The sequence below is a fragment of the Streptomyces sp. NPDC002676 genome (assembly GCF_053592455.1).
In genome coordinates this window covers 1-57671 of sequence record NZ_JBSFVT010000017.1, presented here as the reverse complement: position 1 = coordinate 57671, position 57671 = coordinate 1, and the positions used below count along the sequence as shown (strand labels likewise).

The 57671-nt window shown below is 69.9% G+C and carries 46 protein-coding genes and 7 pseudogenes (1 of these 53 running past the window's edge); 31 read left to right on the top strand and 22 right to left on the bottom strand.

The annotated features are described in order from the left end of the window. On the top strand, positions 1-355 hold the 3' portion of the coding sequence (locus tag ACWD3E_RS33340) for a hypothetical protein (RefSeq protein WP_451391271.1). It extends 605 nt beyond the left edge of the window; only the last 355 of its 960 coding nucleotides appear in the window; its start codon lies off the left edge, out of view; the stop codon is at positions 353-355. Between the two features lie 84 nt (positions 356-439). Here ACWD3E_RS33340 and ACWD3E_RS33335 read toward each other — a convergent pair whose 3' ends face one another. The 4 genes from ACWD3E_RS33335 to ACWD3E_RS33320 are packed head-to-tail and all read right to left on the bottom strand — an operon-like array spanning position 440 to position 6148. After that, positions 440-856, bottom strand: coding sequence for a hypothetical protein (locus ACWD3E_RS33335; RefSeq protein ID WP_451391270.1), 417 nt, complete (start codon positions 854-856; stop codon positions 440-442). Beyond that, on the bottom strand, positions 853-2994 hold the full coding sequence (locus tag ACWD3E_RS33330; RefSeq protein WP_451391269.1) for an integrase: 2142 nt from the start codon (positions 2992-2994) through the stop codon (positions 853-855). Before ACWD3E_RS33330 ends, ACWD3E_RS33335 begins: the two co-directional genes overlap by 4 nt. Continuing rightward, positions 2991-4724, bottom strand: a complete 1734-nt coding sequence (locus tag ACWD3E_RS33325; protein WP_451391268.1) for a hypothetical protein — start codon at positions 4722-4724, stop codon at positions 2991-2993. The genes ACWD3E_RS33330 and ACWD3E_RS33325 overlap by 4 nt, the downstream gene beginning before the upstream one ends. Next, a complete protein-coding gene (locus ACWD3E_RS33320; protein WP_451391267.1) occupies positions 4721-6148 on the bottom strand; it encodes a site-specific integrase in 1428 nt (475 codons plus the stop codon). The genes ACWD3E_RS33325 and ACWD3E_RS33320 overlap by 4 nt, the downstream gene beginning before the upstream one ends. Before the next feature lie 152 nt (positions 6149-6300). Between ACWD3E_RS33320 and ACWD3E_RS33315 the strand changes: the two are divergent. From ACWD3E_RS33315 to ACWD3E_RS33300, 4 genes and pseudogenes are all read left to right on the top strand, one after another. Then, a pseudogene (locus ACWD3E_RS33315) lies at positions 6301-7767 on the top strand (YifB family Mg chelatase-like AAA ATPase); the annotation flags it as partial. After that, positions 7764-8924, top strand: a complete 1161-nt coding sequence (dprA, locus tag ACWD3E_RS33310) for a DNA-processing protein DprA (RefSeq protein ID WP_451391266.1) — start codon at positions 7764-7766, stop codon at positions 8922-8924. The pseudogene ACWD3E_RS33315 and the gene dprA, both read left to right, overlap by 4 nt. Positions 8925-9274: 350 nt before the next feature. Continuing rightward, on the top strand, positions 9275-10117 hold the full coding sequence (gene whiG, locus ACWD3E_RS33305) for an RNA polymerase sigma factor WhiG (protein WP_451391265.1): 843 nt from the start codon (positions 9275-9277) through the stop codon (positions 10115-10117). 83 nt (positions 10118-10200) lie between these two features. Further along, positions 10201-10758 (top strand): TetR/AcrR family transcriptional regulator, encoded by a 558-nt coding sequence (locus tag ACWD3E_RS33300; RefSeq protein WP_451391340.1) that lies wholly within the window; start codon positions 10201-10203, stop codon positions 10756-10758. Positions 10759-10777: 19 nt separating this feature from the next. Here the strand turns inward: ACWD3E_RS33300 and ACWD3E_RS33295 are convergent, their stop codons facing one another. Further along, positions 10778-11350: a murein hydrolase activator EnvC family protein gene (locus ACWD3E_RS33295; protein WP_451391339.1), complete on the bottom strand. Its 573-nt coding sequence runs from the start codon at positions 11348-11350 to the stop codon at positions 10778-10780. Between the two features lie 284 nt (positions 11351-11634). Here ACWD3E_RS33295 and rpsB point away from each other — a divergent pair, with 284 nt between their 5' ends. The 5 genes from rpsB (at position 11635) to ACWD3E_RS33270 (ending at position 16591) form a co-directional block, all read left to right on the top strand. Continuing rightward, positions 11635-12525: a 30S ribosomal protein S2 gene (gene rpsB / locus ACWD3E_RS33290; RefSeq protein WP_451391264.1), complete on the top strand. Its 891-nt coding sequence runs from the start codon at positions 11635-11637 to the stop codon at positions 12523-12525. Positions 12526-12782: 257 nt separating this feature from the next. Continuing rightward, positions 12783-13619, top strand: coding sequence for a translation elongation factor Ts (tsf, locus tag ACWD3E_RS33285; RefSeq protein ID WP_451391263.1), 837 nt, complete (start codon positions 12783-12785; stop codon positions 13617-13619). Between the two features lie 203 nt (positions 13620-13822). Beyond that, positions 13823-14581, top strand: a complete 759-nt coding sequence (gene pyrH, locus ACWD3E_RS33280) for a UMP kinase (RefSeq protein ID WP_451391262.1) — start codon at positions 13823-13825, stop codon at positions 14579-14581. 184 nt (positions 14582-14765) lie between these two features. After that, positions 14766-15323, top strand: coding sequence for a ribosome recycling factor (frr, locus tag ACWD3E_RS33275; RefSeq protein ID WP_451354852.1), 558 nt, complete (start codon positions 14766-14768; stop codon positions 15321-15323). Further along, positions 15323-16591 carry a phosphatidate cytidylyltransferase gene (locus ACWD3E_RS33270; protein WP_451391261.1) on the top strand — a complete coding sequence of 423 codons (1269 nt, stop codon included), beginning with the start codon at positions 15323-15325 and terminating at the stop codon, positions 16589-16591. The genes frr and ACWD3E_RS33270 overlap by 1 nt, the downstream gene beginning before the upstream one ends. A 94-nt stretch (positions 16592-16685) precedes the next feature. Here ACWD3E_RS33270 and ACWD3E_RS33265 read toward each other — a convergent pair. The 4 genes and pseudogenes from ACWD3E_RS33265 to ACWD3E_RS33250 form a co-directional block, all read right to left on the bottom strand. Beyond that, positions 16686-17129: pseudogene (locus ACWD3E_RS33265) on the bottom strand (site-specific integrase); the annotation flags it as partial. Then, positions 17129-17311 carry a helix-turn-helix domain-containing protein gene (locus ACWD3E_RS33260; RefSeq protein ID WP_451391338.1) on the bottom strand — a complete coding sequence of 61 codons (183 nt, stop codon included), beginning with the start codon at positions 17309-17311 and terminating at the stop codon, positions 17129-17131. The pseudogene ACWD3E_RS33265 and the gene ACWD3E_RS33260, both read right to left, overlap by 1 nt. Continuing rightward, positions 17297-17437: pseudogene (locus ACWD3E_RS33255) on the bottom strand (replication initiation protein); the annotation flags it as partial. The gene ACWD3E_RS33260 and the pseudogene ACWD3E_RS33255, both read right to left, overlap by 15 nt. 272 nt (positions 17438-17709) lie before the next feature. After that, the gene (locus ACWD3E_RS33250) at positions 17710-17883 is read right to left on the bottom strand and encodes a hypothetical protein (RefSeq protein WP_451391260.1); all 174 of its coding nucleotides are present in this window, start codon (positions 17881-17883) and stop codon (positions 17710-17712) included. A gap of 389 nt (positions 17884-18272) precedes the next feature. Between ACWD3E_RS33250 and rlmN the strand changes: the two genes are divergently transcribed. The 5 genes from rlmN (at position 18273) to ACWD3E_RS33225 (ending at position 24177) form a co-directional block, all read left to right on the top strand. Then, positions 18273-19379: a 23S rRNA (adenine(2503)-C(2))-methyltransferase RlmN gene (gene rlmN, locus ACWD3E_RS33245; protein WP_451391259.1), complete on the top strand. Its 1107-nt coding sequence runs from the start codon at positions 18273-18275 to the stop codon at positions 19377-19379. A gap of 224 nt (positions 19380-19603) precedes the next feature. Further along, positions 19604-20686, top strand: a complete 1083-nt coding sequence (locus tag ACWD3E_RS33240; protein ID WP_451391258.1) for a thiamine ABC transporter substrate-binding protein — start codon at positions 19604-19606, stop codon at positions 20684-20686. Between the two features lie 47 nt (positions 20687-20733). Next, entirely contained in the window at positions 20734-22335 is a 1602-nt protein-coding gene (locus ACWD3E_RS33235; protein WP_451391257.1) for an ABC transporter permease, read from the top strand. Further along, complete coding sequence (locus ACWD3E_RS33230) at positions 22335-23357, top strand: ABC transporter ATP-binding protein (RefSeq protein ID WP_451391256.1); 1023 nt, start codon at positions 22335-22337, stop codon at positions 23355-23357. Before ACWD3E_RS33235 ends, ACWD3E_RS33230 begins: the two co-directional genes overlap by 1 nt. Before the next feature lie 25 nt (positions 23358-23382). Continuing rightward, positions 23383-24177 (top strand): maleylpyruvate isomerase family mycothiol-dependent enzyme, encoded by a 795-nt coding sequence (locus tag ACWD3E_RS33225; RefSeq protein ID WP_451391255.1) that lies wholly within the window; start codon positions 23383-23385, stop codon positions 24175-24177. Between the two features lie 74 nt (positions 24178-24251). Here the strand turns inward: ACWD3E_RS33225 and ACWD3E_RS33220 are convergent, their stop codons facing one another. From ACWD3E_RS33220 to ACWD3E_RS33195, 6 genes are all read right to left on the bottom strand, one after another. Then, complete coding sequence (locus ACWD3E_RS33220) at positions 24252-24908, bottom strand: LAETG motif-containing sortase-dependent surface protein (RefSeq protein ID WP_451391254.1); 657 nt, start codon at positions 24906-24908, stop codon at positions 24252-24254. A 224-nt stretch (positions 24909-25132) separates the two neighbouring features. Beyond that, complete coding sequence (locus tag ACWD3E_RS33215; RefSeq protein ID WP_451391253.1) at positions 25133-25540, bottom strand: VOC family protein; 408 nt, start codon at positions 25538-25540, stop codon at positions 25133-25135. 91 nt (positions 25541-25631) lie between these two features. Continuing rightward, on the bottom strand, positions 25632-27026 hold the full coding sequence (locus tag ACWD3E_RS33210) for a hypothetical protein (RefSeq protein WP_451391252.1): 1395 nt from the start codon (positions 27024-27026) through the stop codon (positions 25632-25634). Then, entirely contained in the window at positions 27008-27748 is a 741-nt protein-coding gene (locus ACWD3E_RS33205) for an ABC transporter ATP-binding protein (protein WP_451391251.1), read from the bottom strand. The genes ACWD3E_RS33210 and ACWD3E_RS33205 overlap by 19 nt, the downstream gene beginning before the upstream one ends. Positions 27749-27958: 210 nt before the next feature. After that, positions 27959-29323 carry an aspartate aminotransferase family protein gene (locus tag ACWD3E_RS33200; protein WP_451391250.1) on the bottom strand — a complete coding sequence of 455 codons (1365 nt, stop codon included), beginning with the start codon at positions 29321-29323 and terminating at the stop codon, positions 27959-27961. 19 nt (positions 29324-29342) lie between these two features. Continuing rightward, positions 29343-29861 (bottom strand): Lrp/AsnC family transcriptional regulator, encoded by a 519-nt coding sequence (locus ACWD3E_RS33195; protein ID WP_451354837.1) that lies wholly within the window; start codon positions 29859-29861, stop codon positions 29343-29345. A gap of 206 nt (positions 29862-30067) precedes the next feature. Here ACWD3E_RS33195 and ACWD3E_RS33190 point away from each other — a divergent pair, with 206 nt between their 5' ends. The 4 genes from ACWD3E_RS33190 to ACWD3E_RS33175 all read left to right on the top strand — a co-directional run bounded on the left by ACWD3E_RS33190 (position 30068) and on the right by ACWD3E_RS33175 (position 34922). Then, positions 30068-31507: a gamma-aminobutyraldehyde dehydrogenase gene (locus ACWD3E_RS33190; RefSeq protein WP_451391249.1), complete on the top strand. Its 1440-nt coding sequence runs from the start codon at positions 30068-30070 to the stop codon at positions 31505-31507. A gap of 206 nt (positions 31508-31713) precedes the next feature. Next, positions 31714-32907, top strand: a complete 1194-nt coding sequence (locus ACWD3E_RS33185) for an ABC transporter substrate-binding protein (RefSeq protein ID WP_451391248.1) — start codon at positions 31714-31716, stop codon at positions 32905-32907. Positions 32908-33004: 97 nt separating this feature from the next. Next, positions 33005-34354 (top strand): FAD-dependent oxidoreductase, encoded by a 1350-nt coding sequence (locus ACWD3E_RS33180; protein ID WP_451391247.1) that lies wholly within the window; start codon positions 33005-33007, stop codon positions 34352-34354. Positions 34355-34385: 31 nt separating this feature from the next. Beyond that, positions 34386-34922 carry a hypothetical protein gene (locus ACWD3E_RS33175; protein ID WP_451391246.1) on the top strand — a complete coding sequence of 179 codons (537 nt, stop codon included), beginning with the start codon at positions 34386-34388 and terminating at the stop codon, positions 34920-34922. Here the strand turns inward: ACWD3E_RS33175 and ACWD3E_RS33170 are convergent. The 3 genes and pseudogenes from ACWD3E_RS33170 to ACWD3E_RS33160 form a co-directional block, all read right to left on the bottom strand. Continuing rightward, positions 34912-36054, bottom strand: coding sequence for a serine hydrolase domain-containing protein (locus ACWD3E_RS33170; RefSeq protein ID WP_451391245.1), 1143 nt, complete (start codon positions 36052-36054; stop codon positions 34912-34914). The two genes, ACWD3E_RS33175 and ACWD3E_RS33170, sit on opposite strands and share 11 nt — an antisense overlap. A 168-nt stretch (positions 36055-36222) precedes the next feature. Continuing rightward, positions 36223-36909, bottom strand: coding sequence for a glycerophosphodiester phosphodiesterase (locus ACWD3E_RS33165; RefSeq protein WP_451391244.1), 687 nt, complete (start codon positions 36907-36909; stop codon positions 36223-36225). Positions 36910-36954: 45 nt separating this feature from the next. Next, positions 36955-38093: pseudogene (locus ACWD3E_RS33160) on the bottom strand (adenosine deaminase). Positions 38094-38160: 67 nt separating this feature from the next. Here ACWD3E_RS33160 and ACWD3E_RS33155 point away from each other — a divergent pair. After that, the gene (locus ACWD3E_RS33155) at positions 38161-38778 is read left to right on the top strand and encodes a DUF4190 domain-containing protein (RefSeq protein WP_451391243.1); all 618 of its coding nucleotides are present in this window, start codon (positions 38161-38163) and stop codon (positions 38776-38778) included. 45 nt (positions 38779-38823) lie between these two features. On the opposite strand, the gene ACWD3E_RS33150 is transcribed toward ACWD3E_RS33155, so the two are convergent. After that, a complete protein-coding gene (locus ACWD3E_RS33150; protein WP_451391242.1) occupies positions 38824-39381 on the bottom strand; it encodes an NADAR family protein in 558 nt (185 codons plus the stop codon). A 207-nt stretch (positions 39382-39588) separates the two neighbouring features. Between ACWD3E_RS33150 and ACWD3E_RS33145 the strand changes: the two genes are divergently transcribed. The 7 genes from ACWD3E_RS33145 (at position 39589) to ACWD3E_RS33115 (ending at position 48107) form a co-directional block, all read left to right on the top strand. Then, a complete protein-coding gene (locus ACWD3E_RS33145; RefSeq protein ID WP_451391241.1) occupies positions 39589-41124 on the top strand; it encodes a gamma-aminobutyraldehyde dehydrogenase in 1536 nt (511 codons plus the stop codon). 92 nt (positions 41125-41216) lie between these two features. Further along, entirely contained in the window at positions 41217-42464 is a 1248-nt protein-coding gene (locus ACWD3E_RS33140) for an ABC transporter substrate-binding protein (RefSeq protein WP_451391337.1), read from the top strand. 8 nt (positions 42465-42472) lie between these two features. Next, positions 42473-43627: an ABC transporter ATP-binding protein gene (locus ACWD3E_RS33135; protein ID WP_451391240.1), complete on the top strand. Its 1155-nt coding sequence runs from the start codon at positions 42473-42475 to the stop codon at positions 43625-43627. Continuing rightward, complete coding sequence (locus tag ACWD3E_RS33130) at positions 43627-44556, top strand: ABC transporter permease (protein ID WP_451391239.1); 930 nt, start codon at positions 43627-43629, stop codon at positions 44554-44556. The genes ACWD3E_RS33135 and ACWD3E_RS33130 overlap by 1 nt, the downstream gene beginning before the upstream one ends. After that, positions 44557-45357, top strand: coding sequence for an ABC transporter permease (locus ACWD3E_RS33125; protein WP_451391238.1), 801 nt, complete (start codon positions 44557-44559; stop codon positions 45355-45357). A gap of 35 nt (positions 45358-45392) precedes the next feature. After that, complete coding sequence (locus ACWD3E_RS33120; protein ID WP_451391237.1) at positions 45393-46823, top strand: NAD(P)/FAD-dependent oxidoreductase; 1431 nt, start codon at positions 45393-45395, stop codon at positions 46821-46823. Positions 46824-46970: 147 nt separating this feature from the next. Then, positions 46971-48107, top strand: coding sequence for a hypothetical protein (locus ACWD3E_RS33115; RefSeq protein WP_451391236.1), 1137 nt, complete (start codon positions 46971-46973; stop codon positions 48105-48107). A gap of 568 nt (positions 48108-48675) precedes the next feature. Here ACWD3E_RS33115 and ACWD3E_RS33110 read toward each other — a convergent pair. Continuing rightward, a pseudogene (locus tag ACWD3E_RS33110) lies at positions 48676-48924 on the bottom strand (phosphatase PAP2 family protein); the annotation flags it as partial. 722 nt (positions 48925-49646) lie between these two features. Further along, the gene (gabT, locus tag ACWD3E_RS33105) at positions 49647-50981 is read right to left on the bottom strand and encodes a 4-aminobutyrate--2-oxoglutarate transaminase (RefSeq protein WP_451391235.1); all 1335 of its coding nucleotides are present in this window, start codon (positions 50979-50981) and stop codon (positions 49647-49649) included. 319 nt (positions 50982-51300) lie between these two features. On the opposite strand from gabT, the gene ACWD3E_RS33100 reads away from it, so the two are divergent. The 3 genes from ACWD3E_RS33100 to ACWD3E_RS33090 all read left to right on the top strand — a co-directional run bounded on the left by ACWD3E_RS33100 (position 51301) and on the right by ACWD3E_RS33090 (position 57156). Next, positions 51301-53700, top strand: coding sequence for an ATP/GTP-binding protein (locus ACWD3E_RS33100; protein WP_451391234.1), 2400 nt, complete (start codon positions 51301-51303; stop codon positions 53698-53700). 115 nt (positions 53701-53815) lie between these two features. Continuing rightward, a complete protein-coding gene (locus ACWD3E_RS33095; RefSeq protein ID WP_451391233.1) occupies positions 53816-55537 on the top strand; it encodes a PucR family transcriptional regulator in 1722 nt (573 codons plus the stop codon). A gap of 173 nt (positions 55538-55710) precedes the next feature. Then, on the top strand, positions 55711-57156 hold the full coding sequence (locus tag ACWD3E_RS33090) for an aldehyde dehydrogenase family protein (protein ID WP_451391232.1): 1446 nt from the start codon (positions 55711-55713) through the stop codon (positions 57154-57156). A 219-nt stretch (positions 57157-57375) separates the two neighbouring features. On the opposite strand, the pseudogene ACWD3E_RS33085 reads toward ACWD3E_RS33090, so the two are convergent. Continuing rightward, a pseudogene (locus ACWD3E_RS33085) lies at positions 57376-57504 on the bottom strand (TIGR01458 family HAD-type hydrolase); the annotation flags it as partial. Between the two features lie 75 nt (positions 57505-57579). On the opposite strand from ACWD3E_RS33085, the pseudogene ACWD3E_RS33080 reads away from it, so the two are divergent. Then, positions 57580-57671, top strand: a pseudogene (locus ACWD3E_RS33080) (cobalt-precorrin-6A reductase); the annotation flags it as partial.

Below are 57671 nucleotides of genomic sequence, written 5' to 3'. Positions count from 1 at the left end.
GCGAATCTCTTCCGTCCTCTCCGCCGGACAGGCTGCGACGCTCCGCGAACGGCTGGGCGTCATCCGTGAAGAACGGGAGATCATCCGGCTGCAGGGGCGCCTCGACGGACTGCGGACCCGCAGGCAGATCTTCTATTTCGAGCCCCCGACCGGCAGCGAGATCCACGGATTCGTGGACGATTCGCTGGTCAGTGTGGTGAAAGAGCATCTGGATCAAGAAGTCGAAGTGAGGCTTGAGAGCTTCGTTCTTCGCTCAGCTGCAGGGAGGCGAAGCCAGCGGCGCTATCGGCTCATCGAGGTTGCCGGGCAGCAGTCCCAGCTCCCGCCTGACACCGAACTCGACGAGGACGAGTAGCGCGGCCAGCAGTAAACGGACTGGATGCCTTGGGGCCCGGCAAGACCGGGCCCCAAGGCCAGGTGATTCAGGACGGCCCGTGACTTATCGGCGTCTCGGACGCAGCCGGGTGACATTGCTGGCCCCGGGCGAGGACGGCTGCGGGGCGTCCCTCGCTTGGGTCAGAACAGCACTGGCGAGGGTGAGCCGGGTGACCTGCTGGCGTAGTTCTTCGATCTCGGCGTTCTGGTCCTTGACGGTCTGCCGAAGCCGGGCGTTGGTCTCCCGCAGCTTCCTCTCGGACTCGGGGACCTGTGAGGTCTCGTTCCGGACACGTTCGTAGAAGTGGTTCTTCAGATCGACGTGCCGTTTCATGAGGGCCATGCGGTGGACGTCGGCCTCGATGGCGAGGGCCTTGACGGTGAGACTCCCGTCCGAGGCTGTCGGTGTCCCGGCGAGGAGCCGGTCGATGGCTTCGCGGATCCGGGTCCGCTCGTCGTCGTGACGGGGTTGGAGGGTCATGCGCTGGCCTTTGCGGATAGAGAGGTGGCGTCGTGGGCATCGGCTATTTCTCGGAGCCGGTCGGCATTGGCTTTGAGCCGCTGGCCGAGCGGGCCGGGTGACGCATTGGCCTGCTGATCGAGTTGGTCGGCGCGTTCTCGCATGAGGAGGGCGTGGGTGTCGGTGCGGACGGTGTTGCCGCAGCCGGGCCGGCAGTCGTACTGCTTGGGCGCGTTCGCCCCCGGCTCCGGCTCGCAGAGTGCCTTGTCCCGCTTGAATGCGCAGATCAGCATGGCCTCGGGGTTGTCGAAGAGGACGATTCCGTTCCGGTCGAGGAACTGGGCGGCCTTCTTCGCGAACGTCGCGGGAACGATCCGGCCCTCGAACCGCGGGGTCGTGGCGGCTGCGGTCAGCGCCCTGCGGGCGGCCGGGCCGGAGACCTTCTCCCCCGCGGCCAGACGATCACTTAGCCGGGCGGCAGTATCTGCGGCCGCGAGGGCGGTCTCGACATCGAGGACGCTGTGGATGCCACCGCGGCTGCGGGAGCCGTAGCCGCTGGATGTTCGGGCGTCCAAGACGGTTCTCATGTGCCCGTACTGAATCGCGAGTGCCACCAGCCCGCCAGGACGGCGGGCAATGTGCCAGGCCAGAGTCCGGCGGAACCGCGACATCCCGATCGCTCCGTGGGGGTCCTGCGGAATGATCTGATCGGACAGCCCCTGAGTCTTGGCCTCGCGATTCACCCAGTCGACGAACTTATCGATCCGGTCGTTCAGCGCAGTGTTCTTCAACACCCCGTTGTATCCACGTTGGAAGGGAATGTCATGGTGGCTGGCGCTGAGGAGGAGCTCCCCGTCGGGGACCATCCGTTCCAGGACGCGAATCGCGTGGACAACCGGGGCGATCGCCACCCAGGGAACCTCGCGTTCCTCGCCTGCGGAAACGTGGGTTCCGTCCTCGTCGATGACGTTTTTGTAGTGCTGGCTGCGGATCAGATGCCGCCCGGGGGAACCATCGGGTGCGGGTGCGGGATCAGGGCAGCAACCTGATCGCAATCCCTGCACCTCCTGTGGGCGCATACCGGTCAAATATAGACAAAGAATAACTGCGGCTGTGCCGAGGTGCCGCATCAGCTCGGCGGCCTCATCGAAGTCAATGTGTTCGCGCCACGGCTTCCCGTCGATTCGACCGGTGACCGGTACTTGTAGAGGACACGGGCCCGGCCGCTCGGTGACCAGGGCGGACAACTGGTGCTGTGCGGTGAACCGTTCCACCTGGCTGGGGGTCGCGCCGGTGAGGGCAGATAGGTAAGTGCGGGCCGGGGCGCGCTGCCCCTTCCACTGAACGGAGGGCAGAGGAGAGCCCGACCGGATGAGAGGCAGTAGGAACTCCTTGAGCGCGACACGACTCTCCGGGGTCGCCTCGTTGGCTGCGGCGGCGGCGAACAGGCGGTCTCTTTCGGCCCAGGCCGCGAGGATGTCGTCGGCGAAGTCGTCGACGAAACGGATCGCCCAGACCAGCAGAGGACCCAGGACCTGCGGGTCCAGCGGCTCTGTACTGTTCTCGCCGTGCGCCGCGTCGTCAGCTGAAGGAAGAAAGTCATCGACTCCCTCGACCTCCCACGGAGGCCGGATGACGCCTGCGGGCTGGGCGCTGAGCTGATCGAACGCCCATAGATCCGTCAACCTGCCGCAGACCTTCTCCGCGTGACCGCGGGAGATCTTGCTGCAGCGTTCGGAGATGTAGGCCCGCCACACATGCTCGGTGCAGTCGGCGAGACTGGTGAAGCGACGCTTGTGCAGCCACCGTGCCAGCCGTATCCATTCGTTGCAGGTGTCCCGAATGTCAAGGGCGGATGTCCTAGCCCGGGCTCCGACCCCTCGGCCCTTGAGGTAGGTGGGCCGGAGCTGGCCGTTGATCATCGTCCAGGTGACGAGCTTCATCTCGCCGAGTAGGAGAGCCGGACAGCGTCTCCATTGGATCTTTACCAGCCGGGTGCTGGGGTTGTCGATGAGCGGGCCCAGAGGCCAGACGGCTTCACAGTAGAGGGAGTTGGGGTGGGTGTTGCCCGGGCTGATCCACTGAGGTAGCACCGCCGGGGTGTCCGGGCCGGGAAGAGGCAGGATGTAGGGGTCGTATTCCGCAGCAAGGCTGGTCACGGGGCGAGGTCGCCTTTCACCAGGAGTTGGACAATGGTGCGGTCGGTCTCGCTGACGCGGGCCAAGGACGCCTCCCAGGCACCCGAGCCGACCTTCCTGCGCAGGTCTTCCAGCCGCAGCAGATGATCGTTCCAGCGCTCGCGGAACATGCGGTCCTCCAGGACGGACTGCAGACTCACGATCTGCTGGTGCAGGTGGGCGAGCCGGGGGTGATGGCCGGGGTGGACGTATGCGTTTGCGCAGGCCAGGCAGAGCAGGAAGTCCGCTCCGCAGCCGCCCTCGGGAGCCGGCCAGGGGCTGGTCTCCTCGTCTTCGCAATCCACCGTCGCTGTCTCCTGATGCTCCGGATCCGGCTCGTTGGCGATCTTCCCGCCGAAGACGGCAGCTCGGGCCTGGTCCAGGGCGTCGAGGGCACCGTCGGTGAACACGTTCCGCGAAGCGCGTTGAACCCTCTTGTCGGGCAGCACATAGACGCTCTCGTGAGTTCGCTGGGTGTGCTGCAGAGGGCGACCCTCGTCCGTCACCGTTGTCCGGCGGATCCGCTGGAACGGCGCCCCGCCGAGCCCGTTGCTCTCGGCCCACCACCGAGACATCGCGTCCGAGACGCCAAAGGTCAGGGGCCACTGCGGGGCCGGCCGGTCCAGATCCGCGTGCTTGTCCCCGGACTGGTAGGCGCGAGCGACCATCAGAAGATCGGCACCGGGCTTCAGCCGGTGGGCCATGGCCCGTGCGTGCGCAGTGGCCTCCAGCGCCTGAGTGATCAGCCTCCCGAGCGAGTCGGCTCCTGAATCGGTGATGTTCTCGGTGGAGAACCACCGTCCGCCGCCTGCTCTGCGCTTCTCGACCTGAACCTGATAGGTCACCGAGGTGGTCTCGCCGGCCGACGGCGCCGCAGTTGGCGCCGGCATACGGTCATAGAAGGACAGATTCCATCCGAACCTGTCCGTCAGTAGGACTGCCAGCGCGGTGAGCTCACCACGGGTCAAGAAGAGCCTTCCCCACGTCTGCTCGGGCCCCCGGCCGCCCAGCAGCTTGTGGTTCGTCACGCCGGACTGTCCGCTCGGGTAGAGAGTGCGGGGGACATCGCCAGTGCAGGCGAGGTGGTCCAGAATCCTCCCGATCTTCCACTCGCGGCTTCCCCTGGCGAGATCGCCGCCCCGCCAGCGGTTCAGCAGGCGCGTGTTCTCACCGATCCGCAGCCAGGCCGACCGGAACTGGCGCTGAGCGGTCAGTGCCACCCGTTCCCACTCGGCCTCCTCATAGGACTGCTTGCTCGACTTCGACCGCGGGATCCGACGGGCCAACACCTCCGCCATGGGCCCAGTCGCCAACCGAGGGTCCCGTCGCAGGGCCGTGCGAACCGCTGCCTGCTTGTTCCTGCCGCTGCTGGTGCCCTTGTTCTCGTCCCGCCAGCTCTGCATCACGCTGACGGTCAGACCATCCAAGTCCTTCGGCGGACTGTCCAGCTTGGCGAGAAACTCTGTGAACAACTTGATGTTCGACCAGAAACTCCGACCGGATCTGTGACTCGTCCAGTTCCTGGACTGGTCGGCGAACGCGTTGGCCAGGGACCGCTGCATCGGCTCAGCAACAGGAAGTTCGGCGAAGTCGAACTCCTTCTTGTAGCCCGCCTTGTTGGTGATTGTGACGACCAGCCCGTCCGGGGCCAGCGGCGGATCGACGCGGTGATCGGGCGGCGGCGGGACCGCCCTGCGCCCCCGGCCGCTCACGACGCCGCCCCGAGAAGCGTGTCAATGTCCTGGATCCCGGCTGTCTCCCGGGCCAGCCGGGCGAAGACGCCGTCCAGATCCTCCGTGCCCTTGTCCTGGTCGTCAGTGGTATCGGCCATGGCCAGGATCGATTCGAGCTGCAGGTGAGCGACAGGCGAAAGATAGTGCCGTTTCGTCGTCTCCACGTCCGAATGACCGAGGATCGTCTTCACCAGCCACCACGGGTCGCCGAACAGCAGGGCGAAGTCCCGCCTCTCGGCCTTCGTGAGTCCGTAACGGGTCTCCACCAGCTGGTTCAGCACGATCAGCAGATAGAGCGCCGCCGAGTGCCGGGTCGAGTGTGGGGTGGCGTACGGGCTCTTGGCCCGCATCGCTGCCAGCCGCAGATCACGGGTGACCTTCCGCTCCTTGTCGGTCAGCAGGACCTTCTCGCAACGCTGGTTCGCCGTTCTGAAGACCCCGTTCCACCGCCCGGGTGGCATGGGCATGCCCTGCTCGGTCAGCCATAGATACGCGGGTTCCGGCCCCTCCGGCCCCTCCAGGAACAGCGACTGCCGTTCCATCCAGCCCAGCCGGCTCAGCTCCCGCTCGCCGACGACGCCGTTCCGGTCGACCCACTCGACCTTCGGCTTCAGCCCGCCAGTCACCCGGGTGATGAGCCGTATCTGGGGCAGCCGTTCGTAGCGGCCCTTCGCCTGAGCTCGCGCGATGGCCCAGGCCCGCTCGGACTGGATGTATGCCTCAACCTGGCCGACCGCATCGACCGAGACGTAGAAGACCCGGCTGTTCTTCGACCGCGTCACCGCCCCCGCTATTCGCCCATGGCAGTAGCGCCCGTGCCGTAGCCGCTGAGTGGGCAATTCGAACGTCAGCAGTGACCCGCCTTCCTGCCGCCGTAGAGCCGACGACAGCAGCAGCTGCACGAAGCTGGTGTTCCGTATCTCCGTCCGCGAATCCCACCCCGGCGCCGGTATCCCGCCTCGGCCGTGGCCGCGCAGGCCGACGTCCGACCACAGGCCCCAGGTCCGCGGCGTCAGCCACGACACACGCGAGCTGACTGAGTCCGCCGCCCGGTCCTCTGGCCGCGAGATATCCACCGGCATGAGACGCACCCCAGCCCACTTGAACAGCTTCGTGAAGGCCGCCGCCTCCCGATCCCACTTCGTTCCGCTGATCTGCCCCGGGTTCTCCGGCGCCTCGCACCGCCAGTCCCGAAAGTCCCCCAGGTCCTGCTGAGTCGCCTGCCGCCACTCGACATTCCGCGAGGACAGAAACTCCAGCAGTAGACGCATATCCGTCGAGTAATTCCGCTTCGACTCACGCTCCATATTCCGGAAGGTGCTCGACCGGACGAAATCCAGAAGATCCGCATCGACCATTCCGTCCGGCCGTACGAACACCGGATCACCCGGCTTCAGGCCCATCCGGGCCACCGCTTCCGGCAGATCCCGAACCCCCAAAACACCCTCAGCCGGGAGCGTCCCCCACCGACCTGGGTCCGGTACCCGCACTACTCGCCACGTACTCAATTGCTGTCACTCCCGACGCTTGAACTCACTCAATCATCAGGGAAGCGGTGAACTCGGGCGGCGAGTGGCCGCAGAAGAAGCTCACCGTCGGACTCAGCCCGGCCTCGGTGCCCAAGGCGGGTTCCGGCTTCGACCTGGCCGTGGCCTGCGCGGTGCTCGGTGCCGCCGAGCGGATCGACCCCAGGGTCCTGGCCGACATCGTCATGATCGGAGAGCTCGGCCTGGACGGCCGGGTGCGGCCGGTCCGTGGCATCCTGCCCGCGGTGCTGGCCGCCGCCGACGCCGGCTACGACCAGGTGGTGGTGCCGGAGTGCGCCGCCGCCGAGGCCTCGCTGGTCCCCGGAGTGTCGGTGCTCGGCATCCGCAGCCTGCGGCAGCTCATCGCGATCCTGACCGATGAACCCGTACCCGAGGAGGAACCGGACGAGCAGGGACGCCCGGATCCACTCCTGGCCGGCCTGCGGGTTCCGGGCACGGGAGCGGCCACCGGCATGCACAGCATCGGGGCCGCGCAGCACGATCAGGATCACGATCTGGCCGACGTCGTGGGCCAGACCTCGGCCCGTACGGCCGTGGAGGTGGCGGCGGCCGGCGGGCACCACCTGTTCCTGGAGGGGCCGCCCGGCGCCGGCAAGACCATGCTCGCCGAGCGGCTGCCCGCTGTCCTGCCCCGCCTGAGCAGGGAGGAGTCCCTGGAGGTCACGGCCGTGCACTCGGTGGCCGGGCTGCTGCCGCCGGGCAAACCCCTGATCGACGTCCCGCCCTACTGCGCCCCGCACCACTCGGCCACGATGCAGTCCCTCGTCGGCGGCGGCCCGGGCATCGCGCGACCCGGAGCCGTTTCCCTCTCCCACCGGGGCGTGCTGTTCCTGGACGAGGCCCCCGAGTTCCACAGCCAGGTCCTCGACGCCCTGCGGCAGCCCCTGGAGGCGGGGCATGTCGTGATCGCGCGCAGCGCCGGTGTGGTGCGCTTCCCGGCGAGGTTCCTGATGGTGCTCGCGGCCAACCCCTGCCCCTGCGGACGCTTCTCCCAGCGCGACGCGCTGTGCGACTGTCCGCCGTCGGCCATCCGCCGGTACCAGTCCCGGCTGTCCGGCCCGCTGCTCGACCGGGTCGACCTGCGGGTCGAGGTCGACCCGGTCAGCCGCGCCCAGCTCACCGAACCCGGCGCCCGGGGAGAGGCCACCGCGACCGTCGCCGACCGGGTCGGCGAAGCCAGGCAGCGCACGGCCGCCCGGCTGACCGGCACCCCGTGGCGCACCAACAGCGAGGTGCCCGGACGGGAACTGCGCAGCCGCTTCCACGCCGCGGCCGGCGCGATGGACGAGGCCGAACGCAACCTGGAGCGGGGCGTGCTCACGGCCCGCGGAATCGACCGGGTCCTCCGTGTCGCCTGGACGATCGCGGACCTCGTCGGCCACGACCGCCCGGACGCCACCGACGTCGCCCTGGCCCTGCAACTGCGTACGGGAGTCCCGCGGGGTGTGCCCATGGCCATCGGGGCGCTCACGTGACCGCAGCCGGGCCGCCGGACGACGAGTTGCTCGGGCGGGTGTTTCTGTCGCGGGTCGTCGAGCCGGGGGACGAGGTCGGTGGGCGGTGGGTGCGGGAGTTCGGGGTGGGGGAGGTGGTGGGGCGGTTGCGCAGCGGCGGGGAGGCCTTGCCGGGGGTGAGCGGGACCCGGTGGGCGGGGCTCGTCGCGCGGGCCGGGAGGGCCGAGCCCGAGCGGGATCTCGAGGTGGCGCAGGCCGCCGGGGTGCGGTTCGTCCGTCCGGGGGACGGGGAGTGGCCCGGCCAGCTGGACGACCTCGGGGACGCCCGGCCCCTCGGACTGTGGGTGCGGGGACGGCCCAGCCTGCGGACGTGGGCGATCGGATCCGTCGCCGTCGTCGGCGCCCGCGCCTGCACCGAGTACGGCACGCACATGGCGGCCACCCTGGCCTCCGGGCTCGCCGAGCGCGGGTGGGTGGTGGTGTCCGGGGGTGCGTACGGCATCGACGGCGCCGCCCATCGGGGTGCGCTGGCCGCCGGCGGGGCCACCGTCGCCGTCCTGGCCTGCGGCGTCGACCGGCCCTACCCGCGGGGCCACACCGCGCTGATCGGCAGGATCGCGGAACAGGGGCTGGTGGTCGGCGAATTGCCGCCCGGCGATCACCCGACGCCGAGCCGGTTCATCCTCCGGAACCGGGTGATCGCCGCCCTCACCCGGGGCACCGTCGTCGTGGAGGCCGCCTTCCGCAGCGGCTCGCTGGTCACCGCACGGGCCGCCCAGCGCCTCGGACGGTTCACCATGGGCGTGCCCGGTCCGGCCACCAGTTCCCTCTCCGCCGGTGTGCACGAACTGCTGCGCGGTGAGGCCACCCTGGTCACCGACGCCGCGGAAGTCGTCGAACTCGTGGGCGCCATGGGCGAGCTGGCACCGGTGCGGCGGGGGCCCGTGCTCCCGCACGATCTGCTGGAACCGGCGGCCCGGACCGTCCTCGCCGCCCTGCCCGGCGACCGCGCGGCCCCCGCCCAGGAGATCGCGCTGGGTGCGAGGACCACCACGGACGAGGCCATCGCGAGACTGTACGAACTCCGAGCACTTGGTTACGTCGAACGACACGGCGACGGCTGGAAGTTGACACGCCAGGCGCTGATGTCGGTCCGGAACGGTCACCGCCCATGCTGACCGAACGTGTTCGGCCGTCCGGGGGAACCCCGTACGCCCTTGGGAATTGGCCGAGTTGGCGCCCCCGGCCGTCACACAGAGCGACGCATGGGGTGCGTCGGCGCGGACGGCGAAGGAGCCCCGCGCGTGGGTTGAGCCTCGCTGTTCGCACACCGCGACACCTCAGTCACGCTACGCTCACGAAGACCCCGGCGCAGAACGCGTCAACTCGACATCAGACCGACAGCTCACCCAGGCGGCCCACTTCATCCCACGACCCCACAGGCCTCTCACTCCCAGCGCACTACTGCACCCCATAGCACTTCACTGCACTTCATGGCACTTCACGGCAGAACGGCACAAGGCGACGAATGCCCCAGCACACCTCCGGGTCCGACCGGGCGGCGATCCCCCCAGCCGCCCGCGACGGTGGCAGCGTGCGACCGCCCGCTCCCTCGACGCTCGACGAGCTGTGGCGGTCGTACAAGGCGACGGGGGACGACCGGCTGCGGGAGCAGCTGATCCTGCACTACTCGCCGCTCGTCAAATACGTGGCGGGCCGGGTGAGCGTCGGCCTGCCGCCCAACGTGGAGCAGGCGGACTTCGTGTCCTCCGGCGTGTTCGGGCTGATCGACGCGATCGAGAAGTTCGACATCGACCGGGAGATCAAGTTCGAGACGTACGCGATCACCCGGATCCGGGGCGCGATGATCGACGAGCTGCGGGCGCTGGACTGGATTCCCCGTTCGGTGCGGCAGAAGGCCCGCAATGTCGAGCGGGCCTACGCGACCCTGGAGGCGCGGCTGCGGCGGACGCCGAGCGAGGCCGAGGTCGCCGCCGAACTGGGTATGGAGGTCGACGAACTCCATGCGGTTTTCAGCCAGTTGTCGCTCGCCAACGTCGTCGCCCTGGAGGAGCTGCTGCATGTCGGCGGCGAGGGCGGGGACCGGCTCAGTCTCATGGACACGCTGGAGGACACAGCCGCCGACAACCCGGTGGAGGTGGCCGAGGACCGGGAGCTGCGGCGGTTCTTGGCGCGGGCGATCAACACGCTGCCCGAGCGGGAGAAGACCGTCGTCACGCTGTACTACTACGAGGGGCTCACCCTCGCCGAGATCGGCAATGTGCTCGGGGTCACCGAGAGCCGGGTCAGCCAGATCCACACCAAGTCGGTGCTGCAGCTGCGGGCCAAGCTGGCCGGCTTCGGCCGCTGAGCGAGTCTCGGCGCTGAGTCGTCTCCCGTTCGTGGGAGCGCGTCCGTAAAGTGGTCGACGTGCCAAGGATTCGAGCGGCCTCCGTGGCCGAGCACCGGTCGATGCAGCGAGCCGCCCTGCTGGATGCGGCTCGCTCGCTGCTGTCCGAGGGCGGGACGGAAGCCCTGACGTTTCCCGCGCTGGCCGAGCGGACGGGGCTGGCGCGGTCGTCCGTGTACGAGTACTTCCGCTCCCGGGCTGCCGTGGTCGAAGAGCTGTGCGAGGTCGACTTCCCCGTGTGGGCGGCCGAGGTCGCGGCGGCCATGGAGCGGGTGGAGTCGGCCGAGGGCAAGGTCGAGGCGTATGTGCGCCGGCAGCTGGCCCTGGTCGGGGACCGGCGGCACCGGGCCGTCGTCGCCATCTCGGCGAGCGAGCTGGACGCCGGGGCGCGGGAGAAGATCCGGGCGGCGCACGGTGGGCTGGTCGCGATGATCGTCGAGGCGCTCGGGGAGTTGGGACACGGGCAGCCCCGGCTGGCGGCGATGCTGCTCCAGGGGGTTGTGGACGCGGCCGTGCGGCGGATCGAGCTGGGGGCGGCGGAGGATCCCGCGGTGATCACGGACGCGGCGGTGGCCATGGCTCTGCGGGGAGTGCGGGGCTGAGCCTGACTGTGGCCCGCAGCTAGGCCGGCAGCGGTACTCCCAGTACCGGCAGCAGTCTCGACGGACCCCTCCGCAGCAGCCACGGCGGCAGCAAGGACAGAGGGTCCAGGTAGGTCTCACCTCTCAGCAGGCCCCAGTGCACGCACGTAGTCGTACCGCAGTGCGAGCCGGCGGTTTCCACTGTGCCCAGCAACTCGCCCGCTCCCACCTCGTCCCCCTCCTTCACCGACGGGGTCACCGGTTCGTACGTCGTCCGCAGGTCCGTTCCCGTCAGCTGTACCGACACCACGCCGCGGCCCGCCACACGGCCCGCGAAGGTCACTCGGCCGGGGGCCACCGCGTGTACCGGTGCGCCGGGCGGGGCTGCCAGATCGACGCCGCGGTGACCGGGGCCGTACGCCGTCGCCGGTGGCTCCCAGCCCCGTAGCACCACCGGCCGGACCCCCACCGGCCAGGTGCGGCCGATGGCCGGAACTGGTGCCTGGCGGGCAGGCGGGGGCTGGGGAGGCGGGGGGTCCGCCCAGGCCGGGGGAGGCAGCAGCGTCACCGCCGCCGCCAGCAGGAGACCCGTCCACAAGGTCACGCATCGCATCACTCGTCGCATGCCCAGAGCGTGGCGCAACCCCGCCGATCATGGCCGGGACCTGTGGATTACCGCCCGGTTGTGGACAGGTGCGTCACCCGGCGCCCCGCCGGTCCCGTACACTTCTTCTGGCGATCCGGGTCACCGGGTCGACTTCGCACGCCCCGATACGAGATCGGAAACGGTTCGTATCAGCGCCCCTCGGTCCTTCGTGGCACGGCGCATCGCGGGCGTCAGGCGCGACCGCCGTCCGGCGGACGCGGCACAACCGAGAAATTCAAGGAGATACGGCCATGGCCGTCGTCACGATGCGGGAGCTGCTGGAGAGCGGCGTCCACTTCGGTCACCAGACCCGTCGTTGGAACCCGAAGATGAAGCGCTTCATCTTCACGGAGCGCAACGGCATCTACATCATCGACCTGCTCCAGTCGCTGTCGTACATCGACCGCGCCTACGAGTTCGTCAAGGAGACCGTGGCCCACGGCGGCACGGTCATGTTCGTCGGCACGAAGAAGCAGGCGCAGGAGGCCATCGCCGAGCAGGCCACCCGCGTCGGCATGCCCTACGTCAACCAGCGCTGGCTGGGCGGCATGCTCACCAACTTCTCGACCGTCTACAAGCGTCTGCAGCGCCTGAAGGAGCTTGAGCAGATCGACTTCGAGGACGTCGCGTCCTCCGGTCTGACCAAGAAGGAGCTGCTGGTCCTCTCCCGCGAGAAGGCCAAGCTGGAGAAGACCCTCGGTGGTATCCGCGAGATGCAGAAGGTGCCCAGCGCCGTCTGGATCGTGGACACCAAGAAGGAGCACATCGCCGTTGGTGAGGCCCGGAAGCTGAACATCCCGGTCGTCGCGATCCTCGACACCAACTGCGACCCCGACGAGGTCGACTACAAGATCCCGGGCAACGACGACGCGATCCGCTCCGTCACCCTGCTCACCCGCGTGATCGCCGACGCCGTCGCCGAGGGCCTCATCGCCCGCTCCGGCGTCGCCACCGGTGACAAGGGCGAGAAGGCCGCGGGCGAGCCGCTCGCCGAGTGGGAGCGCGACCTGCTCGAGGGCGAGAAGAAGGACGAGGCTCCGGCCGCCGAGGCTCCGGCTGCCGAGGCTCCGGCTGCCGAGGCTGCCCCGGCCGGCGAGGCCGCTCCCGCCGAGGCTCCGGCCGCCGAGGGCGAGCAGGCCTGATCGTCAGCGTTGACGGCGGGGGCGGCACTGCATCCAACAGCGCCTCCGGCGCGGTGAAGTCCGCCCCCGCTGTTCACCCGTAGGTCGGCATCGAGTCGGCGCGCCACCCGGATCCACGTCTACATGTGGATCGTAAATATCTGCATCTGCCCGTAGATGATCTACATCTACGCGTGGATCGCGGATATCCGGATACGTGGATCGCAGACCGTGCGGATCTGAAGATCTTCCAGACTTCGAGAAAGACTCACAGACTCATGGCGAACTACACCGCCGCCGACGTCAAGAAGCTCCGTGAGCTCACGGGCGCCGGCATGATGGACTGCAAGAAGGCGCTGGACGAGGCCGACGGCAACGTCGAGAAGGCCGTCGAGGCGCTGCGCATCAAGGGCCAGAAGGGCGTCGCCAAGCGCGAGGGCCGCTCCGCCGAGAACGGCGCCGTGGTCTCCATCATCGCCGACGACAACTCCTCCGGCGTCATCGTCGAGCTGAAGTGCGAGACGGACTTCGTCGCCAAGGGCGAGAAGTTCCAGGCCGTGGCCAACGCCATCGCCGAGCACGTCGCCAAGACCTCCCCGGCCGACCTGGAGGCCCTGCTGGCCTCCGAGATCGAGGCCGGCAAGACCGTCCAGGCGTTCGTGGACGAGGCCAACGCCAACCTGGGTGAGAAGATCGTCCTGGACCGCTTCGCGCAGTTCGCCGACGGCTTCGTGCTCGCCTACATGCACCGCACCATGCCCGACCTGCCGCCGCAGATCGGTGTCCTGGTCGAGCTGGACAAGCCGAACGCCGAGGTCGCCAAGGGCATCGCGCAGCACATCGCCGCCTTCGCGCCGAAGTACCTCACCAAGGAGGACGTCCCGGCCGAGGTCGTCGAGTCCGAGCGCCGCATCGCCGAGGAGACCACCCGCGCCGAGGGCAAGCCCGAGGCCGCGATCGCCAAGATCGTCGAGGGTCGTGTCAACGGCTTCTTCAAGGACGCCACGCTGCTCGGCCAGCCGTACGCGCTGGACAACAAGAAGTCGGTCCAGAAGGTCCTGGACGAGGCCGGTGTCACCCTGAAGCGCTTCTCGCGCATCAAGGTCGGCATCTGAGTCCGTACCGCGATCGGCGCGCGACCCGCGGGAATTTCTCGGTAGGGTCGACAGCAGTCGTCCGCACACACCGCCGCACCCTGGCATGTGGCGGACGGCAGCAGATCTGACGAGGAGGCCATTGCCGCGCATGGGAGCGAACAGCGACCCCACCGGCAATGGCCTTCTTCGTATGTGCAACACGTGAAAGAGGCGGGATCTCCATGACCACCAAGGCCCAGAAGAGCGACGACGGCAAAGTACGCGGCCGGTTTCTGCTGAAGCTGTCCGGAGAGGCCTTCTCCGGTGGCGGCGGCCTGGGCGTGGACCCCGACGTGGTGCACAAGATCGCCCGTGAGGTCGCGGCCGTCGTGCGCGACGGCGCACAGGTCGCCGTCGTCATCGGCGGCGGCAACTTCTTCCGCGGCGCCGAGCTCCAGCAGCGCGGCATGGACCGCGCCCGCTCCGACTACATGGGCATGCTCGGCACCGTGATGAACTGCCTCGCCCTCCAGGACTTCCTGGAGAAGGAGGGCATCGACAGCCGGGTGCAGACCGCCATCACGATGGGCCAGGTCGCCGAGCCGTACATCCCGCTGCGCGCCGTGCGCCACCTGGAGAAGGGCCGTGTGGTCATCTTCGGCGCCGGTATGGGCATGCCGTACTTCTCCACCGACACCACCGCCGCCCAGCGCGCCCTGGAGATCGACGCCGAGGCGCTGCTCATGGGCAAGAACGGCGTGGACGGGGTCTACGACTCCGACCCCAAGACCAACCCGGACGCCGTCAAGTTCGACGCCCTCAGCTACGGCGAGGTCATCACGCGCGACCTCAAGGTCGCCGACGCCACCGCCGTCACGCTGTGCCGCGACAACAAGCTCCCGATCCTCGTGTTCGAACTCCTGGCGGAGGGCAATATCGCGCGGGCCGTCAAGGGTGAGAAGATCGGCACGCTGGTGGGTGACCAGGGCAGCCGGGACTGACCGGCTGGCCTCCTTCGCCCCGGGTACGACACCTGTCCGAGGGACGGACGGGACGCACCCTGGCCGGAGGATGGACAATGTCCTGCCGGTCGGGAACCGTGCAGGAAGAAGACGCGACGCAGCCGGCCGCCGCCCCGATGTGGAACTGCAGCCGGGCCTTACTCAAGACACGCAGGAGCAAGTGGTGATCGAAGAGACCCTCCTCGAAGCCGAGGAGAAGATGGAGAAGGCCGTCGTGGTCGCCAAGGAGGACTTCGCCGCGATCCGCACCGGCCGTGCGCACCCGGCGATGTTCAACAAGATCGTGGCCGACTACTACGGTGCCCTGACGCCGATCAACCAGCTGGCCTCGTTCTCCGTGCCGGAGCCGCGCATGGCGGTCGTGACGCCGTTCGACAAGAGCGCGCTGCGCAACATCGAGCAGGCGATCCGCGACTCCGACCTGGGCGTCAACCCCAGCAACGACGGCAACATCATCCGGGTGGTGTTCCCCGAGCTGACCGAGGAGCGCCGCCGCGACTACATCAAGGTCGCCAAGGGCAAGGCCGAGGACTCGAAGGTCTCGATCCGCTCCGTGCGCCGCAAGGCCAAGGACGCCATCGACAAGCTGATCAAGGACGGCGAGATCGGTGAGGACGAGGGCCGCCGTGCGGAGAAGGAGCTGGACGACACCACCGCGAAGTACGTCGCCCAGGTGGACGAGCTCCTGAAGCACAAGGAAGCAGAGCTGCTCGAAGTCTGATGACCGACTCTTCCTGGGGGGTGCCGCCAGCGGGGCAGGCCGGCTACTGGGGGTCCACCGCGGGTGGGCCTGTCCAGGGGGCTGCCCCGGCGGGTCCCGCGTACGATGCGCCCGAGGCGCAGCAGACTCGCCCCATGCCCATCGTGCCCGACGTACCTGCGTATGGCGGAGACCAGGACGACGACCGAGGGGCCGCTCGGCTGAGCGGCCCCTCGTTCCGGGACGAGACGTTCACGCCCGTGCATGGTCACACGCCCGTGCACGGTCACCCGCCCGAGCAGGGTTACGCGCCCGAGCACGGGCACATGCCCCCGCAGGGTCACTCGCCCGAGTACGGCCACATGCCGGAGCACGGTCACACGCCCGAGTACGGGCACAAGCCCGCGTACGGTCCCACTCAGAATCCGGAGCCCATGCCCGACGCCCCGCAGCCGGCGCCAGCGCCGCAGAAGAAGAGCGCGGGCCGTGACCTGAGCGCGGCCATAGGGGTCGGAGTCGGCCTCGGTGTGGTGATCGTCGCGTCCCTGTTCATCTACAAGGCCGTGTTCGTCGGCGTGGTCGCGGTCGCAGTGGTCGTGGGCCTGTGGGAGCTGACGAGCAGGCTGCAGGAGCGCAAGGGCATCAAGGCGCCGCTCGTGCCGCTCGCGCTGGGCGGCGCGGCGATGGTCGTCGCCGGGTACGTGCGGGGTGCCGAGGGTGCATGGGTCGCCATGGCGCTGACGGCCCTGGCCGCGCTGGTCTGGCGCATGACGGAGCCACCGGAGGGCTACCTCAGGGACGTCACGGCCGGTGTCTTCGCCGCGTTCTATGTGCCCTTCCTGGCGACGTTCGTGGCGATGATGCTCACCGCCGACGACGGCCCGTGGCGGGTGCTGACCTTCCTGCTGCTGACGGTCGTCAGCGACACGGGTGCGTACGCCGTGGGCTGGCGCTTCGGCAAGCACAAGCTGGCCCCGCGCATCAGCCCCGGCAAGACCCGCGAGGGACTGCTCGGCGCGGTGCTGTTCGCCATGGTCGCGGGCGCGCTGTGCATGCAGTTCCTGATCGACGACGGCACCTGGTGGCAGGGCCTGCTGCTGGGCCTCGCGGTCGCGGCCAGCGCCACGCTGGGCGACCTGGGCGAATCCATGATCAAGCGCGACCTGGGCATCAAGGACATGGGCACCCTGCTCCCCGGTCACGGCGGCATCATGGACCGACTGGACTCCCTGCTGCCGACGGCCCCGGTGGTGTGGCTGCTGCTGGTGCTCTTCGTGGGCAGCGGCTGAGCCCCCCGGTACGGCTTTTACGGGCCCCACTCCCGACGACTCGGTCGGGGGTGGGGCCCGTAGCCGTACGCGGGGCCGGGGAATGGTCGTGTTTGCGGGCGTAGGTGCCGCCTATCGAGTCGTTCTCCAGGTCACGCACGAACTCGCGGATGTGGACCGGCCGGAACGACCCGAGCGGACGCGCCCCGATACGGGGGAAGGCGTGCAGCCGGAGCCGGGTCTCCACTCCGATGCGCGTGTTCAGGTCGGTCGTCTGCCCGGTGATCCAGCGCTCCGCGTACTGCTGGAAGGTCATCCGGGCGGCCTCGGGGTCGACGTACTGACCGCGGGACATGTCGGCAGCCGTCTCGGCCAGCCACTCCTCCGCCTTGCGCTTCTGACGGTCGGGGAAGGACCGGCTCTTCTCGGTGCCGTCCGGCCCGACGTACCGAGCCCGGTAGCGGAGGCCGCTGCCATAGCGGTCGCTCTTCACCTTCACCGGCTTGCCGTCCGGGCCCGTCTCGGTCTTGTACCAGCGATCCTGCACGTGGCCGGGCATCAGGCGGCCACCTCGGTCAGACCGTCGACCCATTGGCGAAGCCGGACAGGGTCGTAGCGAAGGTGCCGGCCGACGCGGAAGGCCGGAGGACCTGTGCGCTTCCGCCGCCACTGGTACAGCGTCTCGACCGGAACACCGAGCAGCTCGGCGACGTCGGTCGGAGTCAGGATGGTGGCGGCCAGGACGGATTCGCCGGGGGTGTGGCCGTGGCCCGCGTACTGCCAGTCGGCGAGGATCAGGACGGTGTCCGGCGCCTGGTCCTCGAGGCCGAGGGCGGTGTGTTCCTGCGCGGCGCGGTAGTCGGCGCGGGGGAGCTACCGCCGTGCCACGGGCTGGATCCACGGCCACAACGTCAACGACACAGACACCCAGCTCACCCTCCACATCTACCCCTACCCCGTCTGGCACTGACGCAACGACGGAGGCTGTTCGCCCTCCCAACCATGTGTGGGCGAAAGACGCGTGTGCCCCCTGCGTGTCCGATCAGGCAGCGAGCGGCAGGGAACAGGGTAAGGGGTTGTATCCCTCTCCCCTGGGCCTGCAGCCGTTCCTGGGACGGTCAAAGCCTGCGGCAGCGCACTCAGCGCTTGAAGGAGCCCTTGGTCTGTTCTTTCGCGCCCCGCATCTTGCCCCGTGATTCGAGAGCGGCGCCTTTCGCCGCGAGGGTTTCTTTGTGCACCGCGTGGGCCGCCTTCCGCACGGTCTTTCCGACGATCTGTTCGGCCTTTGCCTTGGCCCGTTCTCCGGCGCTCATCTCGGTACCTCCTTGGGGTCTCACTGGCCGTGTGCCCCCTGAAGCAAGAGGTGAAGCCACCTTGTGGGACGTGTTGGTAAGGGACGGCCGAGGTCTCACGGGCACGGCTGGGAGACCTCCATTGATCCGGGGTTCCAGATCCGCTCCGACCTGAATGATCGCCTCGACGCCTTCGTGGCGGCGACGCCGATCGCCATGGGCGGCCTGCTCCGAGTAAGTGCACCGGAACGATGACAGTGGCAGCTCAGTCGGGGCGTGCCGCTCCCTCGGCTGGGCCGTCTCTGGGCCGTCCGAAGCCGCTCAGTCACGACTGGTAGCGACTACTGAGGACAGTCGTAAGATGCGACAGCCCCAGGTCACCCATTTGGATCTGCGACACTGGTAAGGCCATGCCTAAGCCCGGAGAACTCACTTTCGTCGCCCCGCGCGGAGCCAAGAAGCCGCCGCGGCACCTTGCCGACCTCACGCCTGCCGAGCGCAAGGACGCGGTGGCCGAGATCGGCGAGAAGCCGTTTCGTGCCAAGCAGCTCTCGCAGCACTACTTCGCGCGGTACGCGCACGAGCCGGAGCAGTGGACCGACATCCCGGCCGGCTCGCGGGAGAAACTGCGCGAGGCGCTGTTCCCTGAGCTGATGACGGTCGTCCGGCATCTGTCGACCGACCAGGGGACCACCCGTAAGACGCTGTGGCGGCTGTTCGACGGGACTCTCGTCGAGTCCGTGCTCATGCGGTACCCGGACCGCGTCACCATGTGCATCAGCTCGCAGGCCGGGTGCGGAATGAACTGCCCCTTCTGCGCGACCGGGCAGGCGGGGCTCGACCGGAATCTGTCGACCGCCGAGATCGTCCACCAGATCGTCGACGGGATGCGGGCTCTGCGGGACGGGGACGTCCCCGGCGGCCCGGCCCGGCTGTCCAACATCGTCTTCATGGGGATGGGCGAGCCGCTCGCCAACTACAAGCGGGTCGTGGGTGCCATTCGGGCGCTCACCGACCCTGCCCCGGACGGGCTCGGGCTGTCCCAGCGCGGGATCACCGTGTCGACCGTCGGTCTCGTTCCGGCCATCCACCGGTTCGCCGACGAGGGCTTCAAGTGCCGGCTCGCGATCTCCCTGCACGCCCCCGACGACGAACTGCGCGACACCCTCGTCCCCGTGAACACGCGGTGGAAGGTGCGCGAGGTGCTGGACGCCGGGTTCGAGTACACCGAGAAGTCCGGGCGCCGGCTGTCGATCGAGTACGCGCTCATCCGCGACATCAACGACCAGGCCTGGCGCGGCGACCGGCTCGGGCGGCTGCTCAGGGGCAAGCCCGTGCACGTCAATCTCATTCCGCTGAACCCGACTCCGGGATCGAAGTGGACCGCGTCACGGCCCGAGGACGAGAAGGCCTTCGTCGAGGCCATCGCGGCCCATGGGGTGCCGGTGACCGTCCGGGACACCCGTGGCCAGGAGATCGACGGAGCCTGTGGTCAGCTCGCGGCCACCGAGCGGTAGTCTGGCTGAGTTCCATCGCGTCACATCACATCTTCATATTCCGACAGGGGAGCGCCACAGCGCTGAGAGTGCGGCAAACGGGCCGCAGACCCTCTGAACCTCGCCCAGGTCATTCTGGGTAGGAAGTTCGGTCATCACTCAAGCTGTTGCGCCCTGCCCGGGCTCCCGCGCGGAGACCGGGCAGGGCCGCGTCTCTTCCTGGCCAACCCCCAGGAGGACATCCAGTGCACAACAAAACCCTCGTGGCCGCCACGGTCGGGCTCGGCCTCGTCTCGCTGGCGGCGCTGACCGGGTGCGGGTCGAGCGACACCAAGAGTTCCGCGGACTCCAAGACCGTGACCCTGGTCAGCCATGACTCGTGGTCCGTCTCCAAGAACGTGCTCAAGGACTTCGAGAAGCAGTCCGGGTACAAGGTGCGGGTCCTCCCGGACGGGGACGCCGGACAGGCCGTCAACAAGGCCATCCTGACCAAGGACAACCCGCAGGGCGACGTCTTCTTCGGCGTCGACAACACCCTGCTGTCCCGCGCCCTCGACAACGGCCTGTTCCAGTCGTACGCGCCCAAGGGCTCCGATCTGGTCCTGCCGCAGTACCGCGTCGACCAGGACAAGCACCGCGTCACGCCCATCGACACCGGCGACATCTGCGTCAACTACGACAAGGCGTACTTCAGCAAGCACAAGCTGACCCCGCCGCAGTCCTTCGCGGACCTGGCCAAGCCGGAGTACAAGAACCTCCTCGTCACCGAGAACGCGGCCACCTCCTCGCCCGGCCTCGGCTTCCTGCTCGGCAGCGCCGGGCAGTTCGGCGACAACGGCTGGCAGGGCTACTGGAAGAAGCTCAAGGCCAACGGCGTGAAGGTCGTCGACGGCTGGGAGCAGGCCTACCGCCAGGAGTTCTCAGGCTCGTCGGAGGGCAAGAAGGCCGGCGGCGACCGGCCGCTCGTCGTGTCGTACGCCTCCTCCCCGCCCGCCGAGGTGATCTACGCCAAGAAGCGGCCCAGCACCGCCCCGACCGGGGTGTCGTACGGCACCTGCTTCCGGCAGACCGAGTACGCGGGACTGCTGAGCAACGCGAAGAACACCAAGGGCGGCAAGGCGTTCCTCGACTTCCTGCTCACCAAGGAGTTCCAGGACGACATGCCGCTGAACATGTTCGTCTACCCGGTGGTGAAGGGCGCCGTTGTGCCCGCCGACTTCACCAAGTACGGCCCGCAGGCCAAGCAGCCCGAGATCATGGCCCCCGAGAAGATCGCGGCCAACCGTGACCAGTGGGTCAAGTCGTGGACGTCGTTCGTACTGAAGTAGCCCCCCGAAAGGGCAGCCGTAAGGGGAACGCGGCGCGGCTCGGGCTCATGGCCCTGCCCGTCGCGTTCTTCGCGGTGTTCTTCGCCTGGCCCGTGGCCGCGATCGTGGCGCGCGGGCTGAAGGTGGACGGCGCCTGGCAGTTCGGGCGGATGGCGGACGTCGTCACGCAGCCGGACATCCGGCACGTGCTGTGGTTCACCACCTGGCAGGCGTTCGCCTCCACCGCGCTCACCCTGCTGCTCGCGCTGCCCGCCGCCTACGTCTTCGCGCGCCTCGACTTCCCCGGCAAGCAACTGCTGCGCGCCGTCGTCACGGTGCCGTTCGTGCTGCCGACCGTGGTCGTCGGCACCGCCTTCCTGGCGCTCGTCGGACACCGCGGACTGCTCGACCAACTGTGGGGCCTACGGCTCGACACCACGGTGTGGGCGATCCTGCTCGCGCACGTCTTCTTCAACTATGCGGTCGTCGTCCGCACGGTCGGCGGGCTGTGGGCACAGCTCGACCCCCGGCAGGAGCAGGCCGCGCGGATGCTCGGGGCGTCCCCGCTCACCGCCTGGCGGAAGATCACCCTGCCCGCCCTCGCGCCCGCCGTGGCCGCCGCCGCGCTGATGGTGTTCCTGTTCACCTTCACCTCCTTCGGTGTCGTCCAGATCCTCGGCGGGCCCACCTTCTCCACCCTCGAAGTGGAGATCTACCGGCAGACCTCCGAGGTCTTCGACCTGCCGACGGCGGCCGTCCTCACCCTCGTCCAGTTCGTCGCGGTCGGCGCGATCCTCGCCGTGCACGCCTGGACGGTACGGCGCCGGGAGACCGCGCTGCGCCTCGTCGACCCGAAGGTGACCGCGCGCCGGCCGCGCGGGGCCGGGCAGTGGGCGCTGCTCGCCGGGGTGCTGGTCACCGTCTCCCTGCTCCTGGTGCTGCCGCTCGCCGTCCTCGTACGGCGCTCCCTGGACGCGCCCGGTCTCGGGTACTACCGGGCGCTGACGCACACCGACGGCGGCACCTTCCTCGTGCCGCCCGTGCACGCCGTGTGGACCTCGCTTCAGTACGCGTTCGCCGCCACGGCCATCGCGGTACTGATCGGAGGTCTCGCCGCCGCCGCACTGGCCCGGCGGGACGCGGGACGCCTGGTGCGCGGCTTCGATGCGCTGCTGATGCTGCCGCTCGGCGTCTCCGCCGTGACCGTCGGCTTCGGCTTCCTGATCGCGCTGGACAAGCCCCCGCTGGACCTCAGGCAGTCCTGGATCCTCGTCCCGCTCGCGCAGGCGCTGGTCGGCGCCCCCTTCGTCGTACGGACCATGCTGCCCGTGCTGCGTGCGGTGGACGTACGGCTGCGGGAGGCGGCGGCCGTGCTCGGGGCCTCGCCCTGGCGGGTGTGGCGGGAGGTCGATCTGCCGCTGGTGCGGCGGGCGTTGCTGATCGCGGCCGGGTTCGCGTTCGCCGTCTCGCTCGGCGAGTTCGGGGCGACCGTGTTCATCGCCCGGCCCGACAGCCCGACGCTCCCGGTCGCCGTGGCCCGGCTGCTCAGCCGCCCCGGAGACCTCAACTACGGCCAGGCGATGGCCCTTTCGACCATTCTGATGGTGGTGTGCGCCGCCGCCCTGCTCCTCCTGGAGCGGCTGCGCACCGACCGGACGGGGGAGTTCTGATGCTGCTGAGCCTCCAGGCCGCGACCGTGCGCTTCGGCGGTCGGGCCGTGCTCGACGCCGTCGACCTCGACGTCGCCGAGCGCGAGGTGGTGTGCGTGCTCGGGCCCAGTGGCAGTGGCAAGTCCACGCTGCTCCGGGCGGTGGCGGGCCTGCAGCCGCTGGACTCCGGGCGGGTGTCGCTCGACGGCCGAGACCAGGCGGGAGTGCCCGCGCACCGGCGGGGCGTCGGCCTGATGTTCCAGGACCACCAGCTCTTCCCGCAGCGGGACGTCGGCGGCAACGTGGCCTTCGGGCTGCGGATGCACCGCGTCGCCAAGGGACAACGGGGCACAGACGTAGGGAAGTTGCTGGAGCTCGTCGGGCTGCCGGGGGCGGCCGGGCGGGCCGTCGCCGGACTGTCCGGCGGCGAGCAGCAGCGGGTGGCGCTCGCCCGCGCGCTGGCCCCGCGGCCCCGGCTGCTGATGCTGGACGAGCCGCTCGGCCAGCTCGACCGCTCGCTGCGGGAGCGCCTCGTGGTCGAACTCCGTGAGCTTTTCGGCCGGTTGGGCACCACTGTGCTCGCGGTGACCCACGACCAGGGCGAGGCGTTCGCGCTGGCCGACCGGGTGGTGGTGATGCGGGACGGGCGGATCGCCCAGTCCGGCACACCCCTTGAGGTCTGGCAGCGGCCCGCGGACGAGTTCGTGGCCCGGTTCCTCGGCTTCGACAACGTGGTCCCGGCGACCGTCGCCGGAGCGGCGGCGGACAGCCCGTGGGGCAAACTGCCGGTGCCCGACGGCTCCCCGCAGGGCAACCGCACGGTCCTCGTCCGCCCCGCCGGGGTCCGGCTCGTGCCGGCCGACGAGGGCCTGCCCTGCACGGTCACCGCCCGCACCTTCAAGGGCACCCACGTGGCCGTACGCCTCCAGCCCGATGACGGCGCGCCGCGCCTGGAGGCGGCCTGCACCCTCAGGGACGCGCCGGAGGCCGGGGCGTCGGTCGGCGTGACGTTCGACGTGGCCGAAACCGCCGTGCTCGGCTGATCGTGCGAGCCCTAGGGTAAGGGACATGACTTTGCTCGCGCATGACCGTTACTGTGATGAAATCGCCCATCAGGTCGGCCAGTTGAGAGCTGTTGTGACCTCGGGCGCAGATCTGGCCGAAACCGTGCCGACCTGCCCGGACTGGTCGCTGGAAGACCTCGCACGGCACACGGGCCGCGCCCTGCGCTGGACGGACGCCCTGGTGCGCGGCCGGGCGCAGGAGAACATCCCGTTCGAGCAGGTCCCGCACTGCGACGGGCCGAAGGAGCGGGGCGACGCGGCGGCCCTGGACGCATGGCTGGCGGAGACCGGCGAACTGGTCGTCGGGGCGCTGCGGGAGGCCGGGCCCGACACCAAGGTGTGGAGCTGGCAGGGGAATGCGACGTCCGCCTTCTGGGCCCGCCGCATGACCCACGAGATCACCGTGCACCGTGCCGACGCCGCCCTCGCCGTCGGCCAGTCCTACGAGGTGGCGCCCGAGGTGGCCGCCGACGCGCTGGACGAGTGGCTGGACCTCGCCGTGTGGATCCAGCGGCGCCGGGGCAACGAGGAGCCCTTCCGACTGGACGGGCCCGCCCGCTCGATCCACCTGCACGCCACCGACGCCAACCCCGCCCTGAACGCCGAGTGGCTCGTGGAGTTCGGCCCGGAAGGCCTCCAGTGGCGGCGCGGCCACGAGAAGGCGTCCGTCGCCCTGCGCGGCCCGCTCACCTCGGTCCTGCTCGCCTTCTACCGGCGGCTCCCGCTGGACACCCCCGGCCTCGAAGTGCTGGGCGAGCGTGAGGTGCTGGACCTCTGGCTGTCCCGGGCGAGCTTCTGAAAATGACTGAACATGACTGAGCCCGTCCCCTGGGGATAGGGGGACGGGCCCAGCGGCGTAAGGGGGCAGAGGCGTCAGTCGCCGTTCTTCGCCCCACGGCGGCGCATGCCGAAGAACACCGCGCCACCGCCGACGACGACCAGCGCGCCGGCGAGCCCGGCGATCAGGCCGGTGTTGGAGTTGGCACCGGTCTCGGCGAGGTTCGAGTCACCGGCCGCCGGGGACGGCGCGTTGTTCGCCGTGTCCGCCGGGGCGGAGCTGGACGCGGAGGCCGACGGAGTCGGGGTCGCGGACTCGGCCGGGGCGGACGTGGACGCGGACGGCGCCGGGGTGACCGGCGGCTTCGGGGTCTTCGTCTCGGTCTTGCAAGCCGTGTGAGGGGTCTTCACATCGGGCTTGACGTTCTGGTCGACCTGGACGCCGGCCTGGACGTGGACGCGGTACGTCGTCTTCGGCTTCCAGTCCTCGGCGAAGGTGACCGTGGTGCCCTCGGCGGTGCCCTTGACCACCTGCGGCCGGCCGACCGGCGTCTCGACGCCGGCCGGGCTCTTCAGGAACACGGTGATGGTGGCGGGGGTGCCCGAACCGTCCTTGTCGGTGACGACGATGGAACCCTTGCCGCTGTCGCACGTGGCTACGGCGGAGAACTCACTGATGTCGCAGGCGAGCGCGTGGCCCGCGACACCGAGGGCCAGCGCGGTGGTGGCGGAGGCGACACCCAGGATGCGCACGGAACGACGTGCGTTACGGCGAGTTATGGACAACGTTTGTCCTTTACAGAGTGCAAGTGAGGGGGGTTTAGGGGGCGTTGGGGCCAAATGCGAGAACGGCGCCCCAGCACCCCCAGGAGGCTCACAGGTCTATAAGCGCACCGTAAGAACTGTCAACGCCCGAGCCGCCAACAGGCGTTGACTTTACCCCCTCATTAACCGCCGTGAAGTTTGACGGGTTGGGCTCAGCCCTGGATGGCCGCCGGGTCCATCCAGATGACCTCCCAGGTGTGGCCGTCGAGGTCGTCGAAGGACCGGCCGTACATGAAGCCGAGGTCCTGAGTCCTGCCGCTGGCCGTGCCGCCCGCCGCGAGCGCCTTGTCGACCAGCTCGTCCACCTTCGCGCGGCTCTCGGCGCTCAGCGCCACCAGGACCTCGCTGGTCTTCGTGGCGTCGGCGATCTCCTTGTCGGTGAAGGTCGCGTAGAACGGCTTGGTGAGGAGCATCGCGACGATCGTCTCGCTGATCACCACGGAGGCGGCCTTCTCGTCGCTGAACTGCGGGTTGATCGTGTAGCCGAGGTCCGTGAAGAACTTCTTCGAGGCGTCGAGGTCGTTCACGGGCAGGTTCACGAAGATCATCTGCTGGTACATGGGGGCCTGTCTCCCTCGGATCCGTGCGCTTGCTGCGGTTCGCTGGGGTAGACGGCCGGCCGGGGGAAAACTCATCGGTGGATCGGAAGAATCATCTGCGGGCCAGCGGAAGAGCCGCCAGATTCGCGATCACCAAGGTCAGCGGGCCGAACAAGGCGAGCAGGGCGCCCGCGCGCAGGGCGGCGGCACTGCGCAGCACCGCGGCCGGGGCGCCGAGGCGCAGCAGCGCGGCGATGGTGTCGGCGCGGCACTGGCGGGCCTCGACGGCCGCCGTCAGCAGGGTCGCCACCGTGCAGCCGGTGACGACGAGCGCGAAGAGGGTGCTGAGCGGCCCGAAGGGGTGCGTCCAGTCGTCGTACAGGGCGGTCATCGCGTACCCGGCGGCGGCCACCGCGCAGACCACGCCGAGCGGGCGCCCGATCCGGGTGGCCTCGGCCATGAGCACCCGGCCCGCCAGCAGCCGCAGCGCGCCCGGGCGGACCGACTGCAGGAGCTTGCCGCACAGGTGGGTGAGGCCGGGCCCGGCGAGGACCAGACCGAGCGCGGTGAGCAGCCAGCCGACCAGGACCGTGACGGCTCCGGCGGGCAGCGCCGTGAGGCTGGGGGTGGAGCCGGAGCTGCCCGTGTAGGCCTGTACGGCGAGACCTGCGGCGACGGCGGTGATGCCCCAGGGGAGCCCTGCGGGGAGGTCGCGCCCGGGCGCCGGGCCGGGGACCGCGCCGGACCAGTCGGCGTCCTGGGCGTGCTGGGCGTCCTCGGCGTGCCGGGCGTCCTCGGCGTTCGGGGCGTTCTGGCCTTCGGGCGCGGGGGCCGTGTCCTGCGCCGGGGCCTGCGTGGCAGCCTCCGTATGCCGCCGCTCAGGTGTGTGCCGGCGTGCGCCGAACCTGCCGTACGCCCCGAACGTCTCCCGCGCCGCCGCGTGGCCGTACGCCCCGAAGCGGCCGAAGGCGTGGCTGCCACGGGCCGCGGGGCGGGGGTCCTGGGGGCGCAGCGCCAGGGCCACGGTCGTCGAGGCGATCACCGGCACCACGGTCAGCAGGGTCAGGGCCGCCGGGAGCGGCAGCGGCTGGTCGGCTGCCAGGAACTGCGCCGCCGCGCCGTCGAAGGGCATGCCGGTCAGGTCGCCGCGCAGGTGCAGGAAGACCAGCAGCGCCAGCAGCGAGCCCAGGGTGCAGGACAGGGCCGTGGTCAGCGCCGAGATCGCCATCAGGCGCCCGGGGCCGAGACCGACGGCGGACAGGCCGGGGCGCGGCCGTGTGCCGGGGTCGGTACGGGCGACCGCGAGCGCGAAGTGCACGGTGGCGGCGACCGGGATCGCGCACCAGGCCAGGCGCGGCAGGGCGGTGCCTGCCGGGCCGGGGTGGCGCAGCGCGTAGCCGAGGGCGGAGAGCAGCAGGAAGCCGGTGCCGGCCGCGGCCAGGGCGACCAGCAGCCGGCGGAGCTGGAGGCCGGGCCGGCCGACACGGGTCAGACGGAGAGCGAGCACGCGGCCCGGCCTTCGGTCTCGGGGGCGTCCGGAAGGTGCACGGTGTGCACGCGCCGCCCGTCCAGCAGGGACACCGTGCGGTCGGCGAGCGCGGCGGTGTCGGCGTCGTGCGTGGCGAGGACCACCGTGATGCCGTGCGAGCGGGCGGCCGTGGTGAGCGTGCGCAGGACTTGGCCGCGGTCGGCGCGGTGCAGCGGGGCCGTCGGCTCGTCCGCGAAGAGCACCGTGGGGCCGGGGGCGAGCGCGCGGGCGATGGAGACGCGCTGGCGCTCGGCCTGCTGGAGTTCGTGCGGGCGTTTGCGGGAGGTGGGACCGACGTCCAGGCGTTCCAGCCACTCCAGGGCGGCCACCTTGGCCCTGCGGCGGCTGGTGCCGCGCAGCATCAGCGGCAGGGCGGCGTTCTCCCACACGTTCAGCTCGGGGATCAGGACCGGCGCGGGGTCGATCCAGCCGAACCGGGCCCGGCGCAGCCGCTCCCGGGCCACCGGCCCCATGGTGTGCACGGGTGAGCTGTTGAACCAGACCTCGCCCTGGCGCACCGGCACCATGGCGGACAGGCAGCGCAGCAGTGTGGTCTTGCCGCTGCCGCGCGGGCCGCTCACGGAGAGGATCTCTCCCTCCCGCACAGCCAGCGAGACCCCGGCGAGCCCGGGCGAGCCGTCGGGGTGCCTGAAGTGCAGGGCGCGTGCCCAGAGCACGTCGTTGTCCGGCGGGGCCTCCATGGCGTACACCTCGGTTCTGATCCTTTTCCCTTGACCTGGTCCCCCGTGCGGGGGAACGAAGGCTGGGCCGATCGGTCACTGGGCACGCTAGGCAGCCGCCCCCGGGAGCCCGGACAGCACACGGCCCCGGGCCGCCGTTCTCACTCGAACGGAGGGCACCGGGGCCGGTGTTGATCATCCAGCGGGATGATCGGAGCTTCCCGAGGAGGCTCAGAGCTTGGTCCACGCCTCCGTGAGGGTGGCACGCAGGATCTGCTCGATCTCGTCGAAGGTCTCCTGGTTGGAGATCAGCGGCGGGGCGAGCTGGATCACCGGGTCGCCGCGGTCGTCGGCGCGGCAGTACAGGCCGTTCTCGAACAGCGCCTTGGAGAGGAAGCCGTACAGGACGCGCTCGGTCTCCTCCTCGTTGAAGGACTCCTTGGTGTTCTTGTCCTTCACCAGCTCGATGCCGTAGAAGAAGCCGTTGCCGCGGACGTCGCCGACGATCGGCAGGTCGTGCAGCTTCTGCAGCGTCGAGAGGAACGCGCCCTCGTTGTCCAGCACGTGCTGGTTGATGTTCTCGCGCTCGAACAGGTCGAGGTTGGCGAGACCCACCGCGGCGGACACCGGGTGACCACCGAAGGTGTAGCCGTGCAGGAAGGTGTTGTCGCCCTTGTAGAACGGCTCGGCGAGCTTGTCGGAGACGATGCAGGCGCCGATCGGGGAGTAGCCCGAGGTCATGCCCTTGGCGCAGGTGATCATGTCCGGGACGTAGCCGAACTTGTCGCAGGCGAACATCGTGCCCAGGCGGCCGAAGGCGCAGATGACCTCGTCCGACACGAGCAGCACGTCGTACTTGTCGCAGATCTCGCGCACGCGCTGGAAGTAGCCGGGCGGCGGCGGGAAGCAGCCACCGGCGTTCTGCACCGGCTCCAGGAAGACCGCGGCGACGGTGTCCGGGCCCTCGAAGAGGATCTGCTGCTCTATCTGGTCGGCGGCCCAGCGGCCGAAGGCCTCGGGGTCGTCGCCGAAGAGCGGGGCGCGGTAGATGTTGGTGTTCGGCACCTTGTGCGCACCCGGCACCAGCGGCTCGAACGGGGCCTTCAGGCCCGGCAGGCCGGTGATGGACAGGGCGCCCTGCGGGGTGCCGTGGTAGGCGACCGCACGGGAGATGACCTTGTACTTGGTCGGCTTGCCCTTGAGCTTGAAGTACTGCTTGGCGAGCTTCCAGGCGGTCTCGACCGCCTCGCCGCCGCCGGTGGTGAAGAAGACCTTGTTCAGGTCGCCCGGGGCGTAGTCGGCAAGGCGCTCGGCCAGCTCGACGGCCTTCGGGTGGGCGTAGGACCACACCGGGAAGAAGGCCAGCTCCTGGGCCTGCTTGAAGGCGGTCTCGGCGAGTTCCGTGCGGCCGTGACCGGCCTGGACCACGAACAGACCAGCAAGACCGTCGAGGTAGCGCTTGCCCTTGTCGTCGTAGATGTAGGTGCCCTCACCCCGGACGATCGTCGGGACGGGGGAGTTCTCGTACGAGGACATGCGGGTGAAGTGCATCCACAGGTGGTCGTACGCGGTGCGGCTGAGGTCCTTGCTGCTCACGGTTATCGGGTCCTCACGGTTATCGGGTTCCCCACATGTAGGTCTGCTTCTTGAGCTTCAGATAGACGAAGCTCTCGGTGGAGCGCACTCCGGGCAGGGACCGGATGCGTTTGTTGATGACGTCCAGCAGGTGGTCGTCGTCCTCGCAGACGATCTCGGCGAGGATGTCGAACGAGCCCGCGGTCATCACCACGTACTCGACTTCCGACATGTCAGTCAGCGCGTCCGCGATCGACTCGACATCGCCCTCGACGTTGATCCCGACCATCGCCTGCCGGCGGAAGCCCACGGTGAGCGGGTCCGTGACGGCGACGATCTGCATCACGCCCTGGTCCAGCAGCTTCTGGACGCGCTGTCGCACGGCCGCCTCGGAGAGGCCGACGGCCTTGCCGATCGCGGCGTACGGCCTCCGGCCGTCCTCCTGGAGCTGCTGAATGATGGCGAGGGAGACGGCATCCAGCGTGGGAGTGCCGTTCCTGGACTCGCGGGACGAGTCCCTCTGGTCTGCGCTTCGACTGGCCACGACCTCACTGTGCACGAGGTCTCGATAGTTTTGCAACCCCCGAGCGATGAAATTCGTTGTTTCGGCGACCGTTGCTTGCGGATTTCGCAGCAGTGGTGGCGCTGGGGGTGTTGAAAACGTGGGTCAGCCGACTAGGGTTGGGGTGTCTCAGCGACTGGACAGCCGAATTGGCTGGTCAGGCTGGACAGCTCGAACCCTCGAATCTGATCAGGAGGCCGGCAGTGAGCACCGAGCTGCGTCGTCTGCGTAACTACATCGACGGTGAGTTCCGGGACGCCGCCGACGGACGGACCACCGAGGTGGTCAACCCCGCGACGGGTGAGGCGTACGCGACCGCGCCGCTGTCCGGACAGGCGGACGTGGACGCCGCGATGGCAGCCGCCGCCGCGGCCTTCCCGGCCTGGCGCGACACGACCCCCGCCGAGCGGCAGAAGGCCCTCCTGAAGATCGCGGACGCGTTCGAGGAGCGGGCCGAGGAACTGATCGCGGCCGAGGTGGAGAACACGGGCAAGCCGACCGGGCTCACCCGCTCCGAGGAGATCCCGCCGATGGTCGACCAGATCCGCTTCTTCGCGGGCGCGGCCCGGATGCTCGAAGGCCGCTCGGCCGGCGAGTACATGGACGGGATGACCTCGATCATCCGCCGCGAGCCGGTCGGCGTCTGCGCGCAGGTGGCGCCGTGGAACTACCCGATGATGATGGCCGTATGGAAGTTCGCCCCGGCGATCGCCGCGGGCAACACCGTGGTGCTCAAGCCGTCGGACACGACCCCGGCCTCCACCGTCCTGATCGCCGACATCATCGGCTCGATCCTGCCCAAGGGCGTCTTCAACGTCATCTGCGGCGACCGTGAGACCGGCCGCCAGATGGTCGAGCACGAGACCCCGGCGATGGCCTCCATCACCGGCTCCGTGCGCGCCGGCATGTCCGTCGCCGAGTCCGCCTCCAAGGACCTCAAGCGGGTCCACCTGGAGCTGGGCGGCAAGGCCCCGGTCGTCGTCTTCGAGGACAGCGACATCGCCAAGGCCGTCGAGGACATCTCGGTCGCGGGCTACTTCAACGCCGGCCAGGACTGCACGGCCGCCACCCGCGTCCTCGTCCATGAGTCCATCCACGACGAGTTCGTGGCCGCGCTCGCCAAGGCCGCGTCCGAGACCAAGACCGGTCAGCCGGACGACGAGGACGTCCTCTTCGGCCCGCTGAACAACCCCAACCAGCTCAAGCAGGTCGCCGGCTTCATCGAGCGGCTGCCCGCCCACGCCAAGGTCGAGGCCGGTGGTCACCGGGTCGGCGAGAAGGGCTACTTCTACGCCGCGACCGTCGTCTCGGGCCTCAAGCAGGACGACGAGATCATCCAGAACGAGGTCTTCGGCCCGGTCATCACCGTCCAGTCCTTCACCGACGAGGACCAGGCCGTCGAGTGGGCCAACGGTGTCGAGTACGCCCTCGCCTCCTCGGTGTGGACCAAGGACCACGGCCGTGCGATGCGCATGTCCAAGAAGCTCGACTTCGGCTGCGTGTGGATCAACACCCACATCCCGCTGGTCGCCGAGATGCCCCACGGCGGCTTCAAGAAGTCCGGCTACGGCAAGGACCTGTCGGCGTACGGCTTCGAGGACTACACGCGCATCAAGCACGTGATGACGTCCCTGGACTCCTGAGCCCCGGCGGCTTCGCCGCACCACCACCTCGGCCCCGGACGGGTTCACCTCCCCGTCCGGGGCCGAGGTGTTTGTCGCAGGGCTGTTCTGTCGTACGGCCCCGCGCCGGCCGTACGGCTGCTGATCGACAAGGTGTCGGGTCGGGACCGGTGGGCTCGACGCAGCGTCGATTGTCGGCGCGCGGGCGTTCGCGGCATCCTTCCCGGGTGCCCCAGACCTCCTCCCGTAAGCCCCCGTTGTCCCGCCGTTCCCTGCTGCGTGCGCTGGGCGGCACCGCCGCGCTCGGTGCGCTGGCCGGCTGCGGAGTGCCCGCCGCCTACGTCCAGCCCGGCGACCGTGCCGTGGCCGACGAGTCCGCCGCCGACCGGAAGCTGACCTGGGCGAACTGGCCGCTCTACATCGACACCGACGACCGCGACCCGAACAAGCGCCCCACGCTGGACGCCTTCGAGAAGCGCACCGGGATCTCCGTCGACTACACCGAGGAGATCAACGACAACGACGAGTTCTTCGGCAAGATCAGTCCCGCGCTGATGAACCACCAGTCCACCGGACGCGACCTGATCGTCATCAGCGACTGGATGTGCGCACGGTTCGTGCGGCTCGGCTGGGTGCAGCGGATGGACCGCGCCCACCAGCCGAACGTGGCGAAGCACCTCGACCCGCTGCTCCGCTCGCCCGCCTTCGACCCGGGCCGCCTCTTCACGGTGCCCTGGCAGTCGGGCATCACCGGCATCGCGTACAACCACAAGAAGCTCGGCCGCGAGATACGCCAGGTGTCGGACCTGTGGGCGAAGGACCTCAAGGGCCGTGTGACCCTGCTGTCCGGCCTGGACGAGTCGTTCGCGCTGCTGATGCAGGGCAACGGCGTCGACATCACCCGGTGGACGGCGGACGACTTCCACCGGGTCTGCGACCAGGTGGAGCGCGAGGTCCACCGGGGCCAGATCCGCCGCTTCACCGGCAACGACTACACCAAGGACCTGGTCAGCGGCGACGTCCTGGCCTGCCAGGCGTACTCCGGTGACGTCATCCAGCTCCAGGCCGACAACCCCGACATCCGCTTCGTCGTACCGGAGTCGGGCGCCGAGCTGTGGTCGGACTCCCTGATGATCCCCAACCGGGCCCGCCACAAGGCCAACGCGGAACGGCTGGTCGACTACTACTACACCCCCGAGGTCGCGGCTAGTCTCGCCGCCTGGGTCAACTACGTCTGCCCGGTCCCGGCCGCCAAGGAGGTGCTGGCCGCGGCCAAGGACAAGGACACCGCCGCCCTGGCCGAGAATCCGCTGATCTTCCCCGACAGCACCATGCGCAGGCGGCTCGCCGTCGCCCGTGACATGACGTCCACCGAGCGCGTGGAGTTCGCCCGGCGCTGGAACCGGATCGTGGGGCTGTAACACGCGCTCCCCGGGTGCTTCCCGAGCCCCGTGTCGCGGTGATCGCGAGGCGCGTTGACCCGTGTGAACGCCCTGGTCGGCACACGTGGGAGATGACATGACAGCAGATCGCCCTTGGGGCAAGGCCGTGGTCATCGGCGGCAGTTACGCGGGGCTGGTGACCGCCCGGGTGCTGGCCGACTTCTTCCGGGAGGTCGTCCTCGTGGAACGCGACGCCGTCGACGAGGACACCGGAACCCATCCCGGCGCCCCGCAGGGCTACCATGCGCACGCGCTGCTCGCCCAAGGCGGCCAGATCCTGGAGCGGCTCTTCCCGGGCCTGCGCGAGGAGTTGCGCGGTGAGGGCGCGCCGGTCTTCGACTACGGCGAGGGGATCGACTTCCTGCTGCCCACCGGACTCGCGCCTCGCAAGCGCACGGGCGTCAAGGTCCAGAGCTTCACGCGGCACGAGCTGGAACGCCGGCTGCGCCGCAAGGTGCTCGCCCGGCCCGAGGTCGCGCTGCTGCCGTCCACCCGGTGCGCGGGCCTGACCCGGGACGCCTCGGGACGGGTGAGCGGGGTGACCTGCCAAGGGCAGGACGACGAGCCCTACGAGGTGGCCGCCGACCTGGTGGTCGACGCCTCCGGCCGGTCCAGCGCGCTGGCGGACTGGCTGGGCGCGATGGGAGTCGCCGTCCCGCCGAAGCGGACCGTGAAGGCCAAGGTCACGTACACCTCGATGAACTTCGACCGGCCCGCGGAGGACCACCCGACCCACCCGGACTACTACATCGCCTACCAGATGCTGTTCGCGCCCACCGTGCCCCGGGCCGGCGTCATGCTGGCCGTGGAACGGAACCGTTGGACGTGCTCGCTGTTCGGCTTCGAGGACCAGCCGCCGACCGACGACAAGGGCTACCTGGCCTTCGCGGAGAGCCTGGACAACCCGCGCCTGGCCCAGCAGATCAGCCGGCGCAGCGTCCAGGAGTCCACCCACCGCTACACCAACGTCGACAACCAGTGGCGTCCCTACCATGCCGTCCGGAACTGGCCGGACCGGCTGATCGCCGTCGGCGACGCCGTCTGCGTCTTCAACCCGGTCTACGGCCAGGGCCTGACGGTGGCCGCGATGGAGGCGGAGGTGCTGCACCGGATGCTGGCGGCCCGCCGACGGTCCGGGCAGCAACTGGACGGTCTGGCCGCCGGCTTCCAGAAGAAGCTGGGCCGCCTGCTGCTGGGCCCGTGGACGCTGTCGACCAACTCGGACCTGATGTGGAACCCCGAACGCCAGCCGCTCGCCGCGCGTTTCGCCCACTGGTACAACACGCGGCTGTTCCGGGTGGCCGTGCAGGACGCGGCCGTGTGGTCGGCGTTCGTGCGGGTGGTCAACATGGTGGCCTCCCCGGCCTTGCTGTTCCACCCGGCGGTGGCCGTGAAGGTGCTGAACCCGCGGCGCGGGCGGTTTTGAACGCGTTCAAACACTGGCGTACGCTCCTCCCATGAGCGACAGTGCCGCCCTGCTCAAGGGCATCCGCGTGTGGCTGGTCTTCTTCGTCGTGTGCCTCGTGCTCAGCGGGGCCACCGCCTTTCCGCTGGTGCACGAACTGCGGTGGACCGAGGGCGCGTTGCGGGCGCTGTCCGTGCCCGACCATCTGCCGGGGCTGATGGCCTGGATCACGCGGGTGCGGGACGGACTCGACACCGTCGACGCCAAGTACCCGTTCGTGCTCTACGGCACGGACTGGCTGGCCTTCGCCCACCTCGTCATCGCCGTCGCCTTCTACGGGCCCTACCGCGACCCCGTCCGCAACATCTGGGTGATCGAGTTCGGGATGATCGCCTGCGCCGGGATCATCCCGCTCGCGCTGATCTGCGGCCCGGTCCGCGGGATCCCCTTCTGGTGGTCGGTGATCGACATGTCCTTCGGGGTCATCGGGGTCATTCCGCTGTACGTCGTACGGAAGAAGATCAAGCGGCTGGAACAGCTGACCGCGCCGCCCGTATCCGCCGCCGCGGCCGTCGCCGTCAGCGGTTGAACGCGGGATAGGCGAAGCGCTGGGCGGTGGCCAGGCCGTCGCCCTTGGCGTCCGTGGAGTTCACCGAGTAGACGAGGGTGCGGGACAGGTCGGGGGTGGCCGCGATCACCGTGGCGTAGCCGGGCCGCGACCCGGTCTTGCCCCAGATCACCTTGCCGTTCAGGTCGAACCGCTCCAGCCCCGCGCCGTACCGCGCCCCCGGCACGTCGGGGAGCGTGAACATCTCCTTCAGCTGCGGCTCGGGCACGACCCGGCCGCGGAACAGCCCCACCAACAGCCGCTCCAGGTCCGCGGTCGTGGAGATCAGGTCCCCGGCCGCCCAGCGGTCGGACATGTTCCAGTCGGTCACGTCGACGAGCTTGCCGTCGATCCAGTCGTAGCCCCGGTTGTGCGGTCCGTGGATACGGGGGTCCGCGCCGACGGGGAACGAGGAGTCCCGCATGCCGAGCGGCCGGAAGATCCGCATCTCGGCCTGGTGCGCGTACGAGTCCCCGGTCACCTTCTCGATGAGCATGCCGAGCACCGTGTAGTGGATGTTGTCGTACACCTGGTGGGTGCCGGGCGCGTACTGAGGGCCCTGGGCGACCGAGGACGCGACGACCTGCTCGGGTGTCAGCGTCTCGAAGCGGTGCGGGTAGCCGTCCTCGACCGTGTCCCCGAGGGACATACCCGAGTGCAGTCCGCTGGTGTAGTTCAGCAACTGCCGTACGGTGATGGGGCTGAAGTCCTTGGTGAGCAGGCCCGGCAGATACTGCTGCACGGTGCCGTCGAGGTCGATGCGGCCTTCCGCGGCCAGTTGCAGCACGAGCGCCGCGGTGACCACCTTCGTCACCGAACCGGCCCGGAAGCGCGCGTTCTCCAGCGCCGGCGCCCCGCTGCGGACGTCCCGCACCCCGGCCGTACCGCGCCAGCTCCCGTCGCCGCCGACGCGCAGCAGCGCGGCGGTCGCGGTGTGGTCGGGGAGTCCGGCGATCGCGGCGGCGAGGGCGTCGGAGTCCGGGCCGGACGTGGCGACCTGCCCGGACACCGTCTTCGTGGGCGCGGCCAACGCGGGGGCGGCAGCCAGCGGGCCGGCGGTCAGCGCGAGGACGAGTCCGGCGGCCAGGAGGACGGGTCGGCTGCTGCGGCGCATGGGCTGCTCCTTGGGAGGCTCGGAAGATCGCGGTGAAGTACGTGATCATCCTCTGCCGCCCGCCCGCCGCCCGGATCGTCGCTGAGGAGGGTGTACGACCCCGGCCGCTCCCTGATCAACGACCCTTGTATGCCGAGGAGTTGTAGGGGCCTTCCCCCTAGGGGACGGCTAGGCGCCGTTGCGCAGCGCGTGCAGGGCGTCGATGCGGTTCGTCGTGACGGAGTCGACGCCCAGGTCGAGCAGGCGGCGCATGGTGCGGCGGGTGTCCGGGGTCCAGACGGACAGCAGGTACCCGTCGTGGTGGATGCGCGCGCTCAGGTTCCGGTCGATCAGGGAGAAGCGGTAGTTGAGCCAGCGAGGGCGGATCGCGTCCAGCAGGGCGGGCCGGGGCGGGGCGAGGGTCGTCCAGGTCAGGGCGATCTCGGCGGCCGGGTCGGCGGCCCGGACGGCGAGCATGGCATCGGCGTACGCACAGTAGTACACGCGCTCCCGGGCCCCGCTCTGGCGGACCACGTCCATGATCCGCTGGACCGTGCGGCGGTCGACCCGCCCGCACAGGTCCAGCATCACCCGGCTGCCCTCCGTCGCCGCCAGCGCCTCCGCCAGCGTCGGCACCCCGCCCCCCGTGAGCCCGCGCACCTCCTCGGCGGACAGTGCGCCGAGCGGCCGGTCGATCTCCCACAGCCGCTTCAGCGTCTCGTCGTGCAGCAGCACGGGGACGCCGTCGCGGGTGAGCCGTACGTCGATCTCGACCGCGTCCGCGCCCTGTACGAGCGCGGAACGCAGCGAGCCGACGGTGTTCTCACGGAAGCGGTAGGGGTCGCCGCGATGGGCCACGGCGGTCACGGTCTGCATGGCCCCCATTGTGGCGGGGGAGCGGGGGCGAGCGGGGCGCAGGTGTCAGCGGGCGAGCCAGGCGGTGGTGTACGTGTCGATCTCCCCGGCGATCCGCGCCTTGCCCGCCGCGTCCAGGAAGGACGCCTCCACGGCGTTCTTGGCGAGGTCGGCCAGGCCCCGCTCGTCCAGGTCGAGGAGGCCAGCGGCGACCGCGAACTCGTTGTTCAGGTCGGTGCCGAACATCGGCGGGTCGTCGGAGTTGATCGTGACCAGCACCCCGGCCTCGACGAACTTCTTGATCGGGTGCTCGTCCAGCGTACGCACCGCGCGCGTGGCGATGTTCGAGGTCGGGCAGACCTCCAGCGGGATGCGGTGCTCGGCGAGGTGGGCGAGCAGCCGGGGGTCCTGGGCCGAGCTGGTGCCGTGCCCGATGCGTTCCGCGCGCAGCTCGGTCAGCGCGTCCCACACGGTCTGCGGGCCGGTCGTCTCCCCGGCGTGCGGGACGGAGCGCAGACCCGCGGCGATGGCCTGGTCGAAGTACGGCTTGAACTGCGGCCGGTCCACGCCGATCTCGGGTCCGCCGAGCCCGAACGACACCAGGCCCTCCGGGCGGACCCGGTCCTCGGTCGCGAGCCGCACCGTTTCCTCGGCCGACTGGAGTCCGGCCTCGCCGGGAATGTCGAAGCACCAGCGCAATACGGTCCCGAACTCGGCCTCGGCCGACTTCCGGGCGTCCTCGATCGCGTCCATGAAGGCCCGCTCGTCGATGCCGCGGCGGGTGGAGGAGAACGGGGTGATGGTCAGCTCGGCGTACCGCACCTGCTGCCGGGCCAGGTCGCGGGCCACCTCGTAGGTGAGCAGCCGGACGTCCTCCGGGGTGCGGATGAGGTCGACGACCGAGAGGTAGACCTCGATGAAGTGCGCGAAGTCCGTGAAGGTGAAGTACCGGGTGAGGGCCTCGGGGTCGGTGGGGACCTTGGAGTCGGGGTGGCGGGCGGCCAGTTCCGAGACGATGCGCGGGGAGGCGGAGCCTACGTGGTGGACATGCAGTTCTGCCTTGGGCAGTCCGGCGATGAAGGCGCGCAGGTCGTGGTCGGTCAAGGGTTCCTCCCCGGGAACGGCGCCCGCGGACCGTGGTCCGTGATCCGGGCGCGGGTGATCGGCTGATCGATGACTCCCGAGCATCGTAGGCCCTGGCTCAGGCCCCGGGCCGGGGTGCCCCGGATGCTCGCCGTAGCATGGCGGGACATTCTGCAGAGGGGGCCAGTCATGTCCGACGAGGTGCCGCAGCCTGGGCCTGCCGATGCGCCCTGGCCGGGCTCGGTCCACGACCAGCAGACGGTGACGTCGCTGCCCGCGGCCACTGATCTCCCCCCGGCCTGGGCCCCTCCGGCCGCCCCCGGCAACCCCTTCTCTCCGCCCGCGGCCCCGGGTTTCCAGCCCCAGGCCGCTGCCGTGCCTCCGCCGCCCATCGCACCCGACGGCCCCGGGCAGGTGCCGTACGGCTACCCGGGCGGACCGGCGCCGTACGGCTATGCCTATCCGGGCCAGGCGGCGCAGCCGCCGTACGGGTCGGGCGGTGTCCCTTCATACCCGGCCGGGAACGGCTACGGCTACGGCTGGCCCGGTATGCAGCCGATGCCGAGCAACGGCATGGGTACGGCCTCCCTGGTGCTCGGCATCCTGTCGGCGGTCGGCTTCATAGTCTGGCCGGTGGCCCTGGTGCTGGGCATCCTGTCGGTGATCTTCGGCGCGCTCGGCCGCGCAAGGGCGGGCCGCGGCGAGGCCACGAACCCCGGCGTGGCCCTGGCCGGCCTCATCTGCGGCGCGGCAGGCATCGTCCTGGTCCTGCTCCTGTTCGCCGCGATCATCGCGTTCCGCCTCTGACCGGTCGGCGAAGCGAGGCCCTTTCGCGGCCGGAGCCCCGCAGGGCTACGCCCTCGCCAGCCTTTCCCGTGCCTCCATCAGCGCGAAACCCAGCAGGTTGGGGCCCTTCCAGCGCTCCGGGTCCGACGCGGCCTCGTCGTCCGCGGTGAGGCCGATGCCCCACACGCGGTCCACAGGGCTCGCCTCCACCAGCACCCGGTCGCCGGTGCCCAGCAGGAACTCCCGCAGGTCGTCGTGCGCGGCGAACTTGTGGACGCTGCCCTCGGCCACGATCTCGAAGCGCTCCCGCTCCCATATGGCCTCGTCGAAGTCGCGGACCAGCCGCCCCGCCTTCTTGGCCTCGGCGGGATGCGCGGCGGCCAGCACCCGGCGCTCCGCCTCCGCGTCCCCGAACAGCCGCGCCTTGCCGGCCATCATCCAGTGCTCGGCCGTCGCGTAGGTGACACCCTCCACTACGAAGGGTGACGGCCACCACTGGCTCAGACAGCTCGCGCCGATCCGGCCGTCCGGCCTCGGCCGGTGCCCCCAGAAGTGAAGGTACTTGATCCGGGCACCTGCCCGAACCTCTCTGATCAGGGACTCCACCCCGTCGATCTTGCCCATGCATGCGAGTGTGGCACGCACCACTGACACTCCGTCCGGCCTTTTCCCTCTCGACTCGACACCTGGTCGACAGATTCCGTCGCGTAACCAAAAGGCAACAACGGAATCACTTGTTGGAGTGCTATGGCTCTGTCAGGATCGGCACTCAAATCGAGCTGGAGCTACGCCACCCGCCCCCCGGGACGGTCGAAGGCGGAGGAGAGCGACATGGACAACCCGGGCACCGCCACCCCGGAACGATTCCCCGCGCAGGAGCGCTTCGCAGAGGGCGCGCAGTACATCGCGGGCCGACTGACGAAGGGCACTTCCGGTCATACCCATGCCGTGGTCGACCCCGCCACCGGCGAGGAGGTGTACACCTACGAGCTGGCCGGCACGCAGGACGTCGACGCGGCCGTGGCCGCCGCGCGCGACGCCTTCCCGGGCTGGTCCTCGGTGACCCCCGGCGAGCGCTCCGACGCCATGCACCGGTTCGCCGCCGTGCTCGCCGACCGTGCCGAGGACTTCGCCCGCGCGGAGTCCCTCCAGTGCGGCAAGCCGCTGAAGCTCACGCGCGAGTTCGACGTGCCGGGAACCATCGACAACATCGCGTTCTTCGCGGGGGCCGCCCGGCACCTGCAGGGGCAGTCCGCCGGTGAGTACTCCGGCGACCACACGTCGTACGTCCGCCGTGAGCCGATCGGTGTCGTCGGGTCCATCGCGCCCTGGAACTACCCGCTGCAGATGGCTGCCTGGAAGATCCTCCCGGCGATCGCCGCGGGCAACACCATCGTGCTCAAGCCCGCCGAGCTGACCCCGCTCACCTCGCTGATGTTCGCCCAGGCCGCCACGGACGCCGGGATCCCGGACGGCGTGATCAACATCGTCACCGGGACGGGGAGGGAGGCCGGTGAGCACCTCGTCGGGCACCCCGATGTCGCCATGACCTCCTTCACCGGGTCCACCGGCGTCGGCAAGCGGGTCGCCGAGGTCGCCACGGCCACCGTCAAGCGGCTCCACCTGGAGCTGGGCGGCAAGGCGCCCTTCGTCGTCTTCGACGACGCCGACCTGGACGCCGCCGTGAACGGGGCCGTCGCCGGTGCGCTCATCAACACCGGGCAGGACTGCACGGCCGCCACGCGCGCGTACGTGCAACGGCCGCTCTACGAGGAGTTCCTGCTGAAGACGGCCGCCCTCATGGCGAGCGTCCGGCTCGGCGACCCCTTCGCGCCCGGCACCGACCTCGGCCCGCTGATCTCGCACGTCCAGCGCGACCGCGTCGCCGGCTTCGTGGACCGTGCGCGTGCCTACGCGCGCGTGCTGACCGGCGGCGAGGCTCCCCAGGGTGATCTCAAGGACGGCGCCTACTACCGGCCGACGCTGATCGCCGACGCCCCGCAGGACAGCGAGGTCGTGCAGTCGGAGATCTTCGGCCCGGTCCTGGTCGTGCTGCCGTTCGACAGTGACGACGAGGGCATCCGGCTGGCCAACGACACCCCGTACGGCCTCGCCGCCTCCGCGTGGACGGGCAACGTCTACCGCGCGAACCGCGCCACCCGCGAGATCAAGGCGGGCTGTGTGTGGATCAACGACCACATCCCGATCATCAGCGAGATGCCGCACGGCGGCTACAAGGCCTCCGGCTTCGGCAAGGACATGTCGGCGTACTCATTCGAGGAGTACACGCAGGTCAAGCACGTCATGTTCGACAATACTGCGGTCGCCCGCAAGGAATGGCACCGCACGATCTTCGGGGACCGGTAGCAGAACCTCTCTTGCTGCCGCCGGTTGCGACGACCAGGCCCGTGACCAGGCCGACCCACCCCTCCCGTCCCTCCCGAAAGGGCACCACGCGCATGGAGCAGTACGAGCCCGACCGTCTGACACCGGTCGAACTGGCCGCGATACGCCGCAGCTTCCGAAGCGGCAGGGCCGCGATGACCCGCCGTTCGCTGCTGCGCGCCTCCGCGGGCGGCGCGCTCGCTGTCGGCGGACTCGGGGCGCTGAGCGCCTGCGGGATCCCCGCGGCGACCAAAACCCAGGGCGGTGTATCCGCCGATGACCACTCGGCCAAGGAGAAGGCCGTCAACTTCTCCAACTGGCCCGAGTACATCGACGTGGACGACAAGGGCAAGAACCACCCCACGCTCGACGCGTTCGCCAAACGGACCGGTATCCGGGTCAAGTACACCGAGGACATCAACGACAACGACGAGTTCTTCGGCAAGATCCAGCCGCAGCTCGCCGCCGGCCAGGACACCGGCCGCGACCTCATCGTCCTCACGGACTGGCTGGCCGCGCGCATGATCAGGCTGGGGTACGTCCAGAAACTGGACCCGTCCAACCTGCCGCACGCCTTCGCCAACCTGTCGGACCAGTTCCGCGCCCCCGACTGGGACCCGGGCCGCGCCTACTCCTACCCCTGGCAGGGCATCTCGACCGTCATCGCGTACAACAAGAAGGCGCTCGACGGCATCGAGGTGAAGTCGGTCTCCGACCTGCTGGACAACCCCAAGCTCAAGGGCCGTGTCGGCTTCCTGACGGAGATGCGCGACAGCATCGGAATGACCATGCTCGACATGGGCAAGGACCCGGCGAAGTTCAGCGACGACGACTTCGACGCGGTGATCGCCCGCCTGCAGAAGGCCGTCGACAAGGGCCAGATCCGCCGCTTCACCGGCAACGACTACACGTCCGACCTGAGCAAGGGCGACTTCGCCGCGTGCATCGCCTGGGCCGGCGACGTCGTCCAGCTCCAGGCGGACAGCCCGGACGTCGGCTACGTCATTCCCGACAGCGGCTACATGACCTCGACCGACAACATGCTGATCCCCAACAGGGCGCGTCACAAGACGAACGCCGAGCGGCTCATCGACTACTTCTTCGAGCCCGAGCCGGCCGCCGAACTCGCCGCCTACATCAACTACGTGAGTCCGGTCGCGGGCGTGCAGCCTTATCTGGCCAAGATCGACAAATCGGCGGCGAGCAACCCGCTGATCGTGCCCGACAAGGCCATGCAGGCCAGGTCCCACGCCTTCCGCTCACTGAGCTCGAAGGAAGAGACGGCCTACCAGCAGAAGTTCTCCAAGCTCACAGGGGCGTGACGACGACGATGACGACGACAGACAACAGCGGCGACGTCCGCCTCACCGGTATCGGCAAGACCTACGGCGCCTTCACCGCCGTACACCCGCTCGACCTGACCGTGCCGCAGGGCTCCTTCTTCGCCCTGCTCGGCGCCTCCGGCTGCGGCAAGACCACCACCCTGCGCATGATCGCGGGCCTGGAGGAGCCGACGAGCGGCACCGTGCGCCTAGGCGAGCAGGACGTCACGCAGCTGCCGCCGTACAAGCGGCCGGTGAACACCGTGTTCCAGTCCTACGCCCTCTTCCCGCACCTCGACATCTTCGAGAACGTCGCCTTCGGTCTGCGTCGACGCGGCATCAAGAGCGTGAAGAAGCAGGTCGAGGAGATGCTGGAGCTGGTCCAGCTCGGCGAGCAGGCGCGCAAGAAGCCGCACCAGCTCTCCGGTGGCCAGCAGCAGCGCGTCGCCGTCGCCCGCGCGCTCATCAACCACCCGAAGGTGCTCCTGCTCGACGAGCCGCTCGGCGCCCTCGACCTGAAGCTGCGCCGCCAGATGCAGCTGGAGCTCAAGCGCATCCAGACCGAGGTCGGCATCACCTTCATCCACGTCACGCACGACCAGGAGGAGGCCATGACCATGGCCGACACGGTCGCCGTGATGAATGCGGGCCGCGTCGAGCAGCTCGGCTCGCCCGCCGACCTGTACGAGAACCCGCAGACCACCTTCGTCGCGAACTTCCTCGGCACCTCCAACCTCATCGAGGCCGAGGTCGACTCCAGGAGCGGCGGCGACCTCGTGCTCAAGGCGGGCGGCGGCAAGCTGGTGCTGCCCGAGGCGCGCTGCAGCGCCCCGACGACGACCGGCGGCAAGGTGCTGGTCGGCATCCGCCCTGAGAAGATCTCGCTCACCCACGCCGACGACGCGGGGGAGATCCCGGAGGGCCGCAACCGCCTCGCCGGCAAGATCGCGGACGCGAGTTTCATCGGCGTCTCCACGCAGTACGTGATCGACAGCCCGGTCTGCGACGAACTCGCGGTCTACGTCCAGAACGTCGAGCGCGACGCCCGGCTCGTCCCCGGCGCCGAAGTCGTCCTGCACTGGAGCCCGGCGCACACCTTCGGCCTGGACGCCGCCCAAGACATCGACGCCGGCGTGGAGACGGTCGGGGAAGAGGCCGCCTGATGACGACGATCACCAAGGCCGAGGCGCCCGTCGCGGCGCCGGCCCCCGAGACGAAGCCCCCGCGCAGGCGCGGCAGATTCACGCCGTACTGGCTGCTGCTCCCCGGCATGCTGTGGCTGATCGTCTTCTTCGCGCTGCCGATGATCTACCAGGCCTCCACGTCCGTGCAGACGGGCTCCCTGGAGCAGGGCTACAAGGTCACCTGGCACTTCGTCACCTACTGGAACGCCCTGTCCGAGTACTGGCCGCAGTTCCTGCGCTCCGTCTTCTACGCCGCCGCCGCGACCGTGCTGTGTCTGCTGCTCGGCTACCCGCTGGCGTACCTGATCGCCTTCCGCGCGGGCCGCTGGCGGAACCTGATCATGATCCTGGTGATCGCGCCGTTCTTCACCAGCTTCCTGATCCGCACCCTGGCCTGGAAGACGATCCTCGCCGACAACGGCCCGGTCGTGCACACCCTCAACTCGCTGCACATCCTGGACCTGACCAGCTTCCTCGGCTGGACGGCGGGCGACCGCGTCCTCGCCACCCCGCTCGCGGTGGTGTGCGGACTGACATACAACTTCCTGCCGTTCATGATCCTGCCGCTCTACACCTCGCTGGAGCGGATCGACGGGCGGCTGCACGAGGCGGCCGGCGACCTGTACGCCAAGCCGTGGACCACCTTCCGCAAGGTCACCTTCCCGCTGTCGATGCCGGGCGTGGTCTCGGGCACCCTGCTGACCTTCATTCCGGCGGCCGGTGACTACGTCAACGCCGAACTGCTCGGCTCCACCGACACCCGCATGATCGGAAACGTCATCCAGACGCAGTTCCTGCGCATTCTGGACTATCCGACGGCGGCTGCACTCTCCTTCATTCTCATGGCCGCGATCCTGCTCATGGTCACGGTCTACATCCGCCGGTCCGGGACGGAGGATCTGGTCTAAATGCCCTTCGTCACCTGGCTCAAGCGCCGTCTCGTCGTCATCGCGGGACTCCTGACGCTCGCTTATCTTCTGCTGCCCAACGTCATCGTCACCGTGTTCTCCTTCAACAAGCCGAAGGGGCGCTTCAACTACGAGTGGCAGCAGTTCTCCATAGCGGCCTGGAAGGACCCGTGCGGGGTCGCCGACATGTGCGGCTCGCTGTCCATCAGCCTCCAGATCGCGATCTGGGCGACGCTCGGCGCGACCGTCCTCGGCACGATGATCGCCTTCGCGCTGGTCCGCTACCGCTTCCGCGCGCGCGGCGCCGTCAGCTCGCTGATCTTCCTGCCGATGGCGATGCCCGAGGTCGTCATGGCCGCCTCGCTGCTCACCCTGTTCCTCAACATGGGCGCCCAGCTCGGCTTCATGACGATCCTGATCGCGCACATCATGTTCTGCCTCAGCTTCGTCGTCACCGCGGTCAAGGCGCGCGTGATGTCGATGGACCCGCGCCTTGAGGAGGCCGCCCGGGACCTGTACGCCGGCCCCGTGCAGACCTTCCTGCGGGTCACCCTGCCGATCGCGGCACCCGGAATCGCGGCGGGCGCGCTGCTGTCCTTCGCGCTCTCCTTCGACGATTTCATCATCACCAATTTCAACGCGGGCTCGACGGTCACCTTCCCCATGTTCGTCTGGGGTTCGGCGCAGCGCGGAACGCCCGTTCAGATCAATGTCATCGGTACGGCCATGTTCCTCGTCGCCGTACTGTTCGTCCTGGTCTCGATGCTCATCACCAATCGCCGTAACAACCAAAAGGCATAAGCCTTTCAGGAAAGTCCTCGTAGGGAGTTGAAATCATGGCCCCAAGCGCCATGAGTCGTGGCAAAGACAACTGGATCTCCTCTCTTTCCGAAGCCCAGCCGGTCCCGTACTGGCTGGAAGACCCCGGCAAGCCACACGCCGAGCCCGCGCTCACCGGCACCGACACCTGCGACCTGCTGGTCGTCGGCGGCGGATACAGCGGACTGTGGACCGCGCTCAACGCGAAGGAGCGCGACCCGCAGCGCGACGTGGTCCTGCTGGAAGGCCGCGAGGTGGGCTGGGCCGCCTCCGGCCGCAACGGCGGCTTCTGCGCCGCCTCCCTCACCCACGGCCTGCCCAACGGCCTCACCCGCTGGCCCGATGAGATCCACAAGCTGGAGGAGCTGGGCCGGCGCAACCTCGACGAGATCGAGGCGGCCGTCAGCCAGCACGGCATCGACTGCGACTTCGAGCGCACCGGCGAGATCGACGTCGCCACCGAGACCTACCAGGCCTGGGAACTGCGCGACTGGCACCGGGAGTTGGAGGAGAAGGGCCTCGCCGACGGCATCGACTTCCTGGACGCCGACACCGTGCGCGAGCAGGTCAACTCGCCCACCTTCGAGGCGGGCCTGTGGGACCGCCGGGGTGTGGCCATGCTCCACCCCGCCAAGCTGGCCTGGGGCCTGAAGCAGGCGTGCATCAGGCTCGGCGTCCGCGTGTACGAGCACACGCCCGCGCTCACTTTGAAGCAGTACGGCGCCGGGATGGCCGTACGCACCCCGTACGGCTCGGTCCGCGCCCGCCAGGTCGCGCTCGGCACGAACATCTTCCCGAGCCTGCTGCGGCGCCTGCGCTCGTACACCGTCCCGGTCTACGACTACGCGCTGATGACCGAGCCGCTCAGCGACGGGCAGCTCGCGGACATCGGCTGGAAGAACCGCCAGGGGCTCGGCGACTCGGCCAACCAGTTCCACTACTTCCGGCTGTCCGCCGACAACCGGATCCTGTGGGGCGGGTACGACGCGATCCACCACTACGGCGGCCGGGTGCGCGCCGAGTACGACGACCGCCCGGAGACCTACGCCAAGCTCGCGGGCCACTTCTTCGCCTGCTTTCCGCAGCTGGAGGGCGTCCGCTTCACGCACGCATGGGGCGGCGCCATCGACACCTGCTCCCGCTTCTCGGCGTTCTTCGGCACCGCCCACCAGGGGAAGGTGGCGTACGCGGCGGGCTACACCGGCCTCGGCGTCGGCGCGACCCGCTTCGGCGCCGACGTGATGCTGGACCTGCTGGAGGGGGAGCGCACCGAGCGGACGGAGCTGGAGATGGTCCGCAAGAAGCCGCTGCCGTTCCCGCCGGAACCCTTCGCCTGGACGGGCATCGCCCTCACCAAGTGGTCCCTGGCCCGCGCGGACGCCCACGGGGGCCGCAGGAACCTGTGGCTGCGCACGATGGACCGGCTGGGGCTGGGCTTCGACAGCTGAGCCGAGGCGACGCTTTTACCCGGTCCTTATGGCTGAGTCAAGCCACGAGATTCCGGAACATGACCCTGCTGCTGGATTCCGGCGTACTTGAAGCACGGGCCTCGCCGGGAGGCACCGACTTCCACTTCGGATCAGCAGGAGAAGATCATGACTCGCATCACCCGCAAGAACGACGACTCGCGGACCAAGCGCCGCCTGGGTCTGGCGACGGCGGTGGCCTCCGCCGCCGTCGTCGCCGGAGGCGTCATGCTGCCGGCCGCGGTCGCCACGGCGGCCCCGATGCACCAGCCGTCGACGGTGCGTACAGCTCCGCAGCACGACCACCACAAGCGGTACTGCTGGGAGGTCACGTACACGAAGCACTGGAAGAAGCACCACGACTTCTACTGCTGGGACGACCACTACAAGTACTACTGGGACTACGACCACAACTGCTACTACGTGTGGTCGGACCATCACCGGTTCTACTTCTGGGACTCCTACGACAACGTCTACTACTTCCACGACCACCACCATCACCAGGACCACTACTGGGACCTGCACGACGAGGGTCACTGGAAGAAGGACCCCAGCCACGGGGACTGGGACTCCCACAAGTCGGATCACTCGGATCACTCGGATCACTCGGATCACTCGGATCACTCGGATCACTCGGATCACTCGGATCACGGTTCGTCCGACCCGGGCTCCGACAAGAAAGACTCGGGCTCCGACAAGAAGGACTCCGGGTCGAGCGACTCCGGGACGACGGACCCGGGCAAGACGGACACTGGTAAGACCGACCCCGCACAGCAGGACCAGACCCAGCAGGATCAGCCGCAGCAGGACTCGAAGCCGGGGCAGGCTGTGGAGGACCAGGCGAAGCAGGACCAGACCCAGCAGGACCAGCCGCAGCAGGACTCGAAGCCGGGGCAGGCTGTGGAGGACCAGGCGAAGCAGGACCAGGCCCAGCAGGACCAGGCCCAGCAGGATCAGCCGCAGCAGGACTCGAAGCCGGGGCAGGCTGTGGAGGACCAGGCGAAGCAGGACCAGGCCCAGCAGGACCAGCCGCAGCAGGACCCGCAGCCCGGCCAGGCCCAGGAGGACCAGGGCCAGCAGGATCAGGGTCAGCAGGATCAGGGTCAGCAGGATCAGGGTCAGCAGGATCAGGGTCAGCAGGACCAGCCGCAGCAGGACCAGGGTCAGCAGGACCAGACCCAGCAGGACCAGCCGCAGCAGGACACCGGGGCTGGTGCCGGGACCACGACCACCGATGACGGTGCCGCGACCGACGCTGGAATGTGACCCGGGTCAGATAGAGCAGGTGGCGGAACCTGCGTAATGCCGCCGGAAGGCCTCCCTCTCTCCACCTGACGCGACCGCGTCGACGAGAGAGGGGGGCCTTTCTGATGACTGGGGCGTAGGCGGCCGTCCGAATGGCCGGGCGAGCTCGGCTATTCCCGCCTCGACGTGCTCACCCACCTCCTCGGTCGACCCGGCCCCGTGCCGACCGACTTCGGGGGCAACCGGGTGGGCTTCTTCGTGCCGCCGGGCACCGCCACCCGCTGGCTCGGCACCGGCATCCGTACCGCGGAGCCCGGCAGTACCACTCCATGGGCGGCGCCGGCCCCGGCCGAGGTCACGAAGGCTCTGGACTGCCTGACGAAGCGGACGAACTGCGGCTCGTACGCGACCCATGGGACCTGGCCGGCTCTTCGGGGGCTGATGAGGTGGTCGGTGAACTGGGATCGCTACTCGAACTGGGAGTTCCAGAGGGACTTCGACGCGTACTTCGGCTGAGGCCGAGTACGGGGGACAGGGCGGTCAGCAGAACCGCGCACAGGCACCAGCTGGCCACCACGTCCAGCGGCCAGTGGTAGCCGTGGCGGACCAGCCCGTAGCCGACGCCGAAGTTGCCGACGCCGCAGCCGATGACCAGCTCACGGCGGGCGTAGACCGTGCGGAGCCAGGGGAGGAGGAGCAGCGTCGCGGAGCCGTAGGCGGCGGCTGCGGTCGCCGTGTGGCCGGAGGGGAAGAAGCCGACGGCCGGGGGGAGGGCGGGGGTCCCCGGCCGGGCGGTCCAGTCCTTCAGCGGGATGATGATCGCCGGGAGCAGCACCATCAGCAGGGCCGCAGCAGCGGGCGGCAACCACCACAGGGGCAGCCCGGCGGCCCGGCCGCGCCAGGCGGCGTACCCCGCGGCGAGCGCCAGCACAGGGACCGCGACCTGGATGTCGCCCAGCTCGGAGAGCAGCCGGGAGAACCCGTCCGGACGGACCAGGGCCCGGCTCAGCCGCGCGTCCACGCGCAGCAGCGGGCCGTGGGCGACGACCTGCCAGGTGATCAGGGCGAAGACGAGGGCCGGGAGCAGGCCCAGCAGCGCGTACTTGAGGCGCGGGTCCGTTGAGGTCGACACGGAGCCCAGCTTCGCAGGTCCGGACGGAAAGGGCAGGAACAGTTGGGCTGGAAGGAGGTCGGCCGCCCCGGAACGGGGGGGATGGTTCCGAGGCGGCCGTCCGGATCGGAACGTCGCGCGCCCCGGGGGGTTTGGGGCGGCGACCGTCCGATCGGTGAGGAGATCCCGGAGCCGTCAGGCGCCGGTTGTGTGCGCGAGGGCACGACCAGGTCGAAGCTGGGGAGGCCCCGGCCTGGTGCCGCCCACAGTCCCCTGTGGGCGGGGTGTATCTCTCATCTGGGTAGAACCTACGGCAGGTCAGGGCGCTTGGGCAGACGGAACTGCATCCCGCCATCCACCTCGCACACCTTCTTCACACGGCCTGCCGTAGGTGCCCGTCAGAGCCCTTTCGGGGGCTCAAAGCCCTCTCCAGGGTGCAGACTTCCCGCTCAGATGCGCGCGAAGGCCTGCTCGATGATGTCGAGGCCCTCGCCCAGCAGGTCGTCGCCGATGACCAGCGGGGGCAGGAAGCGCAGCACGTTGCCGTAGGTGCCGCAGGTCAGGACCAGCAGGCCCTCCTGGTGGCAGGCCTTGGCGAGGGCGGCGGTGGCCTCCGGGTTCGGCTCCTTGGTGGCACGGTCCTTGACCAGCTCGATGGCGATCATGGCGCCGCGGCCACGGACGTCGCCGATGATGTCGAACTTCTCGGCCATGGCGCCGAGGCGGGACTTCATGATCGCCTCGATGTTCTTCGCCTTGGCGTTGAGGTCCAGCTCCTTCATCGTCTCGATGGCGCCGAGCGCACCGGCGCAGGCGACGGGGTTACCGCCGTACGTGCCACCCAGGCCACCGGCGTGCGCGGCGTCCATGATCTCGGCGCGGCCGGTGACGGCGGCCAGCGGCAGACCGCCGGCGATGCCCTTGGCGGTGGTGATCAGGTCCGGGACGATGCCCTCGTCCTCGCAGGCGAACCACTGCCCGGTCCGGCAGAAACCGGACTGGATCTCATCCGCGACGAAGACGATGCCGTTCTCGTTGGCGAACTTCACGATCTCCGGCAGGAAGCCCTTGGCCGGCTCGATGAAGCCGCCCTCGCCGAGCACCGGCTCGATGATGATCGCGGCGATGTTGTCCGCGCCGACCTGCTTGGACATCTGGTCGATGGCCATCTTGGCGGCCTCGGGACCGGCGTTCTCCGGACCGGTCGGCCAGCGGTACGCGTACGCGACGGGCACCCGGTAGACCTCGGGCGCGAAGGGCCCGAAGCCGTGCTTGTACGGCATATTCTTGGCGGTGAGCGCCATGGTCAGGTTGGTACGCCCGTGGTAGCCGTGGTCGAACACGACGACGGCCTGGCGCTTGGTGTACGCACGCGCGATCTTGACGGCGTTCTCGACGGCCTCGGCGCCGGAGTTGAACAGCGCGGACTTCTTGGCGTGGTCGCCCGGGGTCAGCTCGGCCAGGGCCTCGGCGACCTCCACGTAGCCCTCGTACGGGGTGACCATGAAACAGGTGTGGGTGAAGTCGGCGAGCTGGGCGGAGGCCCGGCGCACGACGGCCTCGGCGGAGGCGCCGACGCTCGTCACCGCGATGCCGGAGCCGAAGTCGATGAGCCGGTTCCCGTCGACGTCCTCGATGATGCCGCCGCCCGCGCGCGCGGTGAACACCGGCAGCACGGAGCCCACGCCCTGCGCGACCACCGAGGTACGGCGGGCCTGCAGTTCCTGCGACTTCGGGCCGGGGATGGCGGTGACGACGCGGCGCTCCTGCGGAAGTGCGGTCATGGGGGCTCCCTGAGTGTTCTTGCGGACCGGACGGCCAAGCGGACCCGGGTTCTTCCGGGCTGTCTCCGGACGGCTCCGGCGGTGCGTTTTCCGACGCTTACCTATCTTTCTTCGCAGGCTAGGGCCGGGAATGGGGGTGGGGCATGCTCCATGTGGGCGTTGTCGGGCCATTCGCTTGTCCGCGGTGGACATAGCCCGCACGGCCCGGGTACCCCCGGTCGAGCACTCCTCTCGGCCACGTAAGCGGTGAACTCCCCTTGCCGGGGCGTTAGATTGGCTCGCTGATGGTGGACGAACGGCTGGTCAGGGGGCAAGGGCGATGAACAGCGACGGCACACGGGACGCGCGCGACACGCATGCGAATCCGGTACCGCGCCCGAGTACGCCTGTGGAGGGGGCTGGGGGGCCTCGGGGGGCCTTCTCGGTACCGCCGATGCCGTCGGCGCCGCCGCGCCCGGCGCGCACCCCCGGCGGCGGTCGGACATCGGCGCAGGACACCGCAGGACCGGGCGTGCTGGCTTGGCTGCGCACCCCGCGCGCCGAGGCCGAGCCCGGGCTGTGGCGCTACGGATACCGTCCCCGCCCCCAGGAAGCTGCGGACCGGGTCTCCGACCGGGCCCTGGTGGCCGGGGCCGTCGGAGCGCTGCTCGCGGCCCTGCTGGTGTGGTCGTTGTGGCACAACAACCTGGTGCCCCACAAGAACGTTCTGCTGGAACTCGTCTTGCCGTCCGACTGGCTCGAGCAGACCCATACGGCCCGTATCGCGCACGCTGTCTACGACAGCATCTTCGCCACCGTGGCGCTCTATTACTTCGGACGGGTGGGCAACTGGAGGGAGGCCGTCCAGCGCTACGTGATCGACCGTTCGCAGCCGTCCCGTGCGCTGCGCGCTGTCATCCTCGCGTCACTGATCCTCTGGCTCGTCGTCTGGCACGAACTGCTGCCGTATCTGAGGCTCGCCTTGAGTCTGGCGCCGCAAGACTGGTACGTCGGCCCCACCGAAGTGAGCTCCGTGCACCGGTTTCGGGTATTCAAGACCGTACTCACTCTCCTGGGCCTGCTGCCGTTTGCCGTAGCCGGTGACTGGCTGGGGCTGCTGCGCGGTCTGCGCCGCCCCGAGACGGGGCCCGAGAGCCCGATGGAGGCTGTCGCTGAGACCCCTGCCGACTGGCCGGAGCTGCGTGCCTACGGCCAGAGCGCCGCGGCCGAGCGGCTGGCCGAGGAGGTGCGCACCGGCCGGATGAACGACGTGGACTGTGCACGTATCCGCCGTGCCTGGGCCTCCGCGGTGGCCGATCCCGCGCGCCTGGACGCGTTCACCTCGGCCGTGCTCCGGGACGGGGCCCACGCCTGTCCACACCCTTCGGGACAGCGGGACCTGCCCGCCCGAGCCGCCCTGCACGACCTGCTCACCTCCCAGGTACGCATCGGCCGGTTCGCGGACGTCGAGCGCACACCGTCGGCCCGCCGTGATGCAGGCGCCGCAGTGGATCCCGCCACGCTGGGCACCTCGCTGCTCGCCGTCGGCCCGTCCGGCTCCGGCAAGACCGAGCGTCTGGTGCGCCCCATCGCCGAGTCCCTCGCCCTCCAGGCCCTGTCCGGGCAGGCAGCCCTCGTCGTGGTGTGCGCCGCAGGAACTCCTCTGGGGGCCGACGACGGCTACGACATCGTGGTCAGGCTGGGAGACCAGACGTCGGCGTACGACCTCGACCTCTATGGCGGGGCCGACGACCCGGACGAGGCGGCCACGCTCCTCGCGGACGCCCTCGTCGGTGACCTGACCGAGGTCGACCAGCGGCGCGCCGGGACCGTGCTGGCCCAGTTGCTCGGGCCGTTCCGGGCGGTGCACGGCCGTTTCCCGTCCGTGGCCGAACTCCGGGAGCTGCTGGACGGGGTGCCGTCGGCGTTGCAGCAGCTCAGGACGATGCTGGACCCACAGATGCACCCGGCCCTGCACCGGGAACTCGACACGCGCGCACGTCAGGCGGGCCTCCCCGGGGACCCGGGGGTGATCCTCGCCGACCGGATCGCCTGCCTTGACCGCCCGGCCTTCGCGGGCTTCTTCGACACCTCCGCGGACGCCTCGCCTTTCACCCTGCGCTCTCTCGACTACCCGCTGAGGGTCAGGATCGACGTGCCGCAGCGGGCTCACCCGGAGGCTGCCCAGCTCCTGACCCGGCTCCTGCTCGCACAGTTCACAGCGAGCATGGCAGTCCGCCGGGACCGGTCCCTGTTCGCCTGCCTCGTCCTGGACGACGCCACGCACGCGATCACCGCCGAATCCGTGCGTTCCCTGCGGCGGCTGCGGCAGAGCAACGCGGGCGTCGTACTGAACCTGCGGGCACTGGGCGACGTACCGGAGCACCTGCGTCAGCCGCTGCTCGCCGCAGTCGGCTGCCATCTCGCCTTCTCGGGCATGACCACGTGGGAGGGTGCCCTGTTCGCGCAGACCTGGGGCACCGAGTGGGTGGAGACCACCGAGGTCGCCAAGCACACGGTCTTCGCGAATCAGCCGGTGACGAGGCTGATCCACGCCGTGCGGAAACTGGGCACGGGCAAGCCGGTGACCACGGATGCCGTCACCGTCCGCCAGGTAGAGCGAGAGCGCTGGTCCGCCTCCGAGTTGGCGCACGGGGTTCCGCCGGGGCATGCGGTGTTGTCGTTGACCACCGTGCGGGGGGAGCACGCGCCGCCGTTGCTGGTGGATCTGCGGGGCTGAGTTGCGGCTCAAGGGCGTCGCCGGATCGTACGGTGAGGCAGAATCGGAGTAGGTCGTTCATACGTGGCGGCCAAAAGATCACCGCACCACCGATCCTCCCCACGCTGAAGGCCCCATGCCCCTCACCCTCGCCTCCCTCGTCCACCACTCCGCGCTCAAGCTGACCGTGCGCGCGGGCGAGGACCGGCTGGACGTGCCCGTCCGCTGGGCGCACGTCAGTGAGCTGGCCGACCCCGTGCCGTACATGGAGGGCGGCGAGCTGCTGCTGATCACCGCGCTCAAGCTGGACGCGGAGGATCCGGAGGTCATGCGCCGCTACGTGAAGCGGCTGGCCGGGGCGGGGGTCGTCGGGCTCGGCTTCGCCGTGGGGGTGAATTACGAGGAGATCCCCACAGCCCTGGTCGACGCCTCCCGGGAGGAGGGGCTGCCCCTGCTGGAGGTACCGCGCCGCACCCCCTTCCTCGCCATCAGCAAGGCCGTGTCCGCCGCCATCGCCGCCGACCAGTACCGGGCGGTCACGGCAGGCTTCGCCGCCCAGCGCGAGCTGACCAAGCAGACCCTGAACTCCGGCCCGGAGGGGCTGCTCGCCGCGCTCGCCGCGCAGGTCGACGGGTGGGCGGCGCTCTACGACGCCTCCGGTTCCGTCGTCGCTGCCGCGCCCGAGTGGGCGGGCCGCAGGGCGGCACGGCTGACGGCGGAGGTGGAGCGGCTGCGGGAGCGGCCCGCGCCCGCCTCCTCCGTGGTCGGCGGACCCGACAACGAGGACCGCATCGAGCTGCACTCCCTGGGCACCGGCCGCCGCCCGCGCGCCGCGCTCGCCGTCGGCACGGCGGCGGCCCTCGGCACGGCCGAGCGCTACGCCGTCCACTCCGCCATCGCCCTGCTCACCCTCACCACCGAACGTTCCCGCTCCCTGCGGGCGGCCGAGCAGCGGATCGGCGCGGCCGTGCTGCGCATGCTGCTCGCCGGGGAGCCCGACCACGCGCGGGCCGTCGCCGGGGATCTGTACGGCGGATTGCTCGACGCGCCCTTCCGGGTGATCGTCGCCGAGTCGGCGTCCGGCTCCGCCGCGCGAGCCCACGCCGACGCGCATGCCGGCACGCAGATGCAGGCACCTGTGCAGACACCGTCGCAGACGCCCGCGCGCATGCCCGCCGCCAAGCCCGGCAAGGCCGCCGCCCCGCCCGCCGCCTCGCCGGTCGCCGATGCCGGCGGCGACCCGCTCGGCGGGCTCGCCGAGAGTGTCGAGTCGGCCGCCGTGCGCGCCGGGGAGGCCGTGCTCCTGGTGCCGGACCGGGAGCGGCTGGTGGTGCTCGCCGCGGACGGAGGCGCGGCGGTGTCCGCGTGCGCCGCGTACGCGGCGGCGCTGGAGGCGGCGCGGGCGGTGCCGGACCAGACGGGCACCGACGAGGACGAGCTGGTCGTCGGCCTGTCGGCGCCGGCCGGGCCGATCGCCGCGGCGGCGGCCTACAAGCAGGCCGAGCAGGCGCTGTCGGTGGCGCGGCGGCGGGGGCGGGTGTTCGTGGAGCACGAGCAACTGGCGGCGGGCTCGGTGCTGCCGCTGCTGGCCGACGACGCGGTCAAGGCGTTCGCCGACGGGTTGCTGCGGGCGCTGCACGAGCACGACGCGACGGGGCGCGGGGATCTGGTGGCCTCCCTGCGGGCCTGGCTGTCCCGGCACGGCCAGTGGGACGCGGCGGCGGCGGACCTGGGCGTGCACCGGCACACACTGCGGTACCGGATGCGCAGGGTCGAGGAGATCCTCGGGCGCAGCCTGGACGATCCGGACGTGCGGATGGAGCTGTGGCTGGCCCTGAAGGCGACCTCGGCGGAGTAGCACCCGCCTCCAGCGGAGCGCCGACCGCGCCAATCCGGCGTACCCCGCCCCCCGACTGCTACGACTCGGACAAGCGACCCCCGCCCGCCCCCGCCCTACCGTGGACCACGAAAGCGCAAGAGCACCCCCCAACGCGGAAAGGCCGGGACTCGCACATGCCCCAGGAAAAAATTGTGGGAGCCACCCACGCCTTCTGGCTCGCCGGCCGCCAGGTCACCGGCGAGGACACCTTCGACGTCACCTCCCCGTGGGACGGTCGGCTCGTCGGCAAGGTCAGCGTGCCGAACGAGGCCCAGGTCGAGGAGGCCGTGGCCGCCGCGTACGCCGTGCGGGACGAGTTCGCCGCCACCCCGGCGCACGTCCGTGCCGCCGCCCTGGACCACGTCAGCAAGCGCCTGGTCGAGCGCACCGAGGAGATCGCCCAGCTGATCTCCGCCGAGAACGGCAAGCCGATCAAGTGGGCGCGCGGCGAGGTCGGCCGTGCCGTGTCCGTGTTCCGGTTCGCCGCCGAGGAGGCCCGCCGGTTCAACGGCGGCGAGGCCCAGCGGCTCGACACCGACCTCGGCGGTCAGGGGCGTCTCGCCCTGACCCGGCGCTTCCCGAAGGGTGTCGTGCTCGGCATCGCGCCGTTCAACTTCCCGCTGAACCTGTGCGCCCACAAGATCGCCCCGGCCATCGCCGCCGGCGCGCCGATCATCCTGAAGCCGGCGCCTGCCACCCCGCTGTCCGGCCTGATCCTCGGTGAGCTGCTCGCCGAGACCGAGCTGCCCGCCGGTTCGTGGAGCGTCCTGCCGGTGCCGAACGACCGCATGCCCGCCCTCGTCCAGGACGAGCGCCTGCCGGTCATCTCCTTCACCGGTTCCGACAAGGTCGGCTACGCCATCATGGACTCGGTGCCGCGCAAGCACTGCACCCTGGAGCTGGGCGGCAACGGCGCGGCCGTCGTCCTCGGCGACTTCGCGAGCGACGCCGACCTGGACTGGGCCGCGACCCGCATCGCGACCTTCTCCAACTACCAGGGCGGCCAGTCCTGCATCTCCGTGCAGCGCGTGATCGCCGACGCGTCCGTCTACGACCGCCTGGTGCCGCGTATCGTCGCCGCCGTCGAGGCCCAGGTCACCGGTGACCCGTCCGACTCCGCGACCGACGTCGGCCCGCTGGTCAGCGAGGACGCCGCCAAGCGTGTCGAGTCCTGGGTGGACGAGGCCGTCGCCGCGGGCGCCAAGCTGCTCGCCGGCGGCAAGCGCGACGGCGCCTCGTACGCGCCGACCGTGCTGACCGAGGTCCCGGCCGACGTCACCATCGCCTGCGAGGAGGTCTTCGGTCCCGTCCTCACCGTGCAGAAGGTGGACGGCGAGGCCGAGGCGTTCGCCGCGGTCAACAACTCCAAGTTCGGTCTCCAGGCGGGCGTGTTCACGCACGACCTCCAGGTCGCCTTCCGGGCCCACCGTGCCCTGGAGGTCGGCGGTGTCGTCATCGGCGACGTCCCGTCCTACCGCGCCGACCAGATGCCGTACGGCGGCGCGAAGCAGTCCGGTGTGGGCCGCGAGGGCGTGAAGTTCGCGATGGACGACTACACATACGAGCGCGTTCTGGTTCTCACCGGTCTCGCGCTCTGACCTGCCACGGACAGGTCGGACAGAACGGCCGCAGCCCACTGTGCGAGGTACCCGAAGGCCCCGGTTGAGCGCCGCGTAGCCGAACTCGGGCCCGGCGCCGCCGAGCACGACCACGTCTACGTCCACGTCCATGTCCGGGCGCTCCTCGTCGACCAGGGTGACGTCGGTGAGGTCCTCCGTGATGTCCCCGCTGTTCAGGAGGGCGCAGCGGGCGCCCGGAAAGCGTGCGGCGAGGTGGGCTGCGGTGGCCGCGGGCGCCGTGAGCACGTTCTCGGCGCTCACCGCGAACCCGGCCTCCGACAGGGTCGCGGCGGTCGACGCCCGCGTACGGGACGTCGTGTTGGTCACCAGAGCCACACCGAGCCCGGCCGCGTAGTGACCCGGGCTCCGGAACGGCCGGTACGACCTCGTACGCTCACCCTCATGCCCGTGCACGTCCTGATCCTCGGCGGCACCACCGAGGCGCGCCGCCTCGCCGCCGACCTCGCCGCCCGTCCCGGCGTCCGGGTCACCAC

Coding starts and splice junctions, on each gene's coding strand:
- ACWD3E_RS33230 (WP_451391256.1), top strand. CDS start 22,335: ATGCTGCTGAGCCTCCAGGCCGCGACCGTGCGCTTCGGCGGTCGGGCC.
- ACWD3E_RS33335 (WP_451391270.1), bottom strand. CDS start 856: ATGACCCTCCAACCCCGTCACGACGACGAGCGGACCCGGATCCGCGAA.
- ACWD3E_RS33150 (WP_451391242.1), bottom strand. CDS start 39,381: ATGGGCAAGATCGACGGGGTGGAGTCCCTGATCAGAGAGGTTCGGGCA.
- tsf (WP_451391263.1), top strand. CDS start 12,783: ATGGCGAACTACACCGCCGCCGACGTCAAGAAGCTCCGTGAGCTCACG.
- ACWD3E_RS33095 (WP_451391233.1), top strand. CDS start 53,816: ATGCCCCTCACCCTCGCCTCCCTCGTCCACCACTCCGCGCTCAAGCTG.
- ACWD3E_RS33125 (WP_451391238.1), top strand. CDS start 44,557: ATGCCCTTCGTCACCTGGCTCAAGCGCCGTCTCGTCGTCATCGCGGGA.
- ACWD3E_RS33100 (WP_451391234.1), top strand. CDS start 51,301: ATGAACAGCGACGGCACACGGGACGCGCGCGACACGCATGCGAATCCG.
- ACWD3E_RS33135 (WP_451391240.1), top strand. CDS start 42,473: ATGACGACGACAGACAACAGCGGCGACGTCCGCCTCACCGGTATCGGC.
- ACWD3E_RS33215 (WP_451391253.1), bottom strand. CDS start 25,540: ATGTACCAGCAGATGATCTTCGTGAACCTGCCCGTGAACGACCTCGAC.
- ACWD3E_RS33145 (WP_451391241.1), top strand. CDS start 39,589: ATGGACAACCCGGGCACCGCCACCCCGGAACGATTCCCCGCGCAGGAG.
- ACWD3E_RS33175 (WP_451391246.1), top strand. CDS start 34,386: ATGAGCGACAGTGCCGCCCTGCTCAAGGGCATCCGCGTGTGGCTGGTC.
- ACWD3E_RS33250 (WP_451391260.1), bottom strand. CDS start 17,883: ATGAGCGCCGGAGAACGGGCCAAGGCAAAGGCCGAACAGATCGTCGGA.
- ACWD3E_RS33270 (WP_451391261.1), top strand. CDS start 15,323: ATGACCGACTCTTCCTGGGGGGTGCCGCCAGCGGGGCAGGCCGGCTAC.
- ACWD3E_RS33165 (WP_451391244.1), bottom strand. CDS start 36,909: ATGCAGACCGTGACCGCCGTGGCCCATCGCGGCGACCCCTACCGCTTC.
- ACWD3E_RS33115 (WP_451391236.1), top strand. CDS start 46,971: ATGACTCGCATCACCCGCAAGAACGACGACTCGCGGACCAAGCGCCGC.
- pyrH (WP_451391262.1), top strand. CDS start 13,823: ATGACCACCAAGGCCCAGAAGAGCGACGACGGCAAAGTACGCGGCCGG.
- ACWD3E_RS33170 (WP_451391245.1), bottom strand. CDS start 36,054: ATGCGCCGCAGCAGCCGACCCGTCCTCCTGGCCGCCGGACTCGTCCTC.
- ACWD3E_RS33205 (WP_451391251.1), bottom strand. CDS start 27,748: ATGGAGGCCCCGCCGGACAACGACGTGCTCTGGGCACGCGCCCTGCAC.
- whiG (WP_451391265.1), top strand. CDS start 9,275: ATGCCCCAGCACACCTCCGGGTCCGACCGGGCGGCGATCCCCCCAGCC.
- gabT (WP_451391235.1), bottom strand. CDS start 50,981: ATGACCGCACTTCCGCAGGAGCGCCGCGTCGTCACCGCCATCCCCGGC.
- ACWD3E_RS33320 (WP_451391267.1), bottom strand. CDS start 6,148: ATGGGCCTGAAGCCGGGTGATCCGGTGTTCGTACGGCCGGACGGAATG.
- ACWD3E_RS33295 (WP_451391339.1), bottom strand. CDS start 11,350: ATGCGATGCGTGACCTTGTGGACGGGTCTCCTGCTGGCGGCGGCGGTG.
- ACWD3E_RS33140 (WP_451391337.1), top strand. CDS start 41,217: ATGGAGCAGTACGAGCCCGACCGTCTGACACCGGTCGAACTGGCCGCG.
- ACWD3E_RS33155 (WP_451391243.1), top strand. CDS start 38,161: ATGTCCGACGAGGTGCCGCAGCCTGGGCCTGCCGATGCGCCCTGGCCG.
- ACWD3E_RS33225 (WP_451391255.1), top strand. CDS start 23,383: ATGACTTTGCTCGCGCATGACCGTTACTGTGATGAAATCGCCCATCAG.
- rpsB (WP_451391264.1), top strand. CDS start 11,635: ATGGCCGTCGTCACGATGCGGGAGCTGCTGGAGAGCGGCGTCCACTTC.
- ACWD3E_RS33120 (WP_451391237.1), top strand. CDS start 45,393: ATGGCCCCAAGCGCCATGAGTCGTGGCAAAGACAACTGGATCTCCTCT.
- ACWD3E_RS33235 (WP_451391257.1), top strand. CDS start 20,734: ATGGCCCTGCCCGTCGCGTTCTTCGCGGTGTTCTTCGCCTGGCCCGTG.
- rlmN (WP_451391259.1), top strand. CDS start 18,273: ATGCCTAAGCCCGGAGAACTCACTTTCGTCGCCCCGCGCGGAGCCAAG.
- ACWD3E_RS33130 (WP_451391239.1), top strand. CDS start 43,627: ATGACGACGATCACCAAGGCCGAGGCGCCCGTCGCGGCGCCGGCCCCC.
- ACWD3E_RS33180 (WP_451391247.1), top strand. CDS start 33,005: ATGACAGCAGATCGCCCTTGGGGCAAGGCCGTGGTCATCGGCGGCAGT.